At 72.7% G+C, this 56,392-nt stretch carries 51 protein-coding genes and 1 pseudogene (2 of these 52 cut by a window edge); 32 read left to right on the top strand and 20 right to left on the bottom strand.

The window, feature by feature from the left end; all coding sequences use genetic code 11:
• From ACFYMM_RS29110 to ACFYMM_RS29120, 3 genes are all read left to right on the top strand, one after another.
• Positions 1–2,137, top strand: the 3' portion of a protein-coding gene (locus ACFYMM_RS29110; RefSeq protein ID WP_388391635.1) for a xanthine dehydrogenase family protein molybdopterin-binding subunit. It extends 257 nt beyond the left edge of the window; the window shows 2,137 of its 2,394 coding nt (coding positions 258–2,394); its start codon lies beyond the left edge, outside the window; its stop codon occupies positions 2,135–2,137.
• Positions 2,138–2,303: 166 nt separating this feature from the next.
• On the top strand, positions 2,304–3,761 hold the full coding sequence (locus ACFYMM_RS29115; RefSeq protein WP_388391637.1) for an NCS2 family permease: 1,458 nt from the start codon (positions 2,304–2,306) through the stop codon (positions 3,759–3,761).
• Between the two features lie 50 nt (positions 3,762–3,811).
• Positions 3,812–4,963 carry an XdhC family protein gene (locus ACFYMM_RS29120; protein WP_388391639.1) on the top strand — a complete coding sequence of 384 codons (1,152 nt, stop codon included), beginning with the start codon at positions 3,812–3,814 and terminating at the stop codon, positions 4,961–4,963.
• Positions 4,964–4,978: 15 nt separating this feature from the next.
• On the opposite strand, the gene ACFYMM_RS29125 is transcribed toward ACFYMM_RS29120, so the two are convergent.
• The gene (locus ACFYMM_RS29125) at positions 4,979–5,419 is read right to left on the bottom strand and encodes an SRPBCC family protein (RefSeq protein WP_388391641.1); all 441 of its coding nucleotides are present in this window, start codon (positions 5,417–5,419) and stop codon (positions 4,979–4,981) included.
• A gap of 110 nt (positions 5,420–5,529) precedes the next feature.
• A complete protein-coding gene (locus ACFYMM_RS29130; RefSeq protein ID WP_388391643.1) occupies positions 5,530–6,315 on the bottom strand; it encodes a polysaccharide deacetylase family protein in 786 nt (261 codons plus the stop codon).
• A 107-nt stretch (positions 6,316–6,422) separates the two neighbouring features.
• On the opposite strand from ACFYMM_RS29130, the gene ACFYMM_RS29135 reads away from it, so the two are divergent.
• The 10 genes from ACFYMM_RS29135 to dmpI all read left to right on the top strand — a co-directional run bounded on the left by ACFYMM_RS29135 (position 6,423) and on the right by dmpI (position 18,003).
• Positions 6,423–7,064: a phosphoribosyltransferase gene (locus ACFYMM_RS29135; RefSeq protein ID WP_388391644.1), complete on the top strand. Its 642-nt coding sequence runs from the start codon at positions 6,423–6,425 to the stop codon at positions 7,062–7,064.
• 168 nt (positions 7,065–7,232) lie between these two features.
• Complete coding sequence (locus ACFYMM_RS29140) at positions 7,233–8,879, top strand: serine protease (protein ID WP_388391646.1); 1,647 nt, start codon at positions 7,233–7,235, stop codon at positions 8,877–8,879.
• The gene (locus ACFYMM_RS29145; protein WP_388391648.1) at positions 8,876–11,128 is read left to right on the top strand and encodes a tetratricopeptide repeat protein; all 2,253 of its coding nucleotides are present in this window, start codon (positions 8,876–8,878) and stop codon (positions 11,126–11,128) included. Before ACFYMM_RS29140 ends, ACFYMM_RS29145 begins: the two co-directional genes overlap by 4 nt.
• Before the next feature lie 35 nt (positions 11,129–11,163).
• Positions 11,164–12,693, top strand: a complete 1,530-nt coding sequence (locus tag ACFYMM_RS29150; protein WP_388391649.1) for a VWA domain-containing protein — start codon at positions 11,164–11,166, stop codon at positions 12,691–12,693.
• Complete coding sequence (locus ACFYMM_RS29155) at positions 12,690–13,736, top strand: hypothetical protein (protein ID WP_388391651.1); 1,047 nt, start codon at positions 12,690–12,692, stop codon at positions 13,734–13,736. The genes ACFYMM_RS29150 and ACFYMM_RS29155 overlap by 4 nt, the downstream gene beginning before the upstream one ends.
• A complete protein-coding gene (locus ACFYMM_RS29160; RefSeq protein WP_388391653.1) occupies positions 13,733–15,061 on the top strand; it encodes an extracellular solute-binding protein in 1,329 nt (442 codons plus the stop codon). Before ACFYMM_RS29155 ends, ACFYMM_RS29160 begins: the two co-directional genes overlap by 4 nt.
• 42 nt (positions 15,062–15,103) lie before the next feature.
• Positions 15,104–16,222: a winged helix DNA-binding domain-containing protein gene (locus ACFYMM_RS29165; RefSeq protein WP_388391655.1), complete on the top strand. Its 1,119-nt coding sequence runs from the start codon at positions 15,104–15,106 to the stop codon at positions 16,220–16,222.
• A gap of 237 nt (positions 16,223–16,459) precedes the next feature.
• On the top strand, positions 16,460–16,843 hold the full coding sequence (locus tag ACFYMM_RS29170; RefSeq protein ID WP_388391657.1) for a VOC family protein: 384 nt from the start codon (positions 16,460–16,462) through the stop codon (positions 16,841–16,843).
• A 19-nt stretch (positions 16,844–16,862) separates the two neighbouring features.
• The gene (locus ACFYMM_RS29175; RefSeq protein WP_388391659.1) at positions 16,863–17,729 is read left to right on the top strand and encodes a LysR family transcriptional regulator; all 867 of its coding nucleotides are present in this window, start codon (positions 16,863–16,865) and stop codon (positions 17,727–17,729) included.
• A gap of 91 nt (positions 17,730–17,820) precedes the next feature.
• The gene (gene dmpI, locus ACFYMM_RS29180) at positions 17,821–18,003 is read left to right on the top strand and encodes a 4-oxalocrotonate tautomerase DmpI (protein ID WP_208784516.1); all 183 of its coding nucleotides are present in this window, start codon (positions 17,821–17,823) and stop codon (positions 18,001–18,003) included.
• Between the two features lie 68 nt (positions 18,004–18,071).
• On the opposite strand, the gene ACFYMM_RS29185 is transcribed toward dmpI, so the two are convergent.
• The 3 genes from ACFYMM_RS29185 to ACFYMM_RS29195 all read right to left on the bottom strand — a co-directional run bounded on the left by ACFYMM_RS29185 (position 18,072) and on the right by ACFYMM_RS29195 (position 22,913).
• Positions 18,072–18,857 carry a S1 family peptidase gene (locus ACFYMM_RS29185; RefSeq protein WP_388391662.1) on the bottom strand — a complete coding sequence of 262 codons (786 nt, stop codon included), beginning with the start codon at positions 18,855–18,857 and terminating at the stop codon, positions 18,072–18,074.
• A gap of 203 nt (positions 18,858–19,060) precedes the next feature.
• Positions 19,061–21,874, bottom strand: a complete 2,814-nt coding sequence (locus ACFYMM_RS29190; RefSeq protein WP_388391663.1) for an AAA family ATPase — start codon at positions 21,872–21,874, stop codon at positions 19,061–19,063.
• Between the two features lie 199 nt (positions 21,875–22,073).
• On the bottom strand, positions 22,074–22,913 hold the full coding sequence (locus ACFYMM_RS29195) for a response regulator transcription factor (protein ID WP_388391665.1): 840 nt from the start codon (positions 22,911–22,913) through the stop codon (positions 22,074–22,076).
• Between the two features lie 124 nt (positions 22,914–23,037).
• On the opposite strand from ACFYMM_RS29195, the gene ACFYMM_RS29200 reads away from it, so the two are divergent.
• Positions 23,038–24,708 (top strand): AMP-binding protein, encoded by a 1,671-nt coding sequence (locus tag ACFYMM_RS29200; RefSeq protein WP_388391667.1) that lies wholly within the window; start codon positions 23,038–23,040, stop codon positions 24,706–24,708.
• A 5-nt stretch (positions 24,709–24,713) separates the two neighbouring features.
• Positions 24,714–26,291, top strand: a complete 1,578-nt coding sequence (locus ACFYMM_RS29205; protein ID WP_388391785.1) for an AMP-binding protein — start codon at positions 24,714–24,716, stop codon at positions 26,289–26,291.
• Positions 26,292–26,313: 22 nt separating this feature from the next.
• On the opposite strand, the gene ACFYMM_RS29210 is transcribed toward ACFYMM_RS29205, so the two are convergent.
• The gene (locus ACFYMM_RS29210) at positions 26,314–27,090 is read right to left on the bottom strand and encodes a hypothetical protein (RefSeq protein ID WP_388391669.1); all 777 of its coding nucleotides are present in this window, start codon (positions 27,088–27,090) and stop codon (positions 26,314–26,316) included.
• Positions 27,091–27,314: 224 nt separating this feature from the next.
• On the opposite strand from ACFYMM_RS29210, the gene gcl reads away from it, so the two are divergent.
• A complete protein-coding gene (gcl, locus tag ACFYMM_RS29215; RefSeq protein ID WP_388391671.1) occupies positions 27,315–29,099 on the top strand; it encodes a glyoxylate carboligase in 1,785 nt (594 codons plus the stop codon).
• 92 nt (positions 29,100–29,191) lie between these two features.
• On the opposite strand, the gene ACFYMM_RS29220 is transcribed toward gcl, so the two are convergent.
• The 3 genes from ACFYMM_RS29220 to ACFYMM_RS29230 form a co-directional block, all read right to left on the bottom strand.
• Complete coding sequence (locus ACFYMM_RS29220; protein WP_388391673.1) at positions 29,192–29,428, bottom strand: hypothetical protein; 237 nt, start codon at positions 29,426–29,428, stop codon at positions 29,192–29,194.
• A gap of 492 nt (positions 29,429–29,920) precedes the next feature.
• On the bottom strand, positions 29,921–30,835 hold the full coding sequence (locus tag ACFYMM_RS29225) for a 2-hydroxy-3-oxopropionate reductase (RefSeq protein WP_388391675.1): 915 nt from the start codon (positions 30,833–30,835) through the stop codon (positions 29,921–29,923).
• A gap of 25 nt (positions 30,836–30,860) precedes the next feature.
• Positions 30,861–31,682, bottom strand: a complete 822-nt coding sequence (locus ACFYMM_RS29230; protein WP_388391677.1) for a TIM barrel protein — start codon at positions 31,680–31,682, stop codon at positions 30,861–30,863.
• Between the two features lie 176 nt (positions 31,683–31,858).
• Between ACFYMM_RS29230 and ACFYMM_RS29235 the strand changes: the two genes are divergently transcribed.
• From ACFYMM_RS29235 to ACFYMM_RS29265, 7 genes and pseudogenes are all read left to right on the top strand, one after another.
• The gene (locus ACFYMM_RS29235; protein WP_388391679.1) at positions 31,859–32,110 is read left to right on the top strand and encodes a hypothetical protein; all 252 of its coding nucleotides are present in this window, start codon (positions 31,859–31,861) and stop codon (positions 32,108–32,110) included.
• A complete protein-coding gene (locus ACFYMM_RS29240; protein WP_388391681.1) occupies positions 32,107–32,469 on the top strand; it encodes a helix-turn-helix domain-containing protein in 363 nt (120 codons plus the stop codon). Before ACFYMM_RS29235 ends, ACFYMM_RS29240 begins: the two co-directional genes overlap by 4 nt.
• 510 nt (positions 32,470–32,979) lie before the next feature.
• Positions 32,980–33,492 carry a 2-oxo-4-hydroxy-4-carboxy-5-ureidoimidazoline decarboxylase gene (gene uraD, locus ACFYMM_RS29245; RefSeq protein WP_388391683.1) on the top strand — a complete coding sequence of 171 codons (513 nt, stop codon included), beginning with the start codon at positions 32,980–32,982 and terminating at the stop codon, positions 33,490–33,492.
• 4 nt (positions 33,493–33,496) lie between these two features.
• Positions 33,497–33,889, top strand: coding sequence for a hydroxyisourate hydrolase (gene uraH / locus ACFYMM_RS29250; protein WP_388391685.1), 393 nt, complete (start codon positions 33,497–33,499; stop codon positions 33,887–33,889).
• A gap of 4 nt (positions 33,890–33,893) precedes the next feature.
• Complete coding sequence (gene pucL, locus ACFYMM_RS29255; protein ID WP_388391687.1) at positions 33,894–34,862, top strand: factor-independent urate hydroxylase; 969 nt, start codon at positions 33,894–33,896, stop codon at positions 34,860–34,862.
• A gap of 137 nt (positions 34,863–34,999) precedes the next feature.
• The gene (locus tag ACFYMM_RS29260; protein ID WP_388391689.1) at positions 35,000–36,376 is read left to right on the top strand and encodes an 8-oxoguanine deaminase; all 1,377 of its coding nucleotides are present in this window, start codon (positions 35,000–35,002) and stop codon (positions 36,374–36,376) included.
• 170 nt (positions 36,377–36,546) lie between these two features.
• Positions 36,547–36,705: pseudogene (locus tag ACFYMM_RS29265) on the top strand (purine permease); the annotation flags it as partial.
• 77 nt (positions 36,706–36,782) lie between these two features.
• Here the strand turns inward: ACFYMM_RS29265 and ACFYMM_RS29270 are convergent.
• The 4 genes from ACFYMM_RS29270 to ACFYMM_RS29285 form a co-directional block, all read right to left on the bottom strand.
• Positions 36,783–37,205 (bottom strand): acyl-CoA thioesterase, encoded by a 423-nt coding sequence (locus ACFYMM_RS29270; RefSeq protein ID WP_388391691.1) that lies wholly within the window; start codon positions 37,203–37,205, stop codon positions 36,783–36,785.
• A 51-nt stretch (positions 37,206–37,256) separates the two neighbouring features.
• Entirely contained in the window at positions 37,257–37,883 is a 627-nt protein-coding gene (locus ACFYMM_RS29275) for a hypothetical protein (protein ID WP_388391693.1), read from the bottom strand.
• A 65-nt stretch (positions 37,884–37,948) separates the two neighbouring features.
• Complete coding sequence (locus tag ACFYMM_RS29280) at positions 37,949–38,554, bottom strand: histidine phosphatase family protein (RefSeq protein ID WP_388391695.1); 606 nt, start codon at positions 38,552–38,554, stop codon at positions 37,949–37,951.
• Positions 38,555–38,647: 93 nt separating this feature from the next.
• Positions 38,648–39,091: an ATP-binding protein gene (locus ACFYMM_RS29285; RefSeq protein WP_388391697.1), complete on the bottom strand. Its 444-nt coding sequence runs from the start codon at positions 39,089–39,091 to the stop codon at positions 38,648–38,650.
• A 196-nt stretch (positions 39,092–39,287) separates the two neighbouring features.
• Here ACFYMM_RS29285 and ACFYMM_RS29290 point away from each other — a divergent pair, with 196 nt between their 5' ends.
• A complete protein-coding gene (locus tag ACFYMM_RS29290; protein WP_388391787.1) occupies positions 39,288–40,112 on the top strand; it encodes a helix-turn-helix domain-containing protein in 825 nt (274 codons plus the stop codon).
• Positions 40,112–40,324, top strand: a complete 213-nt coding sequence (locus ACFYMM_RS29295; RefSeq protein ID WP_388391789.1) for a DUF397 domain-containing protein — start codon at positions 40,112–40,114, stop codon at positions 40,322–40,324. Before ACFYMM_RS29290 ends, ACFYMM_RS29295 begins: the two co-directional genes overlap by 1 nt.
• Here ACFYMM_RS29295 and ACFYMM_RS29300 read toward each other — a convergent pair.
• Positions 40,305–41,513, bottom strand: coding sequence for a pyridoxal phosphate-dependent aminotransferase (locus ACFYMM_RS29300; RefSeq protein WP_388391699.1), 1,209 nt, complete (start codon positions 41,511–41,513; stop codon positions 40,305–40,307). The genes ACFYMM_RS29295 and ACFYMM_RS29300 overlap by 20 nt on opposite strands.
• Positions 41,514–41,600: 87 nt before the next feature.
• Here ACFYMM_RS29300 and ACFYMM_RS29305 point away from each other — a divergent pair, with 87 nt between their 5' ends.
• Entirely contained in the window at positions 41,601–42,227 is a 627-nt protein-coding gene (locus tag ACFYMM_RS29305; RefSeq protein ID WP_388391701.1) for a winged helix-turn-helix transcriptional regulator, read from the top strand.
• Positions 42,228–42,270: 43 nt separating this feature from the next.
• Here ACFYMM_RS29305 and ACFYMM_RS29310 read toward each other — a convergent pair whose 3' ends face one another.
• From ACFYMM_RS29310 to ACFYMM_RS29320, 3 genes are read right to left on the bottom strand one after another with little or no spacing between them, the layout of a single operon-like run.
• Complete coding sequence (locus tag ACFYMM_RS29310) at positions 42,271–43,095, bottom strand: hypothetical protein (RefSeq protein WP_388391703.1); 825 nt, start codon at positions 43,093–43,095, stop codon at positions 42,271–42,273.
• Positions 43,095–44,357: a VWA domain-containing protein gene (locus ACFYMM_RS29315; RefSeq protein WP_388391705.1), complete on the bottom strand. Its 1,263-nt coding sequence runs from the start codon at positions 44,355–44,357 to the stop codon at positions 43,095–43,097. Before ACFYMM_RS29315 ends, ACFYMM_RS29310 begins: the two co-directional genes overlap by 1 nt.
• Positions 44,358–44,366: 9 nt before the next feature.
• A complete protein-coding gene (locus ACFYMM_RS29320; RefSeq protein ID WP_388391707.1) occupies positions 44,367–45,884 on the bottom strand; it encodes an IucA/IucC family protein in 1,518 nt (505 codons plus the stop codon).
• 93 nt (positions 45,885–45,977) lie between these two features.
• On the opposite strand from ACFYMM_RS29320, the gene ACFYMM_RS29325 reads away from it, so the two are divergent.
• The 3 genes from ACFYMM_RS29325 to ACFYMM_RS29335 all read left to right on the top strand — a co-directional run bounded on the left by ACFYMM_RS29325 (position 45,978) and on the right by ACFYMM_RS29335 (position 50,129).
• Positions 45,978–47,483: an IucA/IucC family protein gene (locus ACFYMM_RS29325; RefSeq protein WP_388391791.1), complete on the top strand. Its 1,506-nt coding sequence runs from the start codon at positions 45,978–45,980 to the stop codon at positions 47,481–47,483.
• 199 nt (positions 47,484–47,682) lie between these two features.
• Complete coding sequence (locus tag ACFYMM_RS29330) at positions 47,683–49,095, top strand: alpha/beta hydrolase (RefSeq protein WP_388391709.1); 1,413 nt, start codon at positions 47,683–47,685, stop codon at positions 49,093–49,095.
• A 119-nt stretch (positions 49,096–49,214) separates the two neighbouring features.
• Positions 49,215–50,129 carry a HipA family kinase gene (locus ACFYMM_RS29335; protein ID WP_388391711.1) on the top strand — a complete coding sequence of 305 codons (915 nt, stop codon included), beginning with the start codon at positions 49,215–49,217 and terminating at the stop codon, positions 50,127–50,129.
• A gap of 73 nt (positions 50,130–50,202) precedes the next feature.
• On the opposite strand, the gene aceB is transcribed toward ACFYMM_RS29335, so the two are convergent.
• Together aceB and ACFYMM_RS29345 are read right to left on the bottom strand one after the other, a co-directional pair.
• A complete protein-coding gene (gene aceB, locus ACFYMM_RS29340) occupies positions 50,203–51,828 on the bottom strand; it encodes a malate synthase A (protein WP_388391713.1) in 1,626 nt (541 codons plus the stop codon).
• Positions 51,829–52,012: 184 nt separating this feature from the next.
• Positions 52,013–52,642 (bottom strand): NTP transferase domain-containing protein, encoded by a 630-nt coding sequence (locus ACFYMM_RS29345; protein WP_388391715.1) that lies wholly within the window; start codon positions 52,640–52,642, stop codon positions 52,013–52,015.
• 212 nt (positions 52,643–52,854) lie between these two features.
• On the opposite strand from ACFYMM_RS29345, the gene ACFYMM_RS29350 reads away from it, so the two are divergent.
• Positions 52,855–53,142, top strand: coding sequence for a DUF5955 family protein (locus ACFYMM_RS29350; protein ID WP_388391717.1), 288 nt, complete (start codon positions 52,855–52,857; stop codon positions 53,140–53,142).
• 9 nt (positions 53,143–53,151) lie between these two features.
• Here ACFYMM_RS29350 and ACFYMM_RS29355 read toward each other — a convergent pair whose 3' ends face one another.
• The gene (locus ACFYMM_RS29355) at positions 53,152–53,946 is read right to left on the bottom strand and encodes an IclR family transcriptional regulator (RefSeq protein ID WP_388391719.1); all 795 of its coding nucleotides are present in this window, start codon (positions 53,944–53,946) and stop codon (positions 53,152–53,154) included.
• 282 nt (positions 53,947–54,228) lie between these two features.
• On the opposite strand from ACFYMM_RS29355, the gene allB reads away from it, so the two are divergent.
• On the top strand, positions 54,229–55,566 hold the full coding sequence (gene allB / locus ACFYMM_RS29360; RefSeq protein WP_388391721.1) for an allantoinase AllB: 1,338 nt from the start codon (positions 54,229–54,231) through the stop codon (positions 55,564–55,566).
• A gap of 49 nt (positions 55,567–55,615) precedes the next feature.
• Positions 55,616–56,392: the 5' portion of an allantoicase gene (gene alc / locus ACFYMM_RS29365; protein WP_388391723.1), read on the top strand. 339 nt of this gene lie beyond the right edge of the window; 777 of the gene's 1,116 nt are visible here — the first part of the coding sequence; it begins with the start codon at positions 55,616–55,618; its stop codon lies beyond the right edge, outside the window.

The following is a 56,392-nucleotide window of genomic DNA, read 5'->3' on the forward strand; positions in this document are numbered from 1 at the left end:
CTACGACGACCTGCCCACCGAGGTGAAGAACTACGGCCTGGAGATCCAGGACACCCCGGTCCTCGCGCACGGCAAGGTACGCCACCACGGCGAGCCGGTCGCGCTGGTCGCCGCCGACCACCCGGAGACGGCCCGCCGGGCCGCCGCCAAGATCAGGGTCGAGTACCGCGAGCTGCCCGTCATCACCGACGAGGCCTCCGCGACCGCCCCGGACGCGATCCTCGTCCACGAGAACCGCGACGACCACCACATCGGCCACGTCCCGCACCCCAACATCGTGCACCGCCAGCCGATCGTCCGCGGCGACGTGGCCGAGGCGCGCAAGCGGGCCGACGTGATCGTGGAGGGCGAGTACACCTTCGGGATGCAGGACCAGGCCTTCCTCGGCCCCGAGTCCGGCCTCGCCGTGCCGGAGGAGGACGGCGGCGTCCACCTCTACATCGCCACCCAGTGGCTGCACTCCGACCTGCGCCAGATCGCCCCGGTGCTCGGCCTGCCCGAGGACAAGGTGCGCATGACGCTGGCCGGCGTCGGCGGCGCGTTCGGCGGACGCGAGGACCTGTCGATGCAGATCCACGCCTGTCTGCTGGCGCTGCGCACCGGCAAGCCCGTCAAGATCGTCTACAACCGCTTCGAGTCCTTCTTCGGGCACGTGCACCGCCACCCGGCGAAGCTGTACTACGAGCACGGCGCCACCCGCGACGGCAAGCTGACCCACATGAAGTGCCGGATCGTCCTGGACGGCGGCGCCTACGCCTCCGCCTCCCCGGCGGTCGTCGGCAACGCCTCCTCCCTCTCCGTCGGCCCCTACGTCGTCGACGACGTCGACATCGAGGCCATCGCCCTCTACACCAACAACCCGCCCTGCGGCGCCATGCGCGGCTTCGGCGCGGTCCAGGCGTGCTTCGCCTACGAGGCACAGATGGACAAGCTGGCGAAGCGGCTGGGTCTGGACCCGGTGGAGTTCCGGCAGCTCAACGCCATGGAACAGGGGACCGTCATGCCGACCGGGCAGCCGGTCGACTCCCCGGCGCCGGTGGCCGAACTCCTGCGCCGCGTCAAGGCGATGCCCATGCCTCCGGAGCGCCAGTGGGAGTCCAGCGAGGGAGCGGACGTACGGCAGCTGCCCGGCGGTCTGTCCAACACCACCCACGGCGAAGGCGTCGTACGCGGTGTGGGCTACGCGGTCGGCATCAAGAACGTCGGCTTCTCCGAGGGCTTCGACGACTACTCCACCGCCAAGGTGCGCGTGGAGGTCGTGGGCGGCGAGCCGGTCGCGACCGTGCACACCGCGATGGCGGAGGTCGGCCAGGGCGGCGTCACCGTCCACGCGCAGATCGCCCGCACCGAGCTGGGCGTCGCCCAGGTGACGATCCATCCGGCCGACACCCAGGTGGGCTCGGCGGGCTCGACCTCGGCCTCCCGGCAGACGTACGTCACCGGCGGCGCCGTCAAGAACTCCTGCGAGCTGGTCCGGGAGAAGGTCCTGGACATCGGCCGCCGCAAGTTCGGCACCTACCATCCGGCCTGGGCCACCGCCGAACTGCTCCTGGAGGGCGGCAAGGTCGTCACCGACGGCGGCGAGGTCCTCGCCGACCTGGCGGACGTGCTGGAGGACGAGACCGTCGAGGTCGAGGCCGAGTGGCGGCACCGCCCCACGGAGCCCTTCGACCTGCGCACCGGCCAGGGCAACGGCCATGTCCAGTACTCCTTCGCCGCGCACCGCGCGGTCGTCGAGGTGGACACCGAGCTGGGTCTGGTCAAGGTCATCGAACTGGCCTGCGCCCAGGACGTCGGCAAGGCGCTCAACCCGCTGTCCGTCCTCGGCCAGATCCAGGGCGGCACCCTTCAGGGCATGGGCATCGCGGTGATGGAGGAGATCATCGTCGACCCGAAGACCGCGAAGGTCAGGAACCCGTCCTTCACGGACTACCTGCTTCCGACCATCCTCGACACGCCGATCATCCCGGTCGACGTCCTCGAACTCGCCGACCACCACGCCCCCTACGGGCTCCGTGGCATCGGCGAGGCCCCCACACTGTCGTCGACCCCGGCCGTCCTCGCGGCGATCCGGAACGCGACGGGCCTGGAGCTGAACCGGACGCCGGTACGCCCCGAGCACCTCACCGGTACGTGACCCCCCAGGGGGTGAACCGGTGAGTTCTCCCGGGGGGACCCGATCCCCCCGGGACCCCCGAAATGTTCGTCTCGGGCCGTCCCCCGGGTCGTGCACCTCCCCAAATCCCGCGCCGTCGCCGAAAGCAGGACGCGGGTGCCCCTGTGAACCTTGGGAGTAGGCCCACATGACCCAGCAGTCACTGGAGTCGAGGACCACCGCCGACGATGCGGGCGAAGGAACCCGCATCCCGGCCGGCAGGTCCTGGCTCGACCGGTATTTCCACATATCCGCCAGAGGATCCTCGGTCGCGCGTGAGGTGCGCGGCGGCATCACCACCTTCATGGCGATGGCGTACATCCTCCTCCTCAACCCCCTGATCCTGTCCGGCAAGGACGCGGCGGGGGACACGCTCGGCCAGAAGGCCCTCATCACCGCGACCGCGTGCGCGGCGGCCTTCACCACGCTGCTGATGGGTTTCGTCGGCAAGGTGCCGCTCGCCCTCGCCGCCGGCCTCTCCGTCTCCGGTGTCCTGTCCTCGCAGGTGGCCCCGCAGATGACCTGGCCGCAGGCCATGGGCATGTGCGTGATGTACGGCGTGGTCATCATGCTGCTGGTGGTCACCGGCCTCCGTGAGATGATCATGAACGCGATCCCGCTCGCGCTCAAGCACGGCATCACCATGGGCATCGGCCTGTTCATCGCCCTCATCGGCTTCTACAAGTCCGGCTTCGTGCACCAGGGCAAGGCCACCCCGGTCGCCCTCGGACCCGCGGGCCAACTCGCCGGCTGGCCCGTCCTGCTGTTCGCCGGCACCCTGCTCCTGATCTTCATGCTGCAGGCCCGCGACTTCCCCGGCGCGATCCTGATCGGCATCATCAGCGGCACGGTCGTCGCCGCCGTCCTCAACGCCGCCGGTGTCATCGACCCGAAGCAGTGGGCCGCCGGCGCCCCCGAACTGCACGGCGGCGCCGTCTCGATGCCCGACTTCTCGCTCTTCGGGCACGTCGAGTTCGGCGGCTGGGGCAAGGTCGGCGCGATGACGGTCGGCATGATCGTCTTCACGCTGGTGCTCGCCGGATTCTTCGACGCGATGGCCACCATCATCGGTGTGGGCACCGAGGCCGAACTGGCCGACGACAGGGGCCGGATGCCGGGCCTGTCCAAGGCGCTGTTCATCGACGGTGCCGGCGGTGCGATCGGCGGTGTGGCGGGCGGCTCCGGCCAGACCGTGTTCATCGAGTCGGCGACGGGTGTCGGCGAGGGGGCCCGCACGGGTCTCGCCTCGGTCGTCACCGGCCTGTTCTTCGCGGCCTGCCTGTTCTTCACACCGCTCACCGCGATCGTCCCGCAGGAGGTCGCCTCCGCCGCCCTGGTGGTCATCGGCGCCATGATGCTGATGAACGCCCGGCACGTGGACTGGGCCGACCGGGCCACCGCGATCCCCGTCTTCCTGACGGTCGTCCTGATGCCGTTCACGTACACCATCACCACCGGTGTCGCCGCGGGCGTCATCTCGTACGTGGCCATCAAGGCCGCCCAGGGCAAGGCGCGGGAGATCGGCGCCTTCATGTGGGGCCTGACCGTGATCTTCCTGGTCTACTTCGCCCTCCATCCCATCGAGAACTGGCTGGGCGTGCGCTAGCCGCCCGCCCCCGAAGACCCTTCACGCCACAGCCGTTAGGAGACCGAGAGATGCTGGACATCGCCGAGGAGCTGAACCGGTGGGTCGGGCAGGGCCGTGACTTCGCCGTCGCCACCGTGGTGGCCGTCGGCGGCAGCGCCCCGCGCCAACCGGGCGCCGCCCTCGCGGTGGACGCCGACGGCACGGCCATCGGCTCGGTCTCCGGCGGGTGTGTGGAGGGTGCCGTGTACGACCTGTGCCGGCAGGCGCTCGACGACGGCGAGACCGTCCTGGAGCGCTTCGGGTACAGCGACGAGGACGCCTTCGCCGTCGGCCTGACCTGTGGCGGCGTCATCGACGTCCTCGTCGCTCCGGTGCGGGCGGCCGATCCCGCCCGCCCGGTGGTCGCGACCGCGCTGGCCGCCGCCGCCAGTGGGGAGGCGGCGGCGGTCGCGCGGATCGTGACCGGCCCGGCGGACCTCATGGGGCGTGCCCTGGTGGTCCGCCCCGACGGCTCGTACCAGGGCGGCCTCGGCGCCCACCCCGGACTCGACCGCACGGTCGCCGCCGAGACGTCCGCCTTCCTGGACACCGGCCGCACCGGCACCCTGGAGATCGGCGCACAGGGCTCGCGCTGCGGGTCCCCGCTGACCGTCCTGGTCGAGTCCTCCGTCCCCCCGCCCCGGATGATCGTCTTCGGGGCGATCGACTTCGCGTCGGCGCTGGTACGGATCGGCAAGTTCCTCGGCTACCACGTCACGGTCTGCGACGCCCGTCCCGTCTTCGCCACCAGGACCCGCTTCCCGGAGGCGGACGAGATCGTGGTCGAGTGGCCGCACTCGTACCTGGAGCGGACCTCCGTGGACGGCCGTACCGTGCTGTGCGTGCTGACCCACGACGCCAAGTTCGACGTACCGCTGCTGCGCACGGCCCTGCGCCTCCCGGTCGCCTACGTCGGCGCGATGGGCTCCCGCCGCACCCACCTGGACCGCAACGAGCGGCTGCGCGAGGTCGGCGTCACCGAACTGGAGCTGGCCCGGCTGCGCTCCCCGATCGGCCTCGACCTCGGCGCCCGCACGCCGGAGGAGACGGCCCTGTCGATCGCGTCGGAGATCGTCGCCCACCGGCGCGGCGGCAGCGGTGTCTCCCTGACCGGCGCGCACACCCCGATCCACCACGAGACGGCGGCCACGCCGGCCGGGCGGATCGGGTCGGTGGCCTGACCCGCGGGCAGTGCCTCAGGGCTGCCTGAGCAGCCGGTTCGCCGCCCGCCCGAACATCGCGAGGGACACCCGCCGCACCACGCCGTCCAGGAAGCGCGGGAGGAGACGGACCCGCAGCTCCTCCCGCCACACCACGCGGGTACGCCCCCCGGGCCCCGGCCGGACCTCGATCTCCGCCCACCCGAGCACGACCCGCCCCCGTTTCTCCAGCCGGCACAGCCCCGCCTCCCCCTCGGCGGGCGGACGCCACACCGTGACCTCCATGGGATCGTCGAAGGCGAGCGGGCCGAGCCCCGAACGGGCCACGAAGCGGGTGCCCTCGCGGGTCGGTGCGGAGGTGACCTCGGTGATCCGGGTGAGCGGGACCACGTCGGCGTGGCGGGACCACCGCGTGAGCCGGCGCCACGCCTCGTCGAGGGGCAGCGGCACGGTACGTTCGAAAGAGAAGAAGGGCACGGCACGATCGTAGGGAATCTCCGCCGCCCACCTGCCGGTTCGCCCCCGCCTCACCTCTTCGGCCCACCGGCCGGGCCGATTCGGGGCGCGATCGGATCAGGGCGATCGGATCAGGGCCGGTACACCTTCCCCGGCTCCACCTTGCCGGGCGCCAGCAGCTGGGGCACCGTCACGAACACGTAGCCGCGCGCCTTCAGGGCGTCGATGATGCCGGGCACCGCCGGGACGGTCCCCTGGTAGAGGTCGTGCAGCAGGATGATCCCGTCCCGGGAGGCCTGCGCCAGGACGCGCTTGGTGATCAGCGCGGAGTCGGTGGTCGCGTAGTCCTTGGCCGTCACGCTCCACAGCACCTCCGCCAGGTCCATCTCCTTGGCGATCCTGTGGACGTTCGCGTCCGTGCGGCCCTGCGGCGGACGCATCAGCGTGGGCTTGCGGCCGGTGAGCCGCTCGATGGCGTCGTCGGGCCGCCGCAGCTCCTCGCGTATCTGCGCGTCCGTGATCCGGGTCAGGATCTTGTGGTCCCAGGTGTGGCTGGCCACCTCGTGTCCCTCGGCCGCCATGCGCTTGACCAGCTCCGGGTACTTCTCGATGTGCCGCTTGCCGAGCAGGAAGAACGTCGCCGGGACCTTCTTCTCCTTCAGGATGTCCAGCAGCCGCGCCGAGTTCTCGCTGGGCCCCGCGTCGAAGGTGAGGGCGATGCACTTGGCCTCCCGGCAGTCCACCGTCCCGAACCGGGCCGGGGCGCCCTGGACGGCCTGGGCCCGCGCGGCACTCGGCGCGGTCGTCTCGACGTCCGCGCAGCCGGTCAGGGTCAGCGCCAGGGAAACGGCCGCGGCGGCGAGGGCGCCGGCGCGCAACCTTCGGGCGGGTCTGAGCATCTTCTTGGTCGAGGGCATGCCGGGACTATACACAGAGTTTATAGTTCGCCTGTACGAATTCACGGATGCTCGGGTGTACGACCATGGAGGAGAGGGGAGCCCGCCTCCGCCCGAGAGGATCACCCATGCGCTTCCAGGACCGACGGCAGGCCGGACGCGAACTGGCCGAGAGGCTGCGCATCCCGTGGGAGAAGGGCGCCCTGCCCGACCCCCTCGTCCTGGCCCTGCCCCGGGGCGGCGTCACCGTCGCCGCCGAGATCGCCCGGGAACTCGGGGCACCACTCGACGTCCTGCTCGTCCGCAAGATCGGCGCCCCGCACCACGCCGAGTTCGGCGTCGGCGCCCTCGCCGGCGACGACCCGCCGCTCTACGACGAGCGGGCCCTGGACCAACTGGGCCTGAGCGAGGAGTCGCTGGCGCCGACCGTGGCACGCGAACGCGAGGAACTGCGCCGCCGCGAGCGACGCTACCGGCAGGGCCGCCCGCCGCCGGACCTGCGCGGCCGTACGGTCGTGGTGGTCGACGACGGACTGGCCACCGGCAACACCGCGCGCGCCGCCCTGCGCCATGTGCGCCGGCGCTCGCCCGCGCGCGTGGTGCTGGCCGTCCCGGTCGCCGCCCCCGACTCGCTCCGCCTCCTCGCGGGCGAGGCCGACGAGGTGGTCTGCGCGCACACGCCCCCCGGCTTCTGTTCCGTCGGCCAGTGGTACGACGACTTCGGCCAGCTCACGGACGAGGACGTGCTGAACGCCCTGTACGGGCACTGAGTGCACGCCCTGTACGGGCACTGAGGGGGCGCCGCCCGGGCACCGCCCCGCGCCCTGTGCGCCCAGGGTCACGATCCGTGCACGACCAGTGGTACCGCAGTGGTGCTCGGAGTAACCTCGTGTGACATGACGCGCACGGGGGACGGGGCCGTCAGGAGGCCGTTACAGGTGCCGCGTTGGGTCGCGCGCATCGAGCGGCCCGACGGGGGAATTCTGGGCGGAGGGGTGCTGCTCGCGCCCGATGTGGTGCTCACCGCCGCCCATCTGGTCGAACCGGGGCGGGAGTACGTCGTCCGTTTCGTCGTGACCCCCGACGCCCCGGGCGTGCGGGCCACGGTCGGCGCGCACGAGTACCGCCCGCACCGCGAGGACACCTTCGGTGACAGCGGGGACGTCGCCCTGCTGCGCCTGGCCACGCCCAGACCCGCCGCGGACACCACCCGGCTGTGCCGGCGCGCCCCGCGCGAGATGCCCGTGCTCATGTACGGCTTCCCGGAGGGCGCCGACGGCGGCCTGTGGCACGGCGCCGTCGTGGTCGGCGTCCAGGGCGGCGACAACAGGGTGCAACTACGGCCGCAGAACGGTGAGCTGGTCGTGCCGGGGTTCAGCGGCGGGGGAGTGATCGACGCCGAGACCGACCGGGTGATCGGCATCGTGCTCAGCGTGGACGAGGGTTCGGGTTCCCGCTTCAGCTACATGAGCCCCACCGACACGATCCTGGGCCATCTCCGCGTGGTCGAGCGGTGGGCGGACGGCGAGCGCGGCCACGAGCACCGGCACGCCACCCACCCGGGCACCCTCGACGAGCCCTTCGCCACCGAACTGGCCGCCTGGTACCGGGGCGAGGGCTGGCCGGTGCTCGTCACGGCCGTCCAGGCGCGGGGCGACCGGGCCTGGACCCTGGAGCGGGCGACCGTCCTCGCCGACCGGGAACTGCGCACCCGGTACAGCACCGACGCCTTCGCCCAGGGCCCGAGCGAGACCGTCCCCCCGGTGGGCGGCCATGACCTCGTCCTGCACGTCAGGGGCATGACCGTCGGCCAGGTGCTGGACCGCGTCGCCGCGCGCCTCGGGCTGCGCAACGACGCGCTGCAACCGCTGCCCGAACAACTCGGCGCACTCCACGTCCCGCTCACCGCCGTACTGATCGGTGTCGACCAGGCGGCCGAACCCGAGGCGCTGGTGGGCACGCTGGGACGGCTCGCCCAGCGGGGCGCCCGGCTGCTGCTGGTCTTCCGCCGGCGCGGCGACCTCTGCAAACAGACCGCCGAGACCCTCGTCGACCGCCCGCTGAAGGACCGCTGGTCCCAGCTGCGCGGCGAGATCGTCCGGACCGTCGACGAGTTGGGCCTCGCCCTCGTCGAGCGCCGGGACCGGGTGACGCCCGGCCCGGCCCCCGACACCGCACGCCTGCTGGACAAGGCCGACACCGCCGTACGGCGCACCCGATTGCTGCGGGAATGGGTGGACCACATGAGCGACGAGGAGAAGGGCCCCGGCCGCGCCGACCTGCTGTTCACCTACGAGGACGCCGTCGAACGCCGCCGGGAGCGGCTGGAACAGGCGATCGGCGTCCTCGACGTCCGGATCAGGCGCCGCGAGGAACTCCTCGGCCGCGTCAAGGCCGCGTGGCCGCTGTGCGAGGCGCGGACCCGGGCGGACGGCGACCGCGCCGGGGAGGCCTACCGGCGCTACGAGGGCGCGGCGTCGCTGCTGCGGCACAGCCCCTGCGACCTGGAGGAGGCGGAAGCCGCGGCCAGACGGTTCATCACCTTCTGCTCCGGCATGGCCTCCGGGACGGAGGACGCCTCATGACCTCGTGCGTCCGCCCCGGCTGCGCCGGCCACATCCTGGGCACCGGCTACTGCGACACCTGCGGCCGCAAGCACGAGGAGCCGCGGGCGCGGCCACCCGGCCCGGACCCCGCCGCCGGCCCCGCGGAGGCCCCCGGCCCCACGCCGTACCACGCCGTCGCCGGTCTCGGCGACCTCGACCAGCACGGACTCGTCGTCCTGCCCGAGATCCCCGCCCCGGCCCCGGACGAGCAGCTCGAGGAACCCGGACCGCCCACCGGGGGACGCCCCTGCGGGGCGGACGGCTGCACCATGATGATCGGCGTCGGCTACGGCGGACAGCCCGCCCCCGTCTCCGGCCACTGCCCGCGCTGCGGCACCCGCTACTCCTTCCTGCCCCAGCTGCGGGAGGGCGACGTGGTCGCGGACCACTACAGGGTGCGCGGCTGTCTGGCCCGCGGCGGTCTCGGCTGGGTCTACCTCGCCGAGGACACCCGCGCCGCCGGCTACCGCGTCGTCCTCAAGGGGCTGATCAACGCCAACGACTCGGAAGCACGCCGGCAGGCCGTCGAGGAACGCCGCTCGCTGACCGACCTGCACCACCCCGACATCGTCCGCATCATCACCTACGCCGAGCACCGGGCCGACGACCGGTCGACCCACGGCTACCTCGTCATGGACTACATCGGCGGCCGTTCCCTCCAGGAACTGTTCGACGCCGACGACGTCGGCCGGACCTTCCGGGACGGCCCCCGCCTGGACCACCTGCTCACCTACGGCTGCAAGATCCTCGGCGCCCTGGAGTACATGCACGAGAGGGGCCTGCTCTACTGCGACGTGAAGCCCGCCAACGTCATCCACTTCCAGCGGGCCGTCAAGGTCATCGACCTCGGCGCCGTCCGGGCCCACGACGACCACACCTCCGCCTACGTGTACACCAGCGCGTTCGCACCGCCCCGGCGCGAGATCGAGGACCGCGGCTGGCACGTCGACAGCGACCTCTACACCGTCGGCACCACGCTGGAGAACCTGTACCGGACGGCCGAACGGGCCCCGGGTCTCGCCCACGAGTCCTTCCGCCGACTCGTCCAGCGGGCCACCCATCCCGAACCCCGCGCCCGGTTCCGTTCGGCGGCCGAGATGTCACGCCAACTCTGGGAAGTGCTGCGCGAGTTCCGCTCGCTGCGGTTCGGTGAGCAACTGCCGCAGAGCTCCACCCGGTTCCGCCCCACCGACGCCTGCCTCGACGCCGGACTCGGGGACATCCCCTCGCTGAGCCGGTGGACCGGCCGCCCCGAGGGCAGCGCGGGCGAGCTGGACATCTCCCCGCCCGACGCGGCCGAGGTGGCGGCCGCCCTGCCGCAGCCCGTCCCCGACCCGGACGACGGCGCGGCTCTGCTGCTGGACACCTTCCCGCCCGACGCCCCCGACCGGATCGCCGACCAGTGGCGCCGCGAGTCCCGGCTCGGCACCCCGGAGACCGCGCTGTGGCTGTGCCGCGCCTACCTCAGGAAGGGACAGCCGACGAAGGCCGGGACCTGGCTGGAGGAGGCCAGGACCCAGCTCGGCGAGCGGGCCGCCCCGTACGACTGGCGCATCGCCTGGCACCAGGGCGTCCTGCACCTGAGCGACGGGCGGGTACGGCAGGCCGACACCTGCTTCGACGCGGTGTACCGGGCGCTGCCCGGCGAGTACGCGCCCAAGCTGGCCCTCGGCTACTGCGCCGAACGCGGCGGCGACGCGGGACCCGCCCGGGCCAGACCGTTCTACGACGCCGTCCGCAGCCGGGACTTCGCCCACGCGATCGCCGGCTTCGGCCTGGCCCGCGTCCACCTGCTGGCCGGCGACCGCGACGCGGCCGTGGCCGTCCTCGACGACGTCCCCTCCACCTCACGGCACTACGACGCCGCCCGGACCGCCGCGGTGCGCATCCGCGCCGGCGTCCTGCGGGGCCGGCCGCCGTCGGTGTCCGACCTGCGCGACGCGGCCCGCCGGCTGCCCGAGCTGCGGCTGGACAGCGGTGCCGCCGAGGGCGAGTCCCGGGCCCGGCTGGTCGCCGAGATACGGGAGAACGTGCTGCGCTGCCTGCCCGAGCAGGGCTGGGGGCCGGAGCTGCCGACCGGAAGCCTGTTCGGCTCCGGTACCAGGGACCGGCTGGGCAGCCTGCTGGAACAGTCCTTCCGGCAGCTGGCCGCCCAGGCCCGCACCGCCGGCGAACACGGCCGGCTGCTCGACCTGGCGCACGCCGTCCGTCCGGTCACCACCTTCTGACCGCCGATGACCAGCCCGGGAAAGGGAGCACAGCCATGAGCGTGGCCGCCGGCATCGAGGTGACCCTGGAGGTCGGCCAGGAGAAGTCCCTGTCCGTCCTGCCGACCGGCAGGACGTCCACCGAGGACCCGCAGATGTACGCCGTGCTGCGGATCGCGGTCGGGAACACCGGCGGCGATCCCGGCGCGGACGCCCCCCGCGCCCCGGGCCCCGCCCTCGCCGAGGTGCTCGTCGTCGACACCTCCCGGTCGATGCTCCACCCCGACGACAAGCTGCACGCCGCCAAGGACGCCACCGTCGCCGCGATCCGGCTGCTGCCGGACGGCACCCCGTTCGCCGTACTGTCCGGGCGCTTCAACGCCACCGTGGTCTACCCGGGCCCCGGCAGCACCGCGATGGCCGTGGCCGGTCCGGCCGAGCGCCGGGCCGCCGAACGCGTGGTGCGGACCCTCGACGCGGACGGCGGCACCGCCATCGGCACCTGGCTCTACCTCGCCCGGCGGCTGCTGACCGAGCAGAGCGCCCCCATCAAACACGTCCTGCTGCTCACCGACGGGCGCAACGAGCACGACGACGACCCCAGGGTGGCCATGCGACTGGACACCGCCCTGGACGCCTGCGAGGGACGGTTCGTCTGCGATGTGTGGGGCATCGGCGAGGGCTGGGACAGCGGCGAACTGCTGCGCATCGCGCGCCGGCTGCACGGACAGGCCGGCGCGGTCGAGCGCGAGTCCGAACTGCCCGCCGTCTACGAGAGGCTGGTGACCGGACTGCTCGGCAAGACGGTCCCGGAACTGCGGATCCGGCTCACCCCCAACCCCGGCACGGTGATCCGCGAGGTCCGGCAGATCGTCCCCACCGAGCAGGACCCGCTGGCCGCCACCGCCTTCGGCGGCCGGGCCGAGTACGTCACCCGGGCCTGGGGCGAGGAGGTCCGCCACTACCAGGTCGTGCTGGCCGCCGATCCCACGGGCCGGGCGACCGGCGAGGACCTCCAGCTGGCGGCCGTCGAACTCGACGTACCCGACTTCGGCCGGCCGGTACGGCTGCCCGCCCCGGTGCCGATCCTCGTCAACTGGAACGACGAGCCCGCGGACCCCTCCGAGGTGTACTCCGCCGTCCACCGCAGCCGGCTGTACCAGCGGACGAACGCGGCGGTCGTGGCGGCGTACCGGGCGTGGCAGCGCACCGACGCCCTGGAGGCGGACGGCGAGTTCGCGCGCGCCCTGGCGCTGGCGAGGGAACTGGGCGACACCGACCTGCTCGCCACCCTGCGCCGGCTGGAGGACGAGCCGGGCTCCGGGCACCTCCGCGAGGGGATCAGGGACGTCCACTGGCACCGCCTGATCCTGACGACCGCCATCACCACGCCACCCGACCCCGTCCCCCCGGCCGCCCCCGACCCCGCTCCGCGACCTTCGGACGGCGGCCGGCGCGAGAACGGTCCCCCGGTCGGTGCCGACCGTCTCGTCCAGTGCCCGAAGTGCGGGTGGAAGGGCCCGCCCGACTCCGTCTACTGCGGCGGCGTCCACAACTGCGGGCGGCTGCCGGTGGAGCCCGGATGAGCGCGGCCACGAGCCCGGGTGGCACCCCGGTGCGGGGCACGGCCGGAACGGGCCGGGAGCGTACGGCGCGGCCCGTGGGCCCCATCCGTCTCCTGTCCCGCCTCCTCCGCGCCGGAACCGGTCCCGCGGACGGGGCCAGCACCACCGCCCGCGACCTCTCGACGCGCCGCCGCCTGCTGCTGGCCCTGACCGCCGCGCTGACCCTGTGCCTCTTCCTGTCCTACGAGGGCGTGCACGGGGACGCCGACCCGCTGCGCACCTCCAGCGCGCCCGCCGTGATCTCCATCGACACCGCCCTGTACGCCCTCGACCGGGCCCAGGCCGAGGCCACCGCCGGCACCCCGTCCACCAGCGAGTTCCAGAAGCAGATCTCGGTCGCCGCGCAGAGCCTGGCGAGCGCCGCCGCCGACGGCATCGGAGGCTCGTCCGGCCGACAGGCCGTGCAGACGGCCGCCGGCCTGATCACCGTGTACACCGGCATGGTCCAGCAGGCCCAACTGGAGCCCGACAGCAAGGTGCTGCGCGAGGCCTACCTCAGCTACGCGACGAGCGTCCTCAAGGGCGGCGACTCCGGCATCGAGCAGCGGCTGACCCAGCTGCGCGACGACCAGCGGCGCGTGGTCGGGCAGCAGACCTCCTTCGGCTGGGCGCTCTGGCTCGGCTGGAGCCTCACCACGCTGCTCGTCCTCGCTCTGGCGGCGGCCCTGCTGGAAACCCAGCTCTTCCTGCGGCGCCGCTTCCGGCGCCGCTACAACCGCCACCTCCTCGCCGCCGTCGCGCTGCTGGGCGGCGGGTTCGTGCCCCTGGTGCTGTTCACGGTGTGGACCCACCAGGGCATGGCGGACACCCGTGGACTGCTCGGCCGGGGCCTGTCCGGCCCGGACCTCCGGGCCGCCGGACAGCACACCGCCTCGTACCTGGCGGACACCGGCTTCCGCGCGGCGGTGGCCGTATGGATCGTGATAGGAGGCGTCCTGCTCATGGCACTGGCCGAGACGGGCCTGCGGCAGCACATCAACGACTACCGGTTCCGGCCCCGGTGAGCGCCCCCGGCAGCGGCCCCGCCACGGCCGCCCCCGACGCCCGGCGCCGGCTGCCCCGCCCGGCCGCCCGCACCCTCACCGTCCTGGCCGGCTGCCTGGTCCTGCTGGCCGCGGCGCTCGTCCACGGCGTACGCGTCCTCGGCCAGGAGCCGACCGTCACCCTGCTCGCCAACTGGACCGGCGGCGACGAACGGAACTTCCGGGACGCGGTGATCGCCCCCTTCGAGGCCGAGTACCACGTCCACGTCGACTACCAGGGCAGCTCCGCCGAGAGCCAGGTGCTCAGCGCCGACGTGGAGGCGGGCACCCCGCCCGACGTGGCCGTGCTCACCGGCCCCGGCGAACTCGCCTCCTACGTCCACGACCAGCAGCTCCAGCCGGTCGAGAACCTCATCCCCGAGGGGGACTTCAGCCGGTCCTGGGCGACGCCCTTCGACGGCCACGTCTACTGGTTCCCGCTCAAGGCGGACCTCAAGAGCGTCGTCTGGTTCCCCGGGGACACGAGCGCGGAGCAGCTCGCCAAGGCGAAGAACCAGCCGGCCCAGTGGTGCCTCGGCATGGGGTCCGGCGCGACCAGCGGCTGGCCCGGCACGGACTGGATCGAGGACCTCGTCCTGCAGCAGTCAGGCTGGCAGAAGTACCAGCAGTGGGCGCGCGGGGAGCTGTCCTGGCAGTCCAAGGAGGTGAGACGGGCCTGGACCACCTGGCGCGACCTGGTGCTGGGCCCGGCGGGGAACGAGGAACTGGCCCGGCGCGCGCTGATGACCGAGTACCAGAAGGCGTCCGAGTACGTCACCGCACGGCCGCGGCGCTGCACGCTGGAGCACCAGGCGTCGTTCATCCGCACCCAGCAGCCGGCGTGGGGACGGGTGAACGGCCGGTACGTTCCGTCCGCCGAGCTGTTCCCCCAGGTCACCGCCACCGACTCCTGGGAGGTCTCCGGCGACCTGGTCGCCCTGCTGCACGCGACCCCGGAGGCGAGGAAACTGATCCGCTACCTCGCCTCGGTCCCCGCCCAGCAGGCGTGGAGCGGCACGGAGTCCGGGTTCTCCGTCGACGCCGAGGTGACACCGCCCAGTGCCTCGGACACCACTTCCTGGCACCGCTCCCTGGCCGCCACGCTCCTCGACGACCGGGCGGTGCACTGCTTCGACGCCTCCGACGCCATGCCGCCGGCGGTGCGCGACGCCTTCGCCCAGGCCACCATCGACTTCCTGGCCCGCCCCCAGTCCCGGAACCTGGACCGGCTGCTCAAGAACCTGGACACCCTCGGCAAGGCCCCCGGCCTGAACTGGCTGCCCTCGGTGTGCGACCACGTGACCTGATCCGGACAGAAACTGTCCGCGACGGCCGTTAGCGTGCCGTCCATGACGAAGCGGAACGCGCACGACACCCCTACCGCCGGGCGGATCACCGTACGCGCCCTCAACCGGGCGACCCTGGAGCGCCAGCTGCTGCTGCGCCGCTCCCCGCTGTCCGCGCGGGCCGCCGTGGAGCACCTGCTGGGCCTGCAGGCACAGAACGTCAAGCCGCCGTACTACGCCCTCGCCGCCCGCCTCGACGCCTTCGCCCCGCAGGACCTGTCCGGTCTGCTGGCCGACCGTGGGGCCGTCCGCATCGTCACCCTGCGCTCCACCATCCACACCCACACCGCCGACGACTGCCTCACCCTGCGCCCGCTGGTCCAGCCCGCCCGCGACCGTGAGCTGAACGCCTTCCGCAAGGGACTGGCCGGCGTCGACCTGGACCGGCTGGCCTCGCTCGCCCGCGAGCTGGTCGAGTCCGAGCCGCGCACCATGGCGCAGCTGCGCGAGGCCCTGCTCGCCCAGTGGCCGGACGCCGACCCGCAGGCCCTCGGCGTCGCCGCCCGCTGCACGCTGCCCCTCGTCCAGGTCACCCCGCGCGGACTGTGGGGCCGCTCCGGTCGGGTCGCGCTCACCACGGCCGAGCACTGGCTGGGCCGGCCGGCCGAACCCGTCCCGGCGCCCGACGCGACGGTCCTGCGCTATCTCGCCGCCTTCGGCCCGGCGTCCGTGCGGGACATGCAGACCTGGGCCGGACTGACCCGCCTGCGGGACGCCTTCGAACGGCTGCGCCCGGGGCTGCTCACCTTCCGCGACGACACCGGGGTCGAACTGTTCGACCTGCCCGACGCCCCCCGCCCCGACCCGGACACCCCGGCCCCGCCCCGCTTCCTGCCCGAGTTCGACAACCTCCTGCTCTCCCACGCCGACCGCACCCGGGTCATACCGCCCGAGTACTGGGGCCGCAGCTGGCGCGCCAACCAGGCCTACCGCACCTTCCTGGTCGACGGCTTCCTGGCCGGGATCTGGAAGCCGGACGGCGACACCCTCGTCATCGAGCCCTTCGGCACGCTCACCCGGGACCGGCGGCGGGAGGTCGTGACCGAGGCGGAGCGGATGCTGGCCACTCTGCATCCCGGGGAGTCGTACGACATCCGGTTCGGCACGGTGGCGGGGCGGTGAGCCGCGGCGGTGCGGCGGTGCGGCGTGCGGTCGGAAAAGGCGTTGCCCCGGCCGTGAGCCCGTCACTACAGTTCGTGGTGTGACTGCCGGGTCGGCCATGGGCCACGCACGAGTGAGGTTCCCGGCCTCGGCGTGAGCGCGAGGCGGGCCAGAGCCCCGCCGTCCCCTCCGAGTTTCCTCGCCCGGCGCCCGTACCGGCGCCTTCCCAGCGGATCCCGAGACCGGAGACACCCACGCATGTCCGTCCAGCTGAACCACACCAACATCTACGCCTACGACCGGCGCACGTCGGCGGAGTTCCTCGCCCGCATACTCGGCCTGCGCGTCGGCGCCCCCTTCGGCCCGTTCCTCCCCGTGGACCTCGCCAACGGCGTGACCGTCGACTTCTACGAGAAGCGCGACGAGCCGATCCAGTCGCAGCACTACGCCTTCCTCGTGCCCGAGGAGGAGTTCGACGGCATGATCGCCCGTCTGGAGGCGGCGGGCATCACCTACTATGCCGACCCGCACCACGGCGAACCGGGCCGGACCAACGACCTGTTCGGCGGCCGGGGCGCCTACTTCGAGGACCCGGACGGCCACAACATGGAGATCCTGACCCGGCCGTACGCCCGCCCGTAGGGCCTCTACAGTCGTCGCCATGGAACTGCGGCAGCTCACCTATTTCGTCGCCGTCGCCGAGGAGTTGCACTTCGGGCGGGCCGCCGAGCGGCTGCACATCGTGCAGTCGGCGGTCAGCCAGCAGATACAGCGACTGGAGCGGGAACTGGGCGCCGCCCTGTTCGACCGGTCCCCGCGCCGGGTGCGGCTGACGGCGGCGGGGGAGCGGCTGCTGCCCGAGGCGCGGGCGGTGCTGACCGCCGCCGAGAAGGCCCGCGCCGCCGTGGCCGCGCCCGCGGTGCTGCGCATCGGCACCAGTACCGGACTCGGCGCGCACCTGGACCGGGTGCTCGCCGCGTTCGCCGAGCGGGCCCCCGACGTGCCGGTCGAACTGGTCTCGCTGCCGGTCGCCGAGCGGCTGGGCTCGGTCGCCGGCGGCCGGCTGGACGCCGCGTTCGTCCGGTCCGCCGACGCACCGCCCGGCGTACGGATCCTGCCGCTGTGGCCCGACCCGCTGGTGGCCGCCCTGCCCGCCGCGCACCCGCTCGCCGCCCGCCCGGAGATCGACCTCGCCGACCTCGCCGCCCTGCCCCTCGCACTCACCCCGCGCCGCACCAACCCCGCCCTGGTCGACCTGGTCGTGGGCGCCTGCCACCAGGCCGGCTTCGAGCCGGTGCCGGGCCCCTTCACCGGCTCCCTCCAGGACACCCTCGCCACCATCGGCGCCCGTCCGCTGTGGACGGTCGTCTACGCCTCCCACGCGCGGGTGCTCCACACCCCCAAGGTGGCCTACCTGCCCTTCCGCGCGCCCGGCCTCGCCCTGTCCACCGGCCTGGCCGTACCCGCCTCCGCCCCCACCCCGCACCTGGACGACCTGCTGCTGGCCTGCGGCGATCACGAAAGCTGATCGCTGCTGTCGCGAGCTGCCCCTTGGTCACGGGCCCGCCCTGCGATGGACTGGACCCACCGAACAGGAAACGTTCCGAGGGAGTTCAGCGATGCCGATCGTCACCATCCAGCAGGGCCCGCGCGACACCGAGCTGAAGCGGGACCTCGTCAAGCGCGTCACCGACGCCTTCGTCGACGCCTACCGGATCCCGGCGGAGACCGTGCAGGTGTGGATCCACGAGGTCCCGGCGGACAGCTGGGGCGCGGCCGGCAAGCTCACCGCCGACAAGTAGCGCGCTTGGACAGGGGGCGTTGCGGGCTGCTCGTGGAAGCCCGCAACGCCCCCTGGTCTCTCACCTGGTCACGAGTGGACCTGCGCGGTCACCAGGTCCGAGAAGGTGGCCAGCCGGGTGTAGACACCCGGGTAGCCCGCCTCCGCGCACCCCTCGCCCCAAGAAGTGATCCCTGCCAGGACGCCCCCGATGAGCAGGGGACCGCCGCTGTCGCCCTGGCAGGTGTCTACGCCGCCGGACGTGTATCCGGCGCAAACCATGTCGGTCTGGACGAAGTCCGAACCGTAGGAGCTCTTGCAGCTGGAGTCGGCCACGACCGGCACGGTCGCGGTCCGCAGCTGGTTGGAGGAGCTGCCGTTCTCCGAGGTGGTGCCCCAGCCGAGGATGCGGGCGGTGGTGCCGGCCGCGTACACGTCCGTCTGGGAGGAGGACACGTACGCCGCCGGGGTGTACGGCATCGACGTGGACAGGGTCAGCACGGCCACGTCGTCGCCGTTGGCGGCGTCCGTGTAGTCCGGGTTGATCCAGATCTTGCTGACCTTGCTGACCGTGCCGTTGGTCCCGTCGAGGTAGGTCCGGCCGCCGACCACGCGGACACCGCCGGTGCTCTCGCCCGCCATGCAGTGCGCGGCGGTCACGACCTTGTCGGCGGCGACCAGGGTGCCGCCGCAGAACTGGTTGCCGGACGCGTCGGTGATCTGCATGACGAACGGGTAGTCGGTGGTGGTGGTCGTCGTGCCGCCGACGATGGGCTGGGGTGCGGCGACAGCCGGAGGGGCGGCGGTCAGCGCGGACGCGGCGGCGGCTGCGGCCACCAGCGGGGCCGCGGTTCTAGCACGAGTGAGCCCGAACATGAGTCTCCTCAGTGGGGTTGCCGGTGGGGGGTCGCACGGGTGTGGGGGGTGTACACGGGGATCGCGGGACCGACCCCCGCATGCCCGGGCGAGCGGCATGCCCTTACGCTAGGACCCGGAACCCGGCCCTCCCAATGAGGGAACCCCCTAAGGGAGTAGGGGAGGGAAAACCCTCGGTCCGGCTCAGTTAACCGGGAGCGCTCTCACTTCGCGCGCCGGGCCGCCGCCAAACGGACGATGTCCACCCGCGAACGGATCCCCAGCTTCCGGTAGACCCGGGTCAGGGTCGCCTCCACGGTCTTGACGCTGATGAACAGCCGCGCGGCGATCTCCCGGTTGGTGGCGCCCTCCATGACCAGCGCCGCGACCTGACGCTCCATCGAGGCCAGGCCCGACAGGGCGTCCAGGGGCTCCGGCGCGGGCAGGACGGGCGGCTGCGGCTCGGGAGCCGAGGCGGCCTCCGCCACCTGGCGCAGCCAGGGCAGCGCACGGCAGCGGCGGAAGAGCCGGGTGGGCTCGTCGTACGAGGTGGCGCCCGGGCGCCGGGTGCGCAGCCGGGCCAGCTCGAACGCGGCCCGCGCCTCCTCCAGCCCGTACCCGAGCTTGGCCAGCCGGTCCTGAGCCGAGGTCAACTGGGAGACGGCCGCCTCCCGGTCGCCGTGGGCGGCCCGCACCAGCGCCTCCGCCCGGTCGAGCACGGCGAGGACACTCTCCCGGCCGAGCCGCAGCGCGTGCTCGCGGGTGGCGTCGATGACGTCCTGCGCCTCGGCCGGCTCACCGACCCGGACCAGCGCCTCGGCGAGGTCGCCGTGCCAGCGGCCGCGCGCCGGGTCGGTGATGCCCAGGCCCGCCTCCAGCTCACGCACCCGGCGCAGCGAGCGCACCGCGCCCGCCGGGTCGCCGGCCACCAACTGGGCGTGCCCGAGGGCGCCCAGAGCCCGGGACAGGTACATCTGGTCGCCGTCCTGCTCGGCGTGCTCCACCGCCTCCCGGGCCAGCGCCAGCGCCCGGTCCACGTCCCCGCCGGAGGCCTCGGCGAGCGAGGTGAGCATCGCGGAGGCCGTCTCCCCGATCCCGGAGTCGTGGGCCAGCCGCAGGCTCTCGCGGGCCAGGTCCAGCGCCTGCCCGCAGTGTCCGGAGCGCAGCTCGGTCTCGGCGAGCCCGCGCAGGAAGTGCACCTCGCTCTCCACCGACCCGCGCCGCCGCACCTCGCGCAGCAGTGCCGTTACGGTCGCCCGGGCCTCGGCCAGCTGGTCGCCCATGACCAGCCAGCGGAACCGGGCGCTGCCCGCGCCGTTGTGATGACACGCCACCCTCGGGTCCTGCGGCTCCTGGAGGGCGCGCTTGATGGTGACGGGTGCCGCCGGATGGCCCATCAGGGTCTCGATCTGCGCCTGGAAGGCCAGTGCCAGCAGCTCGGTGCGCCGGTCGGCGCCGCGGGCGGCCAGGTCGGCGGCGTGCGCGGCGGCCTCCCGGGCGCCGGTGAAGTCGCCCTCCACGATCAGCGTCCGCCAGGCGAGCTGGTAGTGGACCAGGGCGAGCAGCCGGGGGTCGTCGCCCGCGTCGGCGAGGGCCTGCGGAAAGGCCGCGTCGACCTCCGTCATGGTGTGACCGGCCGTGTCGATCACGATGATCCAGGCCCGCACCCGGTCCACCGGCACGGTCGCCCGGGTCAGCACCTCGCGGGCGATGTCCTGCGCGAGGTCGACCTCCCCGGCGGTGATCGCGTCCTCGGCGGCCTGCAGCCGGCGCTCGTCCGGTCCTGGCACGCTGTCGGCGGGGGTGTGGCGGGCGGCGAGCAGCCCCAGCCGCGAGGCCACCGAGGGCGCCCCCCGGTCGCGGGCCAGCGCGGCGGCCTCGGCGAGCCTGGCGGCCACGTCCGGGTCGGTGCCGGTGGTGGCCAGGGCCAGGTGCCGGGCCCGCTCGATGGGGTCCGAGGCGGCGGTGGACAGGGCCGCGTGGGCGGCCCGCCGTTCCTGGGCGGGGGCCTCCGCGTACAGCGCGGCCGAGATCAGCGGATGCGCGAAGCGTACGGTGGGGCCCTCCGGCTCGGTGGACAGCAGCCCGAGTTCGGCGGCCTGGGCGCACTCGGCCTCGGCGTTCTCCCGGCCGGCCGCGTGCAGCAGGGCGGGGGTCGGGCGGGCGCCGGCGCTGGCCACCAGCAGGGTGCGGCGGGCCTCGACCGAGAGCATGTCCAGCCGGCTGAGCACCAGCGCGCGCAGCGAGGTCGGCACCGGCAGCGGCTCGCCCGCCCTGGGCGGGGTCGGGCTCTCGGTGAGGGCCCGGCCGAGTTCCAGGGCGAAGAGCGGGTTGCCGCCGCTGGTGCGGTGGATCTCGCGGACCGTGGAGCGGGGCAGACCGGTGTGGCCGCGGTGGTCGAGCAGTTGCGAGACCTGGGCGCGGGAGAGCGGGCCGAGGCGGACGGCCAGCGTGTCGGGCGGTGACCCGCGCAGATGACGGTCGTACTCCTGGCTCTCGGTCCGCACCGCGCACAGCAGTTGGACCGGGGTGCCGCCGAGCCGGCGGGCGGCGAAGCCGAGCAGCTCGGAGCTGGCCGGATCCAGCCACTGCAGGTCGTCGGCGACGACCAGGACGGGCCCCTCGGCGGCCAGCGCGCGCAGCGCGGACAGCACCGCCAGGCGCAGCGCGAGCCCGTCGCGCCGGAGGCTGGACTCGCCGCGTCCGGTCAGCGCCGACTCCAGGGCGGTGCGCTGGGCGGCGGGGAGCCGGGCGGAGACCTCGTCGAGGACCAGGCCGAGGAGGTCGGCGAGGGCCAGGAAGGGCAGGTGCGATTCGGACTCGGTGGCCGAGCAGCGCAACACGGTGCGGGCGGTGGCGCCGTATTCCTCGGCCAATGCCCGCAGGACGGTCGATTTCCCTATTCCGGCGGGGCCGTGCAGGAGCACACTGCCGCCCGAGGTCAGCTGCTCACGGGCGGCAGTGAACAGGTCCTCCCGGCCGATGACCAGGGCGGGGCGGCATCGGGCAGGCTCCTGGAAGTCCCGTCGCACGGTCACCGCTCCCCTCGTGTGTCGTGTCCGGGCCAAATTCTAGGCAACGTACCTTGAAATCCGGACGGAAGGAGTGGTGAGGGAAATAACAGCGGTCACCGGCGCGCCATGCATGAGGAAATTCAAAGCACCTCCGCATGAATGGAAAGGGGTTTCTCCCCGCTGCCCACCGCCAGCCCCGCGCCACCCCCTCGCTACGGAGGCCCTACGGCAGCAGCCCGGCCCGCCGCGCCGCCGCCACCGCCTCCCCGCGCGTGTGCGCGCCCAGCTTCCGCATCGCCGAGCGCAGATAGCCCTTCACCGTCTCCGGGCGCAGTCGCAGCCGTTCGGCCGCCACCGCGTTGGTGGCCCCCTCCGCCACACAGGCCAGCACATCCAGCTCCCGGGGTGCCAGACTCGCCCCCGACGCAGGGTGGGGCGCGGTCAGCAGCCCGCAGGCCGCCAGGAGTTCGGCCCGCAGCGCCGGGTCCGGGATCCGGGGCGCCAGGGCCCGCAGCGCCGCGTGCGCCTCGCGCACCTGCTCCCAGGCCGCCCCCGCACCCGGGTCCTCGGACGCGGCCGGTACCGGCCGGGCGGCCCCCAGCAGCGCCCGCGCCTCGTCCCGCACCACCAGCGCGTGCTCCACGTCCCGGGCCGCCGCCACCGCCGCGTCCAGCGTGCGTTCGCCCAGCGGCTGGGCCGTGCGCAGCGCGCCGTACAGCACCCCGCGCACCCGGCGCCGCACCACCACCGGCACCGCCAGCACCGAGCGGATGCCCTCGGCGGCCACCGGGATGTCGTACTCGTGACTGATCTGCCGCGAGGACGAGTAGTCCGTGACGGCGCACGGGCGGGCCAGCTCCACCGCCTTGCCGCCCAGACCGTTGCCCGAGGTCACCGCGACCGAGCGCAGGGCCACGGTGAGGGTGCCGCTCAGCTCGCTGATGCGCAGCTGCGGCCGGCCGGCCGCCACCAGGCCGCCGAAGGCGACCGGGAGCCCCGTCGTGCGCCGCAGCCGGGCCAGCGCGTCGCGTATCTCCACCGCCCCCGCCGTGTCTGCCACCACCTGTCCGCCCCTTCGTCGCAGCCTGGTGAGGTCCACACCCCCGTTCGGGGGTAGTGAGACCTGCGTCACGGACTACACGATGCCAGAGAGCCGCCCGGCAACGGTCCGGTACCGAGGAGGACGAATGACGGCGACGGATGTGTTCCGCAGCGCGCGGGATTTCCTGCTGGAACACCGTGAGGACTATGCCACCGCCTACGAGGGCTTCGGCTGGCCGCGCCCCGAGCACTTCAACTGGGCGCTGGACTGGTTCGACGTCATCGCCTACGGCAACGACCGCACCGCCCTGCACATCGTCGAGGAGGACGGCACCGAGACCCGGCTCTCCTTCGCCGAACTGGCCGAGCGCTCCAACCGGGCCGCGAACTGGCTGCGCGCGCGGGGCGTGGCCGCCGAGGACCGCATCCTCGTCATGCTCGGCAACCAGGCCGAGCTGTGGGAGACGGCGCTGGCGGCGATGAAGCTGCGCGCGGTCGTCATCCCGGCCACCCCGCTGCTCGGCCCCGCCGACCTGCGCGACCGGGTGGAGCGCGGGCGGGTGAAGCACGTGCTGGTACGCGCCGAGGACACGGCCAAGTTCGCGGAGGTCCCCGGCGCCTACACCCGTATCGCCGTGGGCGGGCTGCCGGAGGAGGGCTGGGAGCCGTACGAGGACGTGTACACCGCGTCCGCCGAGTTCCTCCCCGACGGCCCCACCCTGGCCGACGACCCGCTGATGCTGTACTTCACCTCGGGCACCACCGCCCACCCCAAGCTGGTCGAGCACACCCACACCTCGTACCCGATCGGCCATCTGGCCACGATGTACTGGATCGGCCTCAAGCCCGGCGACGTGCACCTGAACATCTCCTCGCCCGGCTGGGCCAAGCACGCCTGGTCCAATCTGTTCGCGCCGTGGAACGCGGAGGCGACCGTCTTCATCCACAACTACACCCGCTTCGACGCGGCCCGGCTGATGGCCGAGATGGACCGGGCCGGTGTGACCACGTTCTGTGCCCCGCCGACCGTGTGGCGCATGCTCGTCCAGGCCGACCTGGGCCGGCTGGCCACCCCGCCGCGCGAGGCCGTGGCCGCCGGTGAGCCGCTCAACCCCGAGGTCATCGAGCAGGTGCGCCGGGCCTGGGGCGTCACGGTCCGGGACGGCTTCGGACAGACCGAGACCGCCGTCCAGGTCTCCAACAGCCCCGGCCAGTTGCTGAAGACCGGGTCCATGGGGCGGCCGAGCCCCGGCTACCGCGTCGAACTGCTCGACCCGGTCTCCGGCGCGCCCGGCGCGGCCGAGGGCGAGATCGCGCTCGACCTGTCGGCGCGGCCGGTGGGCCTGATGGCCGGCTACCACGGCGACGCGGACCGTACGGCGGAGGCGATGGCGGGCGGCTACTACCGCACCGGCGACGTCGCGTCGCGGGACGAGGACGGCTATCTGACGTACATCGGACGCAGCGACGACGTGTTCAAGGCGTCCGACTACAAGATCTCCCCGTTCGAGCTGGAGAGCGCACTGCTGGAGCACCCGGCGGTGGCCGAGGCGGCCGTGGTGCCCGCGCCGGACGAGGTGCGGCTCGCGGTGCCCAAGGCGTACGTCGTCCTGGCGGACGGCTGGCAGCCGGGGCCGGACACGGCGAAGGTGCTGTTCGAGCACTCCAGGGAGGTCCTCGCCCCCTACAAGCGCATCCGCCGGCTGGAGTTCGCGGCGCTGCCCAAGACCGTCTCCGGCAAGATCCGCCGGATCGAGCTGCGCGAGGCCACGGCCGCGGGCTCCGCGAACGAGTACCGCGAGGAGGACTTCCGGTGAGCGAACTGTCGTACGCCCACGGAACCGGTGGGACCGCGCTGCTCGGGGACACGATCGGCGCCTCCCTGGACCGGACGGTGGCCGCCTGGCCCGACCGGGAGGCGCTGGTCGAGGTGGCGTCCGGACGGCGCTGGACGTACGCCGAGTTCGCCGCCGACGTGGACCGGCTGGCGTACGCGCTGCTGGCGAGCGGGGTCGCCAAGGGCGACCGGGTGGGCATCTGGGCGGTCAACTGCGCCGAGTGGGTGCTGGTGCAGTACGCCACCGCCCGGATCGGCGCGATCATGGTGAACATCAACCCGGCGTACCGCACGCACGAGGTGGAGTACGTCCTCCAGCAGGCCGGGATCTCCCTGCTGTTCGCCTCGCTCAGCCACCGGACGAGCGACTACCGGGCGATGGTGGAGCAGGTCCGGGGGCGGTGCCCGGAACTGCGGGAGACCGTCTACATCGCCGACCCGAGCTGGGACGCGCTGATCGCCCGCGGGACCCCGGCGCCCTTCCCGGACCTGTCCTGCGACGACCCGATCAACATCCAGTACACCTCGGGCACGACGGGCTTCCCCAAAGGGGCCACCCTCTCCCACCACAACATCCTCAACAACGGCTACTTCGTGGGGGAGTTGATCGCCTACAGCGAGCAGGACCGAGTGTGTGTCCCGGTCCCGTTCTACCACTGCTTCGGCATGGTCATGGGGAATCTGGCCGCCACCTCGCACGGCGCCTGCATCGTCGTCCCGGCCCCGTCCTTCGACCCGCGGGCCACGCTGGAGGCCGTCCAGCGGGAACGCTGCACCTCCCTGTACGGCGTCCCGACCATGTTCATCGCGGAGCTGAACCTCCCCGACTTCGCGACGTACGACCTCTCCACGCTGCGTACCGGCATCATGGCGGGCTCCCCGTGTCCCGTGGAGGTGATGAAGCGGGTGGTGGCCGAGATGCACATGGCGGAGGTCTCCATCTGCTACGGCATGACGGAGACGTCGCCGGTGTCGCTGCAGACGCGGAACCAGGACGACCTGGAGCACCGCACGGGCACGGTGGGACGGGTCCTGCCGCACCTGGAGGTGAAGGTCGTGGACCCGGCGACCGGCGTCACCCTGCCCCGGGGCTCGGCGGGTGAGCTGTGCACCCGCGGCTACAGCGTGATGCTCGGCTACTGGAACGAGCCGCAGAAGACCGCCGAGGCCGTCGACCCCGGCCGCTGGATGCACACCGGCGACCTCGCGGTGATGCGCGAGGACGGGTACGTGGAGATCGTCGGCCGGATCAAGGACATGATCATCCGGGGTGGCGAGAACGTCTACCCCCGCGAGATCGAGGAGTTCCTCTACGGCCACCCGAAGATCCGCGACGTCCAGGTGGTCGGGGTGCCGCACGAGAAGTACGGCGAGGAGGTGCTGGCCTGCGTGATCCCGCTGGACGAGACCGACCCTCCCACACTGGAGGAACTGCGGTCCTTCTGCGGGGGCCGGCTGGCGCACTACAAGGTGCCGACCCGGTTGAGCGTCCTGGACGCCTTCCCGATGACGGTGTCGGGGAAGGTACGGAAGGTGGAGCTGCGGGAGAGGCACGCCCGCTAGCGCTCGTATCGCATCCCGAGGGTCACGCCCCCGCCGCGTCCAGATCGTCGGCGGGGGCGTTGACCGGTTGCGGCGTGCCGGTCAGGTCGAGGACGAACAGCGGGACGCCCAGGTCGTCGGCGCGGCGGCGGGCGTCGTCGGCGTACCCGGCGAGGGAGAAGTAGACGCAGCCGGCGGACTCCGTCATGGCGGTCAGCCACAGGCACTCCACGTCCCGCGTCGAGGCCGGGCGCACCGTCGGATCCACCTGCGCCAGCAGCCCCCGGGCGGCCAGCCCGATCCCGGCAGGCGGCCGCTGGTCGGCCCGCCGGATGTCCCGGTAGCCGAGCCACCGCAGATACAGAGCGGCGGCCGTCACCGCGTCCAGGGCGGTACGGATGGCCACCGGCTGGAAGGCCGGCCGGGCCGGGTCCGCGGCGGGGCGGGCGGCCGGGGTGGGTGTGTCGGGGGCCTGGTGGGCCGGGTCGGGGTGCGCCGGGTCCGTGCTGGGAGTGGTGGGGGTTCTCGACGGCGGCCGGCCGGGCGCGGCGGGCGTGGCCGGTGTCGTCACGGGGACGCGCAGGAGCGTGCCGCAGGGGCAGCCCAGTTCCGGGTGCGGCCACTGGTCCCGGCGGCCGCAGGCGGCGCACGCGACGGTGACCCACGCCTCGTCCCAGACGGGGTGCTCGACCCGGGCCGGATCGGCCGAGGGGTCGAGGGGCGGAGTCACGGAGGCACCGCACGGGCACGGGTACGCGGGCGCGCTGTAGACGTGCTCGCGCCGACAGTCCGGGCAGCGCACCGGCAGGCTCTCGCACATGCCCCCTCCCGGGCCTCGCGTCGGGACAGCCGTCCCCATCGTGCTCCTGCCGCGCCCCGCTTGTCCCTGTCTTGACGACGTTCACCCTCCCACCTACATTGATTCCAGATAGTAGAAGTTAAATTCCGCATAGTGAAAGTTTGCGGAAACGGAAACCTTGGAGACCGTGCTCGCCGCGGGGCGCGACGGGAGTACGCATCCGACAGCCGAAGCAGGAGTACTCGATGGCTCGTATGACCGCTGCCCGCGCGGCAGTTGAGATCCTCAAGCGCGAGGGCGTCACCGACGCCTTCGGCGTGCCGGGCGCGGCGATCAACCCCTTCTACGCGGCGCTCAAGGCCTCCGGCGGCATCCAGCACACCCTCGCCCGCCATGTCGAGGGCGCCTCGCACATGGCCGAGGGCTACACCCGCACCCACCCGGGCAACATCGGTGTCTGCGTCGGCACGTCCGGCCCGGCCGGCACCGACATGATCACCGGTCTCTACTCCGCCATCGGCGACTCCGTCCCGATCCTGTGCATCACCGGCCAGGCCCCGACGGCGGTGATCCACAAGGAGGACTTCCAGGCCGTCGACATCGCCTCCATCGCCAGGCCGGTGACGAAGATGGCGGTCACCGTGCTGGAGGCGGCCCAGGTGCCGGGCGTCTTCCAGCAGGCCTTCCACCTGATGCGCTCCGGCCGACCCGGTCCCGTCCTCGTCGACCTGCCGATCGACGTCCAGATGACGGAGATCGAGTTCGACCCGGAGACGTACGAGCCGCTCCCGGTCTACAAGCCCGCCGCGACCCGCGCCCAGATCGAGAAGGCGCTCGGTCTCCTCAACGCCTCAGAGCGGCCTCTGATCGTCGCCGGCGGCGGAGTCATCAACGCCGACGCCGCCGAACTCCTCGTCGAGTTCGCCGAGTTGACCGGCGTCCCGGTGGTCCCCACCCTCATGGGCTGGGGCGTCCTGCCCGACGACCACGAGCTGAACGCCGGCATGGTGGGCCTGCAGACCTCGCACCGCTACGGCAACGCGACCTTCCTGGAGTCCGACTTCGTCCTCGGCATCGGCAACCGCTGGGCCAATCGACACACGGGCCGGCTGGACGTCTACACGGCCGGCCGCACGTTCGTGCACGTCGACATCGAGCCCACCCAGATCGGCAGGATCTTCGCTCCCGACTACGGCATCGCGTCGGACGCCAGGGCCGCCCTGGAGCTGTTCGTCGAGGTCGCACGGGAGTCGAGGGCGGCCGGCGAGCTGCCCGACCGCAGCGCCTGGGCGGCCTCCGCGCAGGAAAGGAAGGCGACCCTCCAGCGCCGTACCCACTTCGACGACATCCCGATCAAGCCGCAGCGTGTCTACGAGGAGATGAACAAGGCCTTCGGACCGGAGACCCGGTACGTCTCCACCATCGGCCTCTCCCAGATCGCCGGCGCCCAGATGCTGCACGTCTTCAAGCCGCGCCACTGGATCAACTGCGGACAGGCGGGCCCCCTCGGCTGGACCGTCCCGGCCGCGCTGGGCGTCGCCAAGGCCGACCCGCAGGCCCAGGTGGTCGCGCTCTCGGGCGACTACGACTTCCAGTTCATGATCGAGGAACTGGCGGTCGGCGCGCAACACAAGATCCCGTACGTCCATGTGCTGGTCAACAACTCCTATCTGGGCCTGATCCGCCAGGCGCAGCTGGCGTTCGACATCGACTTCCAGGTCAAGCTGGAGTTCGAGAACGTCAACTCGCCCGAGCTGGGCGTCTACGGCGTCGACCACGTCAAGGTCGCCGAGGGGCTGGGCTGCAAGGCCATCCGGGTCACCGACCCGAACGAGCTGGGTGCCGCGCTGGAACAGGCCAAGAAGCTCGCCGCCGAGTTCCGGGTCCCGGTGGTCGTCGAGGCGATCCTGGAGCGGGTCACGAACATCGCGATGTCGAAGACCAACGACATCGGCGCCGTGGTCGAGTTCGAGGAGATCGCGACCGAGCCGGCGCACGCGCCGACGTCCATCAGACCGCTGAAGGTCTGACGGGCCCGGTCACGTGCCAGGGGCGGTCCTCCGGGGGGAGGGCCGCCCCTTCCGCGTGCCTCGCCGCGCGGGGAGCCGCGACCGCCGTGGCCTCACACCTCGTGCTCGGACAGTCCCGGCCAGTCGTCCGGTCCGCCGCCCTGCCACTCGACGAGGTCGCTCTCCTCGACCTCGATCCGGTCCAGGTCGGCCATGCGCAGGATCTCGACCACGTCGTCCAGGTGGGAGGCGATCCCCAGGGTCACGTCTCCCTCGGTGACCCGCCGGGAGCCGTCCAGGGCCGGGGCGTGCACCACGATGTGCGGGAACTGTGTCGGTGGATGTGTCATGCCTTCAGCCTGCTGCGGAAGAAGCCCGCTCGCACATCGGCGAGCGGGCTGGTCAGCGTGGTCGGCTGGTCGGTCGGGTCGGGCTGGTCGGCCTGTTGTGAGTGGTGTCGTGCGTGGTGAGACCGTCCGGCGGGGCGAGGCTGGGCGGGCGCGACAGGACGTTCGCGCCGCCGGACGGGGTCAGGGGGTGTGGCCGGGACCGCGGCGGAGGCGATGGGACCGGGCTCCCCCTTCCCTCTGGTCGAGAAGGGGGGCCGGAACCTTCACCACCGCACTGGCTCGCACTCCGCCGCGGTCCTCGCCCGACCCGGACCGTGTCCCGGGCGGCGACCCCTCATCCGGGCCACCCGCCGACACGGCCGGGGGTTCGTGACGTCACCGCGCTTCGTCGGCGCGCGCGGCGACATGGTGGGCATGGTTCCGGGCGGCACGGTCGCCTTGGGCGCGACAGGACAGTTGTCAGCGACCGCGCCGCCCGGGGTCTCGGGGGTGTCAGAGCCGTGCTCCGGAGAGCCGCTCGACGGCCCGCAGCAGCGCCGAGTGGTCGAGCCCGCCGTCGCCCTGCGCCCGCAGGCTCGCGACCAGCTGGGCGACCACGGCGCCGACCGGCAGGGCGGCCCCGACGTTGCGGGCGGCGTCGGTGACGATGCCCATGTCCTTGTGGTGCAGGTCGATGCGGAAACCGGGCTTGAAGTCGCGGTCGAGGAAGTTGTCCTTCTTCCGCGTCAGTACGGTCGAGCCGGCCAGGCCGCCGCCCAGGACGTCCAGCGCGGCCCTCAGGTTCACGCCCGACTTCTCCAGGAAGACCACGGCCTCGGCGCACGCCTGGATGTTCACGGCGACGATCAGCTGGTTGGCCGCCTTCACCGTCTGGCCGGAGCCGTGCGGACCGCACAGCACGATGGTCCTGCCCAGGGCCTCGAAGATCGGCTTCGCGAGGTCGAAGTCGGCCTGCTCGCCACCGACCATGATCGACAGTACGGCCTCGATCGCCCCGGCCTCGCCGCCGGAGACCGGTGCGTCCAGGACGCGGACGCCGTGGTCCGCGGCGGCCTTCGCCAGGTCGACCGAGGTCTGCGGGGTGATGGACGACATGTCGATCAGCAGGGCGCCGGGGCGGGCGTTCTCCAGGATGCCGTCGGGGCCGTAGCAGACGGCCTCCACCTGCGGGGACGCGGGCACCATGGTGATCACCACGTCGGCTTCGCGCACGGCCTCGGCGATCGAACGGGCCGCGGTGCCGCCGGCCGCGGTCAGGCGGTCCAGCTTGTCCTGCTCCAGCGTGAAGCCGGTGACGTCGTAGCCCGCCTTGATGAGGTTCTCGGACATGGGCGAGCCCATGATGCCGAGGCCGATCCAGGCGATCGACGGGAGCGACGGGCGGGAGGAGGCTGCGGGGTTGGTCATGAGGGGGTGCCTTTCGGTGCGGGGGTCAGCGGGACAGCCAGTCGAAGGCCTCGGCGCTCGGGCGGTCGCCCGGCTTGTACTCGAGTCCGACCCAGCCGTCGTAACCCGCCTTCTTCAGCTGGTCGAGGAGGTCTTCCAGGGGCAGCGAGCCGGTGCCCGGCGCTCCGCGTCCCGGGTTGTCGGCGATCTGCACGTGGCCGGTCTTCGAGGCGTAGGCCTCGATCACCGACGGCAGGTCCTCGCCGTTCATGGAAAGGTGGTAGAGGTCCATCAGGAAGCGGGCGTTGTCCAGGCCCGTGGCCTGGTTCACCCGGTCGACGACGGCCACCGCGGCCGGTGCCGACACCAGCGGGTAGCGGGGCGACTCGGGCCGGTTCAGCGTCTCGATCAGCAGCACCGCGCCGATCCGGTCGGCGGCCCGCGCCGCCCGCACCAGGTTCTCCAGCGCCAGCGCGTCCTGCTCGGCCGGGTCCACGCCGTCGACGCGGTTGCCGTACAGGGCGTTGAGCGCCGTGGTGCCGAGCGACCGGGCGAAGTCGGCGGCCACGTCGATGTTGGCGCGGAACCTCTCCGATTCCTCGCCGGGGATCGACAGGGCGCCGCGGTCCGGGCCCGGCAGCTGTCCGGCGTAGAAGTTCAGGCCGGTGAGCTGCACGCCCGCGTCCTCGATCGCCTTCCTCAGGGCGTCCGGTTCGGACTGTGAGGGGGTGGGGGAGTCGACCCACGGCCACCACAGCTCGACCGCCGTGAAGCCTGCCGCGGCGGCGGCCGCGGGGCGCTCCAGGAGCGGGAGTTCCGTGAAGAGGATCGACAGGTTGACGTTGAAGCGCTGGTCTGCGAATCCCATTCGGGCCGCGCTCCCTCCGAGTCGAGGTTGGTTCATTCCGTATAGCGGAAGTTCGTTTCTGCTTAATGGAAGATTGCCGCCGGGCGTCTCCGCTTGTCAAGGGGGGTCCGCCGGTGGCCGACGTCCGCCCCGGGGAGGGGGGCCCGAAAAGCGGTGCCGCGCGTTAGGTTGAGCGCGTGCGATTGAAAGTGGAGTTCACGACCGAGCCCTTCGACCTCGACGAGGCGCCGGCGCATGCCCTGGCGGCGCGCGAGGTCCTCGACGCGGCCGAGCTGGACGCCGTGGACGTCGGCCCGTTCGGCAATACGGCGGAGGGGGGCGCCGATGCCGTGCTCAGCGCCGTGGACTCGCTGTTGCGCAAGTCCCTGGACGCCGGGGCCACGCGGATCTCGCTCCAGGTGAACGTGGTCGGGGAGGGTGATCGGTGACCGGGGACGAGCCCTTCATCACGGCCGTGAAGCCGCTGGTCGACGCCATGGGCGGGGAGATGCTCCCGCCGGACGAGGCCGGTGCCGACGATGTCGTGCTCGCCTGGGAGGGCGTCGACGTCGTCGCCGTACGCCTGCCGCAGCTCGCCGACTCCCTCGATCACATCCTGGCCGCCATGGAGCGCAAACAGGGCAAGCCCCTGGCCGACCTGGACCGCAAGGCCAAGCAGGAGGTCGTGCGGATACTGGAGGCGCGCGGCGCCTTCTCGGTACGGCACGGCGTGGAAACGGTGGCCGGCGCGTTGGGCGTGAGCCGCTTCACGGTCTACAACTACCTGAACAGAGAAAAGGAAGCCTGACCCCACCCGGGCCCCCGCAGCACCCGCGTCGCCCACCCGTGGCCGTACACGTCTCCTCCGCCCCGGCCCCTCCCTGCCCTCGGGGCCACCCCGTCCCGGGCCCCGGCCGGCCGGCGAGGGCACCACGCCCGTTCGGCTCGGGTGGGGGGCGGTCCTACACGCGTCGGCCCCGCCCGACAGGAGGAGCGCCCCGCGGCGGCTCGCCTCCGGCCTGGCCCCCGCGCCGCCCGGCCGGGGCCGTGGCCGTGTCTCCTCGCCTCGGCTCGCCCGCCCCTGGGCCCTTGCTCCGCCCGTGGCCGTAGCCGCGCGGTTCCTTCGCCCCAGCCTCACGCCCCTCCGGGCCCCCGGGCTGTCGCCGGTCTGGTCCGCCTCGTTCAGAGGATGGGCCCGCCTCGGCCGGCCCATCTGTTACGCCGAATTTTCAACAAAGTGTTGACGCGGTGTTTTCGAGGGCGTTAGCTATCGGCAGCCCGTTCAGTACGAAGGCCGTTCGCGGCCACGGAGGCTCCCGTGACTTCGACATCCACGCCCCCGGGGCTGGCCCGGTTCAACGCCCTGGAGGAGCAGGCGGCCTACGCCGTCCTCCACGAGGCGTGCGCCTCCTCCGCGTGGGTCGGGCGACTGCTCGGCGCCCGTCCCTACGCCACCGTCGAGGACCTCTACGCCGCCGGCGACGCCGCCATGGCCGAGCTGACCGTCGCGGACCTCGAGGAGGCGATGGCCGGGCATCCGCCGATCGGCCGGCCCAGGCCCGGTGACCCGACCTCCGCCCGGGAGCAGCGCGGCATGGCCGGCGCCTCCGAGGAGCTGAGGGCGGAGATGCTCGAACTCAACCTGGAGTACCAGGAGAAGTTCGGCCACGTCTTCCTCGTCTGCGCCACCGGCCGGACCGCCGAGCAGATGCGCGACGCGGTCAAGGAGCGGATCGGCAACGCGCCCGAGCGGGAACGGGAGATCGTCCGCACCGAGCTGGGCAAGATCAACCGTATCCGACTGGCCCGACTCGTCGAAGAGGACGCCTGACACCATGAGCACCAGCACCACCGCCTCCGTGTCCACGCACATCCTGGACACCAGCATCGGCCGCCCCGCCGGGGGCGTCGCCGTCCGGCTCGCGGCCCGCAGCGGCCGGGCAGCGGACTGGCAGGCGCTCGGCGGCTCCGCGACCGACGCGGACGGCCGGTGCAAGGACCTGCCGGCGCTGCCGGAAGGGACCACCCACGTACGGCTCGATTTCGCCGTGGAGCCGTACTTCGAGAAGAAGGCCGAGGCGCAGCAGGACGCCCCCGCGAACCGGGACAGCGGACCCGGAGTGTTCTTCCCGGAGGTGGCGATCACGTTCGCCGTCGTGCCGGGCGAGCACTACCACGTACCGCTGCTGCTCAACCCGTTCGGCTACTCCGTATACCGAGGGAGCTAGCTAAATGACACTCAATTCCCGCCCTGCCCGCCCCGTGCTGCTGGGACAGAACCAGTACGGCAAGGCCGAGAACCGAGTCGTGAGGATCACCCGGGACGGCGCCACCCACCACATCAAGGACCTGAACGTCTCGGTCGCCCTCTCCGGCGACATGGACGAGGTCCACTACTCCGGCTCCAACGCCCACGTCCTGCCGACCGACACCACCAAGAACACGGTGTACGCGTTCGCCAAGGAGCACGGCATCGAGTCGGCCGAACAGTTCGGCATCCACCTCGCCCGGCACTTCGTGACCAGCCAGGAGCCGATCCGGACGGCCCGGATCCGCATCGAGGAGTACGCCTGGGAGCGGATCGAGACCTCCGGCGCCGACACCGACGCCGGCTCCCGCGCCCCCGGCGCGGACGAGGCCAGGCACTCGTTCGTGCGCCAGGGCCGCGAGACCCGGCTGACACAGGTCACCTACGACGGTGAGAGGTGGGAGGTCGTCTCCGGCCTGAAGGACCTGGTCGTCATGAACTCGACGAACTCGGAGTTCTGGGGTTACGCCAAGGACAAGTACACGACCCTGAAGGAGGCCTACGACCGCATCCTGGCCACCGAGGTCTCCGCCCGCTGGCGCTTCGGCTGGAGCGACGACGGGCAGCCGATGCCCGACTGGGAGGAGTCCTACGACCAGGTGCGCGAGCACATGCTCCAGGCCTTCGCCGAGACGTACTCGCTCTCGCTCCAGCAGACCCTGTACCAGATGGGCGCGCGCATCATCGACAACCGCGGCGAGATCGACGAGGTCCGCTTCTCGCTGCCGAACAAGCACCACTTCCTCGTCGACCTGGAGCCCTTCGGGCTGAAGAACGACACCGCCGACGGAGCGGTGTACTTCGCCGCCGACCGCCCCTACGGCCTGATCGAGGCCACCGTGCTTCGGGACGGCTGCGAACCGAGGATCCCGGTGGACCTCAGCAACCTCTGACCCGCCCCCGGTCGGCATCTTTTCGGCACCCGTGGCCGGGGAACACAGGTTCTCCGCCTCCCCGGCCACGGCACTCAAAAATCCTAGGGTCCTGCCGTGCCCTCTCCCCACAGTCCGCTGAGCGAAAAGGACGAATCATGGCAGCAGCCCAGCGCATCGTCATCGAGAACTGTTCCGTCGCGACCGTCGACGACAACGACACGGAGTACGCGAGCGGCCACGTCGTCATCGCCGGCAACCGCATCGAGGCCGTCGGGGCGGGCAGGGCCCCCGAGGGCCTGGAGAACGTCGTACGCCGTATCGACGCCACCGGCCACCTGGTGACCCCGGGGCTGGTCAACACCCACCACCACTTCTACCAGTGGATCACCCGCGGCCTGGCCACCGACCACAACCTCTTCGACTGGCTGGTCGCGCTGTACCCGACCTGGGCGCGCATCGACGAGCCGATGGCCTACGCGGCGGCGCAGGGTTCGCTGGCGATGATGGCCCGCGGCGGTGTGACCACCGCGATGGACCACCACTACGTCTACCCCGAGGGCTCCGGAGACCTGTCCGGCGCGATCATCCGCGCCGCCCGCGAGACGGGCGTCCGCTTCACCCTCGCCCGCGGTTCCATGGACCGCGGCAAGTCGGACGGCGGGCTGCCGCCGGACTTCGCCGTGGAGAGCCTGGAAGGCGCCCTCACCGCGACCGAGGAGACCGTCCGGCAGTACCACGACGCCTCCTTCGACGCGATGACCCAGGTCGCCGTCGCCCCCTGCTCGCCGTTCTCCGTGTCGACCGACCTGATGAAGCAGGCCGCTGAACTGGCCCGCCGTCTCGGCGTACGGCTGCACACGCACGGCTCGGAGACGGTGGAGGAGGAGAAGTTCTGCCACGAGCTGTTCGGCATGGGCCCGACCGACTACTTCGAGTCCACCGGCTGGCTCGGCACGGACGTGTGGATGGCGCACTGCGTCCACATGAACGACTCCGACATCGCCGCCTTCGCCCGCACCGGCACCGGCGTCGCCCACTGCCCCTCCTCCAACGCCCGTCTGGCGGCCGGCATCGCCCGGGTCCCCGACATGCTCAGGGCGGGCGTCCCGGTCGGCCTCGGCGTCGACGGCACCGCCTCCAACGAGTCCGGCGAACTCCACACCGAACTGCGCAACGCCCTCCTCATCAACCGCCTCGGCGCCCACCGGGAAGCGGCCCTCACCGCCCGCCAGGTGCTGCGCCTGGGCACCCACGGCGGCGCCCGGGTGCTGGGCCGCGCCGCCGAGACCGGCTCCCTGGAGCCGGGCAAGCTGGCCGACCTGGTGCTGTGGAAGCTGGACACCCTCGCCCACTCCTCCATCGCCGACCCGGTGACCGCGCTGGTGTTCGGCGCGGCCGCACCGGTCACCGCCTCCTTCGTGGACGGACGCCAGATCGTCGAGGACGGCCACCTGCTGACCGTCGACGAGGACGCGATCGCCCGGTCCACCCGGGACGAGGCGCGGCGGCTGGCGCGGATCGCCGCGCGGTGACCGCTCCTCGACGCACCACCTCTGCGCCGTAACTCCTTCTCGTTTTACGGCACTTGATCTCCGGTCGGGAGGGACGGCTCCCGACCGGCGGCCGTGGGCCCGAGCGGGGTCCATGGCGGCCGTCTCCGGGGCGCGCGTGAACGCGTGCGCCCCGGAACGGTCCCCGCGGGCCGTCGACGGCGAGGATCGTCCTCGACTCGGGCATCTCCACCGGCTGTGTCACAGCGGTCGTCCTCAACCTGGTCTTCAACCACCTGGGCCGGGGCCAGGAGGCACGGGAGGTGCCGCATCCGAGGGAGGCGGGGGAGGGGATCGCGGCCGTGCACTGAGCCCGGTGCACTGAGCCCGGTGCGGTGCCGACGCCTCGTGGCCACCGCCCGGTTTCTCAGCCGAGGGGCCGGCGGGACTACAGGCCGAAGAGGCCCAGGTCCTTCGCTAACTCCTCGAATATCTCGCGCGGGTCGGCGACCATCCTGCGTTCCGCGAGGTCCAGCAGTCCGCCGACCGCGGTGATCTCGGCGGCCACCGTGCCGTCGGTCTTGCGTATCTCCTGCAGGATCCGGAAGGTCTTGCCGCCGCCCCACTCGAAAGCGCAGGTCACGTCGACCTCGTCACCCGCCAGCAGTTCGCGCCGGTAGCGGATGGTCGTCTCCAGCGCCACCGGGCCGACCCCCCGGCCCATGAGCTGGGCCTGGCTCACCCCGGCGGCCTGGAGCAGCGACCAGCGGGCGTGCTCCGCGTAGTTGATGTACACAGCCTGGTTGAGGTGCCCCTGCACATCGGTCTCGTATCCGCGGACGGTCACTCGCACGGAAAACGGTTCGCTCACGACTTCCCCTTCTCGTGTACGACACACTGCCCCCTGATCCTGGCACGCCGGTCACACCCGCCGCGGGGACGCCAGCAGATACCGCGCCCTCGTGCGCGGCTCCGTGTACTCACCCGCCTGCCAGCCCGCCCGCTCCAGCGTGGCCGCGCAGGCACGCAACTCCTCCCCCTCCGGCGCGTGCACCGCCACCGCCTCCGGCTGCGGGGTCGCGCGCACCCGGTAGCCGTCGCCGTCCGGACCGGCCGGGTGGTGCCCGGCCGCTTCCAGGGCGAGCGCGGCGGCCCGCACCAGATGCGTGCGCTCCCAGCCGCACGGCCGGTCGGTGGCGCCGTCGGCGTTCGTCATCCGGCGCAGCTCCAGCAGCCCCTGCCAGGCGCTGAGCACCTCGCGCCGCCGGGCCGGCCCCGAGTCGTACGGCTCCTCGGCACCGCCCACCCGTGCCGCGAAGCCCCCGCTCGCCGGGGCCCGTGTCACCGGCTCGTCCGGCGCGGGCACGGCCTCCCGTATCCGATGCCCCGCCGGGGTCAGGAAGTGGTCGTGCGGCGGTCGCGGGTGCCGGAAGGCGAAGCCCCGCTTCACCAGCGCCGCCAGCTGTGCCTCGGAACCCCGAAGCCGCCCGGTGACCGGATCGGCGGCGTCGATCACCCGGCGCTGCGCGGCGGTGGGCGGACGGGTCACGGCGTACTCCTCTCCGACGGTCGGACGGCCCATTCGAAGAGTACGACCCGCCTCTGACAGCCGGGTCAGGACCGGGTGGGCGGCCCGATGTTCCAGCCCGCCACCACCGGCCGTCCATGCTCCGTGCCCAGGTGGCACAGCGTCCCGGTCGCGAGCTGGAAGAGCGCGCCGGCCGAGGGCGGCAGACCGAGGCGGCGGGCCGTCAGGACCCGCAGGAAGTGCCCGTGGGCGACGAGCAGGACGCCGCCCTCGCTCCCGGTGCGGGCGGCGTCCACCCCGGCCAGGACCCGGTCGGCGCGCTCCCCGACCTGCTCGGGGCCCTCCCCGGGGTGGTCCGGCGGACCCGGCGCGACCCCGTCCGTGAACAGGAACCAGCCCGGCCGGGTGCGCTGGATCTCCGCCGTGGTCACGCCCTCGTACCCGCCGTAGTCCCATTCCCGCAGGTCCTCGTCGACGCGGGCGTCGGTGACCCCGATGAGCCGGGCGGTCTCCCGGGCCCGTCGCAGGGGGCTGACGAGGACGGCGTCGATCCGGTGCGAGCTGATCAGGGGCGCCAGCCGCCGCGCCTGCGCCCGCCCGTGCTCGGTCAGCGGAAGGTCCGTCCAGCTCGTGTGCTGTCCGGACCGTGACCACTCGGTCTCACCGTGCCGCACGAGAAAGAGGTCACCCACGTCAGCGCCCTTCCCGTTCGTCTGCCAGCACGGTGCCACAGCACGGCCGCCGCCCGCGGGACCGACTCGGCCGTACGGTCGAGCCGCTGACAGTCACCCGAGGGCGACCTCGCACCAGACCGTCTTGGTGTACGCGTCGCCGGAGGTCGTTCCCCAGTGGGTGGAGAGGGCCTCGACGAGGACGAGCCCCCGGCCGGAGTCCGATTCCGGGGACGGCGACGGGAGGTGGCCGGGGGCCGGAGGGCGGCGGTCGGGACGGGTGTCCGTGACCTCGATGCGGAGGGCCGGGTCCGCCGGGTGCAGGGTGAGGCGGAGCCGGAAGTCACGGCCGCTTACCCGACCGTGCAGGGCCGCGTTGGTGGCGAGTTCGGCCACCAGGAGGGTCGCGGTGTGGTGGGCCTCGGTGTCGTACGGCCAGCCCCAGCTGTGGAGCCGTTCGGCCGCGAGGCGGCGTGCGAGGCGGGCGCCTCGGGGAGTGGCCGAGAGGCGGATCGTGAACCGGGGGGTGACCACTGTGGGGGCAAAATCGGCGTTCATGTCACTGAGCGTGGTCGCGCGACTCTACGCTGACCAGTGACGACGACGGTACGTGGCGTCACTGTCCGGGAGCTGTGCGGCTCTGTCCGGACGGTGTGGCGTTGCGCCGTGCGACGGCGGCGAGTTGGGTACGGGCGGCACGTGGAGGTGTCCGGGCGTGGGTGTGACGGGGCAGGGGCCGCAGGGTGGCGACGGGATGGAGCCGTACGGGGCGGACGACGAGGAGTCGGCGGCGGTCCTGCGGACGGTGGGCAGGGTCGTCAAGACGTGCCGCGAGCGGAAGGGGCTCCGCCAGACCGAGTTGGGAGCGGCGATCGGGTACAGCGAGGAGCAGGTCTCGTCGGTGGAGCGGGGGCGGCGGGCGCCGAGCCCGGCGTTTCTGGACGCGGCCGACGGGGTGCTGGACGCGGGTGGGCTGATCGCCGGGCTGAAGAAGGACGTGGAGGAGGCCAGGTATCCGAAGAAGGTGCGGGATCTGGCGAAGTTGGAGGCGGAGGCGGTCGAGCTATGCGCCTACGCCAACTCCGTCGTCCACGGCTTGTTGCAGACGCCGGAGTACGCGAGGGCGTTGTACGGCATGCGGCGTCCGCCCTTCGCCGAGGAGGAGGTCGAGCGCCTTGTCGCCGCTCGGTTGGCACGGCAGGGGGTCTTCGATCGGCAGCCCGTCCCCGTCTTCAGCTTCGTCCAGGAAGAGGTGACCCTGCGCCGCCCGCTCGGGGGCAGAATGGTGATGCGGAAGCAGCTCGAACACCTGTTGGAGGTTGGTCGGCGACGGAACGTGGAGATCCAGGTGATGCCCACGGACCGCGAGGACCACGCCGGTCTTGCGGGGTCACTTCAGCTGCTCCGGCTCAGGGACGGGGACACCGTGGGACACAACGAGGTCCAGCTCACCAGTCGGCTGATCTCTCATCCCAAGGAGGTCCAGATCCACGAGATCCGCTATGGCATCATCCGGGCCCAGGCCCTCACGCCCCGTGAGTCGCTGGCCTTCATCGAGAAAGTGCTGGGAGAGACATGATGACCAACCCCTCGACGGGGAACGGTTCCGTGCTGGAGTGGTTCAAGAGCAGCTACAGCACGAACGACGGCCCAGAGTGCGTGGAGGTCGCTTTCGCCCCCAGGACCATCCACGTACGGGACTCGAAGCACGTACACGGCCCCCAACTCGCCTTCGGCACCCGGCAGTGGGCCGACTTCCTCTCGTACGCCGCTACTGGCGGTACCCGCTGAGGAACCGCCCGATCCGCCCGATCGCCGCCTCCAGGTCGTCCACGTACGGCAGGGTGAGGATGCGGAAGTGGTCGGGGGCCGGCCAGTTGAAGCCGGTTCCCTGGACCACCTGGATCTTCTCGCGGAGCAGCAGGTCGAGGACGAACTTCTCGTCGTCGTGGATCGGGTGGACCTTGGGATCGAGGCGCGCGAAGGCGTACAGCGCGCCCTTCGGCTTCACGCAGGACACGCCCGGGATCTCGTTGAGCTTCTCCCAGGCCGTGTTCCGCTGCTCGTACAGCCGGCCGCCCGGCAGGGTCAGCTCGCGGATGGACTGCCGGCCGCCGAGCGCGGCCTGGATGGCGTACTGCGCGGGCGCGTTGGCACACAGGCGCATGGAGGCCAGCATGGTCAGGCCCTCCAGGTAGTCGCGCGCGTGCTGCTTGGGGCCCGTCACCACGAGCCAGCCGGAGCGGAAGCCCGCCACCCGGTACGTCTTGGACAGGCCGCAGAAGGTCAGGACCACCAGGTCGGGGGCGAGCGCGGCGGCCGAGTGGTGCACGGCGTCGTCGTACAGGATCTGGTCGTAGATCTCGTCGGCGAAGACCATCAGGCCGTGCCGGCGGGCCAGGTCGAGGATGCCCTCGACGATCTCCTTGGGGTACACCGCGCCGGTGGGGTTGTTCGGGTTGATGATGACCACGGCCTTGGTGCGGTCGGTGATCTTCGAGGCCATGTCGGCCAGGTCGGGGTACCACTCGGCCTGCTCGTCGCAGAGGTAGTGCACCGCCTTGCCGCCGGCGAGGGTCGTCACCGCCGTCCACAGGGGGAAGTCCGGGGCGGGGACGAGGATCTCGTCGCCGTCCTCGATCAGCGCCTGGACCGCCATCGAGACCAGCTCCGAGACGCCGTTGCCGAGGAAGACGTCGTCGACGTCCACCTCCAGGCCGAGGCTCTGGTAGCGCTGGGCGACGGCCCGGCGGGCGGAGAGGATGCCGCGCGAGTCGGTGTAGCCGTGCGCCTGCGGGAGCATCCGGATCATGTCCTGGAGGATCTCCTCCGGCGCCTCGAAACCGAACAGGGCGGGGTTGCCGGTGTTCAGGCGCAGCACGCTGTGGCCCGCCTCCTCCAGCGCGTTGGCGTGCTCGATCACCGGGCCGCGGATCTCGTAGCAGACCTCGCTGAGCTTGTTCGACTGCCGGAACTCCATGCGCGCTCGCCCCTCCGGTTCGGTGTGATGCTTGGTTTTACCAAGTCCCAGCTTGGAAAGTCCAACGACATGTCTAGACTGCGGGGCATGTCACCTCGCCGAAGCTACGACCAGTACTGCTCCGCGGCCCGTGCGCTCGACCTGGTCGGCGACCGCTGGACCCTGCTGATCGTCCGGGAACTGCTGGCAGGCCCGCGCCGTTACACGGACCTGCACGCGGACCTGCCCGGCGTGAGCACGGACGTACTCGCCTCCCGGCTCAGGGACATGGAGCGGGACGGCCTGTCGACACGGCGCAGGCTGCCGCCGCCCGGTGCGGCCTACGTCTACGAACTCACCCCGCGCGGCCGGGAGTTGCTGCCCGTGCTGCAGGCCCTGAGCCGGTGGGGGCAGTCGGAGCTGGGCGAGCGGCGGCCCACCGACGCCGTGCGCGCCCACTGGCTGGCACTTCCGCTGCTGCGCCGGCTGGAGGGGGAGGGGCTCGTCGAGATCCGGCTGGACGAAGGGGTCTTCCACCTCCACGTGGGCGTCGAGGACGGTCCGGTGTACGGCGACGGGCCCGCTCCCGGGGAGCCCGACGCACGGCTGGTCATGGATGCCGAGACCTGTGCGGCCGTCGCTCGCGGGGAGTCGGGTCTGACCGACGCGGTGCGGGACGGGCGCGTCGCCGTCACCGGCGACGGCACCCTCGCCAAGGCGCTACGGGAGGCATGAAAAAGACCCGCCGCACCAGGGCGACGGGTCTTTCGGCCGGTGGTCAGGCGCCGGGCGGCACCCGCGAGGGCCGCCCCGAGCCGCGCGTCAGCGCGTAGCCGCCGATCCCGGCCAGCGCGGCCAGAACGCCGCCCGCCCCGGTCCACACCCAGCGGTCGGTCCACCAGCCGGAGGACCAGCCGTCGGCCGGCTCGATGCCGGACAGCACGGCAGGCTTCTTGCCCGAACCGTCCGAACCGTCCGAACCGTTCTTGCTCTGCCCCGCCGTGACGGCGATGCCGGGAACCAGCGGCTCGGCCAGCGACCCGTCCACCGCCGCCGAGCCGCCGATGTCCTTGGAGTCCACCCGGACCTCGGCGCCCACCGGCAGCCCGAGGTCGGCGGAGCGCAGGTCCACCACGGTCAGCCGGACGTAGTACGTGCCCGGCAGCGGGTCGTTGGCCCACGGCTCCGACCAGGCGCGCACCGTGCGCAGCACACAGGCCAGCTCGACCGAGGAGACGCCCTGGGCCGCCGTACGGGTCTGGGCGCCGTACTGGCAGGACTGGCGGCGCCGCAGCCCGTCGTACACGTCGAGCTGCCAGGTCTGCGCGGAGTGCGCCTCCGGCAGCTTCACCGTGGCCTTGACGGTGGGGCGCCGGCCGGCGTCCGCGGGGAACGACCAGTACAGGTAGTCACCGGTGGAAGCGCTCGCGGTGGCCGTCTGCCCCTGGTCGATCTCGGTCGCCGTACGGAAGGAGGTGCCGGCCTCGGTACGCGCCTTGCCGTCGCCGGACGGACTCGGGGAGGGGGAGGAGTCGGCGGCGGCCGGCCCGGCGGCCGCCGCGAGCGTCAGCAGGGCGGCACTCATGAGGCGTACGAATCGCATCAGTTGGTCCTCCAGACCGCTACCCGCCAGCGCGACAGCCAGCCCCACAGCAGACCGGCCAGGAAACCGGCCAGCACCAGCGCGCCCAGCAGCCACCAGCCGCGGCCCAGACCGAAGGAGGCCACGTCACTCGCCTTGCCCGGACCGTCCACCACGTCCACGGTCAGCTCCAGCGGCAGACCCGGGGTGGTCTTCACGCCGGACGCGGCGGAGAAGGAGTTGGTCACCTGCAGGCAGACGGTCTCGGCGCCCGCGTTGTCGTCGTCGCTCTCCGGCCGGGGATAGCGCAGCCCCGTCGAGATCACGTCCGTACGGCCGGTGCCCGCGGCCTCACCACGGACGATCTCGCGCCCGTGCACCGTCACGGCCCGCAGCAGCACCCCGTAGTCCGGGCCGACCGCGCGGTCGGCCGCCACGCTCACCGAGGAGCGCAGCTCCTGGCCCGGCTTGACGTCCACGCGGTACCAACGCTGCTGCCCGAACTCCTCGCGGTCGGTGTACAGCCCCGAGGTGAGGGCCGGCGCGTCCGCGCACCCGCCGGCGCCCTCGGTGGCCACCGGCGTCACCACCGGATCGGCCGCCCGGTGCACCAACTGGCCCACCCGGTCGCTGAGTTCCTCCTTGTGCTGCACGGAGGTGTAGGTGCCGCCGGTCGCGTCCGCGATGCAGCTGAGCTGGTCGCGGGTCTTGGCGTCCGGCACCAGGCCGAGGGTGTCGATGGTCAGCCCGACGCCCTTGGCGGCGATCTCGCGGGCCACCACGCACGGGTCCAGCGGCTGACAGGTGTCCTCGCCGTCGGTGATCAGGACGATACGGCGGGTTCCGTCGCCGCCCGAGAGATCGCCGGCCGCCTTCTCCAGCGCGGGTCCGATCGGCGTCCAGCCGGTCGGCGCCAGCGTCGCCACGGCGGTCTTGGCCTCGGTCCGGTTCAGCGGGCCGACGGGGTAGAGCTGCGCGGTGTCCTTGCAGCCCGTCCGCCGGTCGTTGCCGCGGTAGTCGGCGCCCAGCGTGCGGATACCCAGCCGCACCTCTTCGGGTGTCGCGTCCAGCACCTCGTTGAACGCCTGCTTCGCCGCGGCCATCCGCGACCCGCCGTCGATGTCCCGCGTGCTCATGGAACCGCTGACGTCCAGTACGAGTTCCACCTTCGGAGCGGCTTGGCCGCTGTCGTCGGCGACCGCTCCGGCGGGGAACGCGAACCCGGCCGTCAGGGCGGCGAGCAGAGCACAGACGCCCGCCGCCAGCCGTTGTCTTGTGATCATCGGCGGATCCTATTGATCAAATGTGCCGTGCTCCAAAACGAGCGGGTTGGGCAGACTGGCCCACTGGTCACCGGGGGGCCCGGGGGACAGCCGCATCAGCGTCAGCGCCTTCGTGGGCAGCGGGCGTTCGCGCAGCGCGGCCAGGTCGGCGGTCGCGGGCAGGTCCGGTACGGCCGCCGCCAGGGCCGCGCCCAGCGCCGGGCCCGAACCGGCGGTACCGGCCAGCGCGCCCGCCACCAGGGAGCCGAACAGCTTGCGTCGCAGGGTCGTTTCGTCGTCCGTGACCAGGCGGCCCGTCAGATCGGGCGGGGCGATGCCGTGCCGGGCGAGACGGGCTGGGCTGACCCGGATGTCGGCGAGGTCGCGGTAGACCAGGCGCAGCGGGGTCCCGTCGGCGGACAGGACGACGAGGAGGTTCTGGCCGTGCGCCTCCAGGGCGACGCCCAGGTCCAGCAGGCGCAGGCCCACCGAGAGGGCGAGGCGGGTGAAGCCGGCCAGCCAGGCCGGTGAGCGCGCGAGACCGGTGGTGGCGACGGCGGCCACCGGCAGGATCCGCTCGCCCGGCGCCGCGTACACCTCGGGCGACTCGCGCAGCACGGCCGCCAGATCGGCGGAGCCGGCCGTCACCGCGCCGAGCGTCCGGGTGATGTGCAGCAGGCCGTCCGTGCGGGCCGCCAGGTCCTGCGCGAACTCCGACAGGGTCGCGGACGCGCCCACCGAGTACGGGGAGATGTCCCGCACGGAGGAGGTCAGCCGGGCGCTCAGCGCCGTCTTGACATGCGGTCCGCCGGGCAGGGCGAGCGTGCGCAGGGACATCAGCGGGTGCGCGTCCGCCCAGCTCGCGGCCGGCCGCTTCAGCACATGGGCCGCCTGCCACGGGTGCACCGGCACCAACAGCCGCTCCCCGTCGCGCAGTTCCGCGGGCCACACACCCGTCAGCAGGTACTCCGTCGCCGCGACCGCCATCGTCCCCAGCCGCACCACCGGCCGGTGCTCGGGGCCGTAGGCCAGCTGGTCCGCCACCGAGAAACCGGGCCGGGAGCGGCAGCCCGGATGGAAGGGATGCCCGTCGACCACCCGCTGCTCCCACTCCCAGTCCCGCTCGGGCCACTCCTCCGGGTGATCCGCCCGGTCGGCCCGGGACAGCGCCAACGAGGCCGTGCTGTGGTCGAGTTCGGCCGCGAAACCGGCCGAGTGCGGCACCACGAGGTCCGTCATCAGCCGGGCCGGATCGTCGTACTCCACCCCGTCCAGCTGTACGGCGGTGACGTGCGCGTCCGTCGCGTACGGATCCGCGCGCGGCCCGTGCAGCGCCCGGCCGTCGGCGAGCCACAGGGCCAGGCCGTGCGCCCCGCGCACCCGGCGGCGGACCCAGGGCAGCGGTTCGTGCGCGAGCGCCCGCCACAGCCGGGTCAGCACGGCCGCGCGGGCGCCGGGCAGCTCGGCGGTGTACCGGGGCAGCAGGCCGGGGCGCACGGCGGCCAGTTCCTTGGCGACCTCGGCCACGGCGGTCGGGGGACGGTGCACGGTCGGGCTCCTCGGGTACGGGTGGGGCGTCACGGGTGCACGGCGCCCAGGGACATACTGATCGTGATCGCCCTGTCCGCCCGCACGGAACGAATGGAACGCGTGGACCTCAAGCCTCCCAGCGACGGAGCCGACGTCGGCGCGCGCGCCGACGCGTACGCGGCCGCACCGTTGCTCAACTGCCTGCTGCGCGAGGTCGCCGAACCGCTTGCGGGCACCGGTGAGCGGCGCACGTACCGACTGCCGAGCGGCCGGCTGCTGCGGGTGCGCGGCGAGCGCAGGCCCGCCGAACCCGAGGTGCGCGCGGGCGGCGACTGGCACCGCGTCGGCCACACCGAGCTGGTCAAACTGGTCGCGGAGGAACTGCGCCGGCACACCGGACGGTCCAACGGCGACCTGCCCACCGAGATGATCGACAGCCGTGACGCGGTCGCCGCACTCCTCGCCGCCCGCTCCCGGACCACGGCGCCCGAGGACCCGTACCTGCGCTCCGAGCAGTCCCTCATCACCGGCCACCCCCACCATCCCGCTCCCAAGGCGCGCGGCGGCGGCCCGGTCGCCTCCTGGCTGCCGTACGCCCCGGAGGCGCACGCCCGTTTCCCGCTGGTGCTGCTCGGGGTGCGGGAGGACGAGGTGGTGGAGGAGGGCGACACCGCGGCGCTGGACGCCCTCGGCGGCGCGCCGCCGGGCTACCGGCTGCTGCCCGCCCACCCCTGGCAGCTCGACCTGGTCGCCCGCGACCTCGCGCCCGCCTTCGCCGACGGCCGACTGGTCCGGCTGGGCACCACCGGCTTCCCGGCCTGGCCGACCGCCGCCGTCCGCACCCTGTACGAGCCCGTCCGCGACCTGTTCCTGAAGTTCAGCCTCGACGTCCGCATCACCAACGACGTCCGCCGGCTGTGGCGCCACGACCTGCTGAGACTGCGCCGCACCGACACGGCCGTGACCGCCGCCTTCACCGGGCGGGCCACCGGGGCGGCCTGGCTGGGCGACCGCGGCTACCGCACCGCCCGTTTCGCCTTCGAGGAACTCGCCGTCCTGGTCCGTGACGGACTGCGCGACCGCCTGCCGCCCGGCGCGACCGCGCTGCTCGCCGCCGGGCTCGTGGAGGGTTTCGAGGGCAGTCCGCTCGCCGCCGCGACCGACCCGGCGGCCTGGTGGGAGGCGTATCTGCGCCAGGTCGTCCCGCCGGCCCTGACCGCCTTCGCCGAGCACGGTGTGGTCCTGGAGGCGCATCTGCAGAACACGCTGGTCGCCGTGGACGCGGCCGGCACCCCGGTGCGGGCGCTGTTCCGGGACGCGGAGGGCGTCAAGCTGCTGGCGGACGTGGACCGGGCCGCCGGCTGGGAGCGGCTGGTGTACTGCCTGGTCGTCAACCACCTCACCGAGATCGCCGCCGCCCTGGCCGAGCACCACCCCGGCCTCGACCCGTGGCCCGCCGCCCGCCGCGAACTGGCCCGCCACGACCTGCCGGAGATCCCGGTCCTGCTGGCCTCGCCCACCCTGCCCGGCAAGACGAACCTGCTGCTGCGCTGGACCGGCGCGGACGGTGCCGACGCCCGCTACCTTCCCCTGCCGAACCCCCTGGCCCGCACCTGAGGCCCGCCGGGAAAACCGGCCGGGAGGGAGACATCCTGGGGAGAGGTCCTCCCTCCACGCCCGAGGGCATTCGATGCTGTGCATGTTGTGCATTGTCTTGACGGCCGCAAGAAATGGGCCCTACATTCCTCGGCGTTCGCTCAGTGCACTGAGCATCCGCTCGGGTCCCCGCCGCATCCGCCCCCAAGGAGCCGCATCCATGCCCGCCAGCAGCCGCCCGCGCTCTTCCCGCACCCGTCTGCGCATCGCCCTGGCCGCCCTGGCCACGCTGACGTCCGCGGTCCTCACGACCCTCCCCGCGCCCGCCGCCGAGGCGGACACCGCGGCCGCCGGCCACCTCACCGGCACCCTCTCCGACGGCGCCGCCTGGGTCGCGGACGTGCCCGACCACTGGAACGGCACCCTGCTGCTGTTCAGCCACGGCTTCGGCCCCACCGTCGCCACGGACGCCCCCACCGGCGACGTACGGACCAAGCTGCTCGCCGAGGGCTATGCGATGGCCGGTTCGTCGTACGACCCCCACGGCTCGATGTGGGCCCTGAACAGCGCCGAACACGACCAGTTCGCCACGCTCGACGCCGTCACCGCGAAGATCGGCACCCCCAGGCGCACACTCGCCGTCGGCCAGTCCATGGGCGGCCTCGTCAACGCCCAGCTCGCCCGGGACGGCGGCGGGCGCATCGACGGCGCGCTCGGCCAGTGCGGCCTGGTCGCGGGCGGCACGGACCTGGACAACTACCAGCTGGACGCCGAGTACACGATCGCCCGTCTGCTGCTGCCCGGACAGGACGTGAAACTCGTCCGGTTCGGCACCGCCGCCGAGGCCTCCGCCACCGCCGACCTGCTCACCAAGGCGGTCACCACGGCGCAGGGCACCCCGCGGGGCCGGGCCCGGATCGCGCTGGCCGCCGCCTTCCTCAACCTGCCCGCCTGGTCGCCCGGGAAGGACAAGCCCGCCGCGACCGACTGGGCGGGCCAGGAGGCGCAGCAGTACGACTGGTTCGCGCAGGGCGTCCTGGCGTTCGTCGAGGGCGGCCGGTACGCCATCGAGCAGTCCGTCGGCGGCGACAACTCCTGGAACCGGGGCGTGGACTACGCCCGTCTGCTCGCCGGATCCGAACACGCGCCGCAGGTCGGCGCGCTCTACCGGGCGGCGGGCCTCGACCTGCGCGCCGACCTGCGCACGCTGACCGAGGGTGCCACGCTCACCGCCGATCCCGCCGCCGTCCGCACCGCGCAGCGGACCTCCTCGGCGGGCCAGGGCCTCCAGGTGCCGCTGCTCGACGTGCACACCACCGCCGACAACCTCGTCCCGGTGCAGCAGGAGAACCGCTTCGCGGCCCGCGTACGCGCCTCCGGCGACGGCGCGCTGCTGCGGCAGGCGTACGTCGACCGGCAGGGGCACTGCGCGTTCACCACCGCCGAGACGGTGGCCGCCCTGCACGCCCTCGAACACCGTGTGGACACCGGCCGCTGGGACGACGTCGCGACCCCGGCCGCGCTCCAGCGGTCCGCCACCGCGCTCGGCCTGGACGGGGCGGCGTACGTCTCGTACAGCCCGGCGCAGCTGACCGTCGGCCGCGACGGCCCGGAGCCGTCCGGCCGCCGCTGACCCGCGGGTTCACCGCCGCACTCCGCACCGCCGACCAGCCCCGGTTACCATGCTCACTGCTGAGCCGAGGCCGGAAGCGAGGGGCGGACGGCCGTGGAAGAGGCGGGTGGCCCGAGAACATGCTGAGAGAGGTCACCGCGACCCGCTACATCGAACCCCTGCGCTCCGGGGGCTCCGTCCCCGGAGTCGTCGAGGCCGACGACCTCGGCACCTACGTCGTGAAGTTCACCGGCTCGGCGCAGGGCCGCAAGGCGCTGGTCGCCGAGGTGATCGTGGGTGAACTGGCCCGCGCCCTCGGGCTGCGCTTCCCCGAGCTGGTCCTGGTGCGCTTCGACCCGTCGATCGCCGCGCACGAGCCGCACCAGGAGGTACGGGAGCTGCACGACGCGAGCGCGGGGGTCAACCTCGGCATGGACCTGCTGCCGGGTGCGCGCGACTTCACCCCGGAGGTCGCCCGCGCCTTCCCGGTGGATCCGCTGGAGGCCGGCCGGATCGTCTGGCTGGACGCCCTGACCGTCAACGTCGACCGTACGGTCCACAGCTCCAACCTCATGGTCTGGCCGACGCTGGGCACCGTTCCCCCGCGCCTGTGGCTCATCGACCACGGCGCCGCCCTCGTCTTCCACCACCGCTGGGACGCGTCGACGCCCGAGAAGGCGTACGACTTCCGCCACCACGCCCTCGGCCAGTACGGCCCCGACGTACGCGCCGCCGACGCGGAACTCGCGCCCCGGGTGACCGGGGAGCTGCTGCGCGCGATCGTCGCCGAGGTCCCGGACGCCTGGCTGGCCCCGGAGGCGGGCTTCGGCACGCCCGAGGAGCTGCGCGACGCCTACGTCGACTACCTGCACGCGCGCGTGCGGGCGTCCGCCGCCTGGCTGCCCACGGACTTCCCCACCCGGGAGGAACTCGCCGCCGAGGACGGCCGGCGGGCGGCGCGGACCCAGGAGGGCCGGCCCGACTGGCTCAAGCGGGTTCCCGACCTGCACGGCAAGCCGGCCGCGGAACAGGACTGGTCCGTGCACCTGGGCTGAGAACGGACCGGCCCGGGAGACCGGGGGCGAGGCCCCCGGACCCCCGGACGGGTGGGCGTCCGCCGAGCCGGGTTCAGCCCCTGAGCTGCTGGTACGCCGGCAGGGTCAGGAAGTCGGCGTAGTCGTCGTCGAGGGAGACCGTCAGCAGCAGGTCGTGGGCCTGCTGCCAGTGGCCGGCCGCGAAGGCCTCCTCGCCGATCTCCCGGCGGATGTTGTCGAGTTCCTCGGCGGCGACCTTGCGGGCCAGCTCCGGGGTGGCTTTCTCGCCGTTCTCGAACTCGACGCCCGCGTTGATCCACTGCCAGATCTGCGAACGGGAGATCTCGGCGGTGGCCGCGTCCTCCATGAGGTTGAAGATGGCGACCGCGCCGAGGCCGCGCAGCCAGGCCTCGATGTACCGGATGCCGACCTGGACGGCGTTGACGAGACCGTCGTACGTCGGCCTGGCGTCCAGCGAGTCGATCGCGATCAGGTCGGCGGCCTCGACGTGGACGTCCTCGCGCAGCCGGTCCTTCTGGTTCGGCTTGTCCCCGAGCACCTTGTCGAAGGACTCCATGGCGATCGGCACCAGGTCGGGGTGGGCGACCCAGGAGCCGTCGAAACCGTCGTTCGCCTCCCGGTCCTTGTCCGCGCGGACCTTCTCGAAGGCCACCTTGTTGACCTCGGCGTCCCGGCGGGACGGGATGAACGCCGCCATGCCGCCGATCGCGTGCGCGCCGCGCTTGTGGCAGGTGCGGACGAGGAGTTCGGTGTACGCGCGCATGAACGGGGCGGTCATCGTCACCGCGTTGCGGTCCGGCAGGACGAACTTGGCGCCGCCGTCCCGGAAGTTCTTGACGATGGAGAAGAGGTAGTCCCAGCGGCCGGCGTTCAACCCGGAGGTGTGGTCGCGGAGTTCGTAGAGGATCTCCTCCATCTCGTACGCCGCCGTGATCGTCTCGATCAGGACCGTCGCGCGGATGGTGCCCTGCGGGATGCCGAGGTGGTCCTGCGCGAAGACGAAGACCTCGTTCCACAGCCGGGCCTCGAGGTGCGACTCGGTCTTGGGCAGGTAGAAGTAGGGGCCCTTGCCGAGGTCCAGGAGGCGCTGGGCGTTGTGGAAGAAGTACAGGCCGAAGTCGACGAGGGCGCCCGGGACCTGGGTGCCGTCCGCGTCGACCAGGTGCCGTTCGTCGAGGTGCCAGCCGCGGGGCCGCATGACGACGGTCGCGAGTTCCCCGTCGGGACGCAGGGCGTACGACTTGCCGCTCGCCGGGTCCGTGAAGTCGATGTTCCGGGTGTAGGCGTCGGCCAGGTTGAGCTGCCCCAGGACGACGTTCTCCCAGGTCGGCGCGGAGGCGTCCTCGAAGTCCGCGAGCCAGACCCGGGCGCCGGAGTTCAGGGCGTTGATGGTCATCTTGCGGTCGGTGGGACCGGTGATCTCGACGCGCCGGTCGTTCAGGGCCTCGGGACAGGGGGCCACCCTCCAGGAGTCGTCCGCGCGGATCGCGGCGGTCTGGGGGAGGAAGTCGAGCGTGGAGGTGCGGGCGATCTCGGCGCGGCGCTCCGCCCGGCGGGCGAGGAGTTCGTCACGACGTGGCGTGAACCGCCGGTGCAGCTCGGCCACGAAGGCGAGCGCCGCGTCGGTGAGGACCTCCTCCTGCCGGGGCAGGGGCTCGGCGTCGACGATGGCCAGCGGGGACGGCGCTGGTGCGGACATGAGCTGTCACTTCCTTCAGCGGTGGCACCGGGTGCCAGTCGAACCGGGTACGGCGATCAGCGCCCCCGGAGCGACAGGGCGCTTCTGAACAGTGGATACTAGTTTCCTCATCGTGGAAGTTCAATGGTTTGTTGACGTCGAGATTCTTCGGGTCGAGGCAAGGTGGCGCTCGGTGTCACCCCGCTCACTCCAGGTGGACGAGGTCGGCCTCGGTGTCGATGTCGTACGGCCGCGCCACGTCCCCGCACTCCACCAGGGTGATCGCGTCGGCGTGGTCCTTCAGATAGGCGCGCGCCCCGCGGTCGCCGGTGGCGCTCGCCGCGACACCGGCCCAGTGGGCCGCGCCGAGGAGGACGGGGTGGCCGCGTACCCCGTCGTAGGCCGCCGAAGCCAGCGACCGTTCGTCGCGGTGGGCGGCGAGCACCCGGGCCAGCGCCTCGGGGCCGATGCCCGGCTGGTCGACGAGACTGACGAGCGCCGCCCGCACGTCCGTTCCCGTCAGCGAGGCGAGTCCGGCCCGCAGCGAGGAGCCCATGCCCTCGGCCCAGTCGGGGTTGTCCACCAGTACGCACCCGTCGAGGTCGGCGCGCTCGCGGACCTGTGCCGCGCGGGCGCCGAGCACCACGTGGATCCGTTCGCATCCGGCGGCGCGCAACACGCCTGCCGCGTACTCGACCAGGGGCCGGCCCCGGTGCGGGAGCAATGCCTTGGGCCGTCCGCCGAGCCGCCTGCCACCGCCGGCGGCGAGGAGCAGCCCGGCGACGGGAGGGTGTTCCCGCCGTGTCCGCTCCCGCTCGTCCTCCATGTCCGTCATGTGTCCTGCATACCTGACGCCGGGGGGAGCGGCCGGTTTCCCGGGGCTGAATTTCGGTCCGCGCTGTGGCGCTCCCGGGTCCGGGTGGCGTTTACTGGCCCGCGTCCGCGCCCGGCCGACGCCGGGGGGCGGCACGCGGGGGGCCGCGCGGCGCGGGCGTACGACGAGGGGTGAGGGGGAGGGCTGTGTTGCGGAGCTTGGGGCAGAGGCCGGTGACCGGCAGCGACGAGGACCCGCGAGTGGCGGAACTGCGGACCGCGGTGTCCCGGCTGCGCCGCGAACTGGCCGCGCACCCCGCGGAGTTCCCCGACCGCGCCATCGCGGAGGACGAACTGGCGTCCCTGGCCGCCATGGCCTCCGGCGGCATCCCGGAGGTCCCCCGGATGCGCCGCTCCTTACTGCTGATAGCGGGCGCGATCGGCTCGATGAGCGCCCTGTCCCGGGGACTCACGGAGGTCCGCGACGCGGTGGACCTGTTCGCCGAGCGGCATCGGGGCTGACGGTGAGCCCTACGAGCCCGAGCTGGCCAGCGCCTCGGACAGTTCCGCGGCCACCTGCTGCAGGACCGGCACGATCCGCTCGGTGGCCGTCTCGGTGACGCGGCCCGCCGGGCCGGAGATGGAGATGGCGGCGGCGGTGGGGGAGTCGGGGACCGATACCGCGAGGCAGCGGACGCCGATCTCCTGTTCGTTGTCGTCGATGGCGTACCCGAGGCGCCGCACGTCGTGCAGGGCGGCCAGGAAGCCGTCCGCGGTGGTGATCGTCTTCTCGGTCGCGGCGGGCATGCCCGTGCGGGCGAGCAGGGCCCGGACCTCGGCGTCGGGGACGTTCGCCAGCAGCGCCTTGCCCACGCCCGTGGAGTGCGGCAGCACCCGTCGGCCGACCTCGGTGAACATACGCATCGAGTGCTTCGACGGCACCTGTGCGACGTAGACGATCTCGTCGCCGTCCAGCAGTGCCATGTTCGCCGTCTCGCCGGTCTCCTCGACCAGGCGCGCGAGGTAGGGCCGCGCCCAGGTGCCGAGCAGCCGGGAGGCCGACTCGCCGAGCCGGATCAGACGCGGCCCCAGCGCGTACCGCCGGTTCGGCTGCTGGCGGACGTAACCGCAGGCCACCAGGGTGCGCATCAGGCGGTGGATGGTCGGCAGAGGCAGCCCGCTGGTCGCGGACAGCTCGCTCAGGCCGACCTCGCCCCCCGCGTCCGCCATCCGCTCCAGCAGATCGAAGGCACGCTCCAGGGACTGGACCCCGCCGCCGTTGGAGGCCTTGGCGGAGTCGGTGGTGCTGGCGCTGGACGTCGGCACGGCGTTCCTTTCGGGACTGGCAGGAGGCTGAAGCCTACCCGGCAGCCGGTTGACTCCCCGCTTGTACATAGCTACGTTCTGCGTGCCGGAATTCTATTTCCGCTTTGTGGAAACGTCCAGAGTGAACGTCCGGGACGCGCTGCTCAGCAGTGTGCCTCTTGACGGCGGGGGAGCGGGAGTGAAGACTCCTTCAACAGAACGTTGAATTCCGTTACGTGGGTGTAAATCCCGCTTTCCTTGAAGTAAGCCGGAAGAAGAACGGCGGCAGAGAGAGGGGTCCGGGTGTCCGACGCTGAACTGGTGCTGCGCTCGACGCGCGTCATCACTCCGGAAGGGACGCGTGCCGCCACGGTCACGGTGTCCGCCGGAAGGATCACGGCCGTGCTGCCGTACGACGCCCCCGTGCCCGGCGGCGCCCGGCTGGAGGACCTCGGCGACGACGTCCTGCTGCCCGGCCTGGTCGACACCCACGTGCACGTCAACGACCCGGGCCGCACCGAGTGGGAGGGCTTCTGGACCGCCACCCGCGCAGCGGCCGCCGGCGGCATCACCACCCTCGTCGACATGCCCCTCAACTCCCTGCCGCCGACCACCACCGTCGCCAACCTGCGCACCAAGCGGCAGGTCGCCGCCGACAAGGCGCACATCGACGTCGGCTTCTGGGGCGGCGCCCTGCCCGACAACACCAAGGACCTGCGCCCCCTGCACGACGCCGGTGTCTTCGGCTTCAAGGCGTTCCTGTCGCCGTCGGGCGTCGACGAGTTCCCGCACCTCGACCACGACCACCTCGCCCGGGCCATGGCCGAGATAGCCGGGTTCGACGGCCTGCTGATCGTGCACGCCGAGGACCCGCACCACCTGTCCGCCGCCCCGCAGCAGGGCGGCCCCCGCTACGCCGACTTCCTCGCCTCCCGCCCGCGCGACGCCGAGGACACGGCCATCGCGGGACTCATCGCGCAGGCCAAACGCCTCGACGCCCGGGTGCACGTCCTGCACCTGTCGTCGAGCGACGCGCTCCCGCTGATCGCCGAGGCCAAGGCCGAGGGCGTGCGCATCACGGTGGAGACCTGCCCGCACTACCTCACCCTGACCGCCGAGGAGGTCCCGGACGGTGCCAGCGAGTTCAAGTGCTGCCCGCCCATCCGCGAGGCCGCCAACCAGGACCTGCTGTGGCAGGCGCTGTCGGACGGCACCATCGACTGCGTGGTCACCGACCACTCGCCCTCGACGGCCGACCTGAAGACCGACGACTTCGCCACCGCCTGGGGCGGCATCTCGGGCCTCCAGCTCAGCCTCGCCGCCGTGTGGACCGAGGCCCGCGAGCGCGGCCACGGCCTGGAGGACGTGGTGCGCTGGATGTCCGCCCGGACCGCCGCCCTCGTCGGCCTCGACACCAAGGGCGCCATCGAGGCCGGCCGGGACGCCGACTTCGCCGTCCTCGCCCCCGACGAGACCTTCACCGTCGACCCTTCCGGTCTCCAGCACCGCAACCGCGTCACCGCCTACGCGGGCCGCACCCTGCGCGGCGTCGTCCGGTCGACCTGGCTGCGCGGCCAACGCATCGTGACGGACGGCGAGTTCACCGACCCGAAGGGCACGCTCCTCAACCGCCCCCACTGACCCCCCCGCACCCGCACCGGCCGGCTCCAGAAAGGACCCCCTGATCCCCGTGACGGCGATACCCAGCTTCACCGGCGACGCGAACCCCTACGGAGGCGGCGACCCGTACGCGGACTACCGCACCGCCGACTTCCCCTTCACCCAGTACGCCAACCTCGCCGACCGGCGGCTCGGCGCCGGTGTCATCGCCGCCAACGACGAGTTCTTCGCCGAGCGCGAGAACCTGCTGGTGCCCGAGCGGGCCGAGTTCGACCCCGAGCACTTCGGGCACAAGGGCAAGATCATGGACGGCTGGGAGACCCGCCGCCGCCGGGGCGCCTCCGCCGAGCACCCCTGGCCCACCGCCGAGGACCACGACTGGGCGCTGGTACGCCTGGGCGCGCCCGGCGTGATCCGGGGCATCGTCGTCGACACCGCCCACTTCCGCGGCAACTACCCGCAGGCGGTGTCCGTCGAGGGCGCCTCGGTGCCCGGCTCCCCGTCCCCGGCGGAACTGCTGGGCGACGACGTGAAGTGGACGACCCTCGTCCCGCGCACGCCCGTCGGCGGCCACGCGGCGAACGGCTTCGCCGTCCTGGTCGAGCAGCGCTTCACCCACCTGCGCGTCAACCAGCACCCCGACGGGGGCATCGCCCGTCTGCGGGTGTACGGCGAGGTCGTGCCGGACCCCGAGTGGCTGCGGACCCTGGGCACCTTCGACGTCGTCGCCCTGGAGAACGGCGGCCGGGTCGAGGACGCCTCCGACCGCTTCTACTCCCCGGCCACCAACACCATCCAGCCGGGCCGCTCCCGCAAGATGGACGACGGCTGGGAGACCCGCCGCCGC

It is taken from the genome of Streptomyces sp. NPDC006739, from assembly GCF_042869815.1.
GTDB lineage: Bacteria > Actinomycetota > Actinomycetes > Streptomycetales > Streptomycetaceae > Streptomyces.

Coding starts and splice junctions, on each gene's coding strand:
- ACFYMM_RS29120 (WP_388391639.1), top strand. CDS start 3,812: ATGCTGGACATCGCCGAGGAGCTGAACCGGTGGGTCGGGCAGGGCCGT.
- ACFYMM_RS29285 (WP_388391697.1), bottom strand. CDS start 39,091: ATGAACGCCGATTTTGCCCCCACAGTGGTCACCCCCCGGTTCACGATC.
- ACFYMM_RS29315 (WP_388391705.1), bottom strand. CDS start 44,357: ATGATCACAAGACAACGGCTGGCGGCGGGCGTCTGTGCTCTGCTCGCC.
- ACFYMM_RS29300 (WP_388391699.1), bottom strand. CDS start 41,513: ATGGAGTTCCGGCAGTCGAACAAGCTCAGCGAGGTCTGCTACGAGATC.
- ACFYMM_RS29135 (WP_388391644.1), top strand. CDS start 6,423: ATGCGCTTCCAGGACCGACGGCAGGCCGGACGCGAACTGGCCGAGAGG.
- ACFYMM_RS29330 (WP_388391709.1), top strand. CDS start 47,683: ATGCCCGCCAGCAGCCGCCCGCGCTCTTCCCGCACCCGTCTGCGCATC.
- ACFYMM_RS29290 (WP_388391787.1), top strand. CDS start 39,288: ATGGAGCCGTACGGGGCGGACGACGAGGAGTCGGCGGCGGTCCTGCGG.
- pucL (WP_388391687.1), top strand. CDS start 33,894: ATGACACTCAATTCCCGCCCTGCCCGCCCCGTGCTGCTGGGACAGAAC.
- ACFYMM_RS29210 (WP_388391669.1), bottom strand. CDS start 27,090: ATGTGCGAGAGCCTGCCGGTGCGCTGCCCGGACTGTCGGCGCGAGCAC.
- ACFYMM_RS29335 (WP_388391711.1), top strand. CDS start 49,215: ATGCTGAGAGAGGTCACCGCGACCCGCTACATCGAACCCCTGCGCTCC.
- ACFYMM_RS29165 (WP_388391655.1), top strand. CDS start 15,104: ATGACGAAGCGGAACGCGCACGACACCCCTACCGCCGGGCGGATCACC.
- ACFYMM_RS29345 (WP_388391715.1), bottom strand. CDS start 52,642: ATGACGGACATGGAGGACGAGCGGGAGCGGACACGGCGGGAACACCCT.
- gcl (WP_388391671.1), top strand. CDS start 27,315: ATGGCTCGTATGACCGCTGCCCGCGCGGCAGTTGAGATCCTCAAGCGC.
- aceB (WP_388391713.1), bottom strand. CDS start 51,828: ATGTCCGCACCAGCGCCGTCCCCGCTGGCCATCGTCGACGCCGAGCCC.
- ACFYMM_RS29115 (WP_388391637.1), top strand. CDS start 2,304: ATGACCCAGCAGTCACTGGAGTCGAGGACCACCGCCGACGATGCGGGC.
- ACFYMM_RS29150 (WP_388391649.1), top strand. CDS start 11,164: ATGAGCGTGGCCGCCGGCATCGAGGTGACCCTGGAGGTCGGCCAGGAG.
- ACFYMM_RS29145 (WP_388391648.1), top strand. CDS start 8,876: ATGACCTCGTGCGTCCGCCCCGGCTGCGCCGGCCACATCCTGGGCACC.
- ACFYMM_RS29260 (WP_388391689.1), top strand. CDS start 35,000: ATGGCAGCAGCCCAGCGCATCGTCATCGAGAACTGTTCCGTCGCGACC.
- ACFYMM_RS29295 (WP_388391789.1), top strand. CDS start 40,112: ATGACCAACCCCTCGACGGGGAACGGTTCCGTGCTGGAGTGGTTCAAG.
- ACFYMM_RS29230 (WP_388391677.1), bottom strand. CDS start 31,682: ATGGGATTCGCAGACCAGCGCTTCAACGTCAACCTGTCGATCCTCTTC.
- uraH (WP_388391685.1), top strand. CDS start 33,497: ATGAGCACCAGCACCACCGCCTCCGTGTCCACGCACATCCTGGACACC.
- ACFYMM_RS29310 (WP_388391703.1), bottom strand. CDS start 43,095: ATGCGATTCGTACGCCTCATGAGTGCCGCCCTGCTGACGCTCGCGGCG.
- ACFYMM_RS29130 (WP_388391643.1), bottom strand. CDS start 6,315: ATGCCCTCGACCAAGAAGATGCTCAGACCCGCCCGAAGGTTGCGCGCC.
- ACFYMM_RS29200 (WP_388391667.1), top strand. CDS start 23,038: ATGACGGCGACGGATGTGTTCCGCAGCGCGCGGGATTTCCTGCTGGAA.
- ACFYMM_RS29225 (WP_388391675.1), bottom strand. CDS start 30,835: ATGACCAACCCCGCAGCCTCCTCCCGCCCGTCGCTCCCGTCGATCGCC.
- ACFYMM_RS29185 (WP_388391662.1), bottom strand. CDS start 18,857: ATGTTCGGGCTCACTCGTGCTAGAACCGCGGCCCCGCTGGTGGCCGCA.
- ACFYMM_RS29175 (WP_388391659.1), top strand. CDS start 16,863: ATGGAACTGCGGCAGCTCACCTATTTCGTCGCCGTCGCCGAGGAGTTG.
- dmpI (WP_208784516.1), top strand. CDS start 17,821: ATGCCGATCGTCACCATCCAGCAGGGCCCGCGCGACACCGAGCTGAAG.
- ACFYMM_RS29170 (WP_388391657.1), top strand. CDS start 16,460: ATGTCCGTCCAGCTGAACCACACCAACATCTACGCCTACGACCGGCGC.
- ACFYMM_RS29325 (WP_388391791.1), top strand. CDS start 45,978: ATGGAACGCGTGGACCTCAAGCCTCCCAGCGACGGAGCCGACGTCGGC.
- ACFYMM_RS29155 (WP_388391651.1), top strand. CDS start 12,690: ATGAGCGCGGCCACGAGCCCGGGTGGCACCCCGGTGCGGGGCACGGCC.
- ACFYMM_RS29305 (WP_388391701.1), top strand. CDS start 41,601: ATGTCACCTCGCCGAAGCTACGACCAGTACTGCTCCGCGGCCCGTGCG.
- ACFYMM_RS29220 (WP_388391673.1), bottom strand. CDS start 29,428: ATGACACATCCACCGACACAGTTCCCGCACATCGTGGTGCACGCCCCG.